Below are 41,314 nucleotides of genomic sequence, written 5' to 3'. Positions count from 1 at the left end.
GGTCACTCAGTTTCAATTGAGACTCTAAATTTGTTTGCCTCACTACCTAAGTAGCTTGGCTGTTAGAACTCAATCTGTACGAGTGCCCACACAGATGATTGCTTTATATTGTTAAAGAACGTTGCGATTAAAGCGTTAAACTTTATCTCGCTAGGGCTGCGCATCTTACGCTTTCCTATTTTTTTGTCAACACTTAATTTTGTTAAACTTGAAAGTTTTTAAAACTAAGTTTTACTCAACTCACTAAGTAGCTCGTGCCTCGCTATGCGTTGCGCTCTGCCGTCTCAGTGGGGTCGCATTATAGGGAGATCCGAAAACAGATCAACCCTTTTTTGAAGAAAACTTGAAATAAATGACTGTTCGCGTGAAATTGAAGCAAAGTGGTTACTTTAAACACTAAAAAGGCCCTTACGGGCCTTTTATATTAGTTTACGATGAGTTTCCAACCGAGTTTACTTTGCAATTTAGACTCTTGTTGTAGCTCACTAGCCATAAGAGGGTGTTCTTTTAACCAGTTATTGGCAAACTTTAAGTCTAAGGTGTCTTTTTCTACAGATAACTCTATTTTAGGAAGTACGTCGTCTTGTCGGCGCATCGATAATATTACGGCAATTCTTAATAACCTAACTAAGTATTGGGTAAGTGTACTATGTGCACCTAGAGCGTCGAAGCTGCCTTTTTGAATATCGGAGCGATGTGCATTAGCAACAGCTGCAATCACTTTATGTTCAGATTGTGAAAAACCTGGCATATCGGTGTTTTCTATAATGTAGGCTGTGTGCTTGTGATATTGCTTGTACTCTATTAATAAACCAATTTCGTGTAGTTGTGCTGCGGCTTTTAAAAGCGGCAACGCATTTTCACTAACAAGCGGCCAGCTTTCACCTACCTGCTCTGCCAGTTGAATAACTAAGCTCGATACACGATTAGCTTGCTTTTGATCAACATGGTAACGGTCCATAAACCCATCAACGGTGCGTTTACGAATGTCGTTGTTATGAAGCTCGGGCACCATACTGTAAAGCACACCTTCGCGAAGTGCACCGCCAGCTAATCCCATTTTTTCAATTTCAAGCGATTCAAATAGCGCAATTAAGATAGCTAGGCCAGATACAAAAACTAATCTACGCTCTTCGCTTAGACCAGGTAAGTCTAGTGCAGCGATAGTGCTAAACGTTATTGATTGCTCTTTTATTTTATTTAGCTTTTCTAGGGTGAGTAGTTCATCTAAGTGTTGCGCAACCATTATTTCTTGAATGGCTTGCACTGTGCCAGAAGCACCCGATGCAATTTGCCAACCTGCTTGTTTATACTCAGGGGCAATTTCATCAATAACTTCGTGGGCAGCTTTGATGGCAGCGTTAAAGTTTGCTTCACTTAATTGGCAATCTTTAAAATAGCGTTCTAAATAAGTAACACACCCCATATTTAAGCTTTTATAGTGCAGTGCCTCAAAACCCTTACCTATAACGACTTCGGTACTTGCACCACCAATATCAATAACTAGCTGCTTGCCAGTGCATGATGAAGTGTGTGCTACGCCTTTATAAATAGTGCGTGCTTCTAGCTCACCACTTATTACATTAATAGTATGGCCTAAGATTTTTTCGGCTTGTGCTTTGAAAACATCGGCATTCGTCGCAAGACGTAATGTGGCCGTTGCTACTATGGTGATATTTTGTTTTGGAATGTCTTGTAGGCGCTCAGCAAAAAGTGCAAGGCACTCCCAGCCTCGCTGCATTGCCTCAGTGCTTAATACGTTATCTTTATCAAGCCCTGCGGCTAATCTTACTTTGCGTTTAACGCGGCCTATAGTTTGTAGGCCGCCAGCAATTGATTTAGCAATTAGCATATGAAAGCTATTTGAGCCTAAATCAATGACTGCATACACATTTTTTTGCGGTTTAAATTGCCCCACCGTTCAAAAACCTCTAGTTACTACTACGTACAGTAACGGCCGAGTTACGACCGTCCTTTTTGGTAACTATTATTTGGGCGACGTCCGTTATTATTACTACGATTACGTGGGCCTGTAGAATAGTTGCGCTTTCTTTGAATAGTAGGCTTTGTTAAATCATCTAGCAATGCGGTTTTATCATAATGTGATAAAGGAATGCTGTGCTCTATATACTCTTCTATTTCATGCAGGTTATAAGCGTACTGCTCACATGCAAAGCTAATTGCATGACCTGATGCGCCCGCACGACCTGTACGGCCTATACGGTGAACGTAATCTTCACAATCATCTGGCAGGTCAAAGTTAAATACATGACTTACCTCAGGGATATGTAGCCCACGTGCTGCCACATCGGTTGCCACTAAAAAGTCTAATTCGCCTTTGGTGAATTGCGCTAATATAGATTGGCGTTTTTTCTGGTTTACATCGCCAGTGAGCATACCTACTCGGTGGCCATCGGCTTTTAACCAGGCATACACTGTTTCACAGCTGTGCTTCGTATTGGCAAACACAATGGCTTTGTCTGGCCATTCTTCCTCAATTAAAGTTAATAGCAGCTTAATTTTATCTTCTTGAGAAGGATGAAATAGCTCTTCTTTAATTCGCTTACCTGTTTTAACGTCTGGCTCGATTTGAACGTGCTCAGGATTGGTCATATGTTCAAAGGCAAGTTCTTGCACGCGATAAGAAAGCGTGGCAGAAAATAATAGATTTAATCTATCTGCTGTATCTGGCATACGGCGGAACATGTAACGAATGTCTTTTATAAAACCTAAATCGAACATACGATCGGCTTCATCAAGCACAACTACCTCAATTTCATTAAGGGTGTAACAGCCTTGCTTGTACAAATCGATTAGGCGACCTGTAGTACCAATTAAAATATCAACGCCTTTTTCTAATTGTGCACGTTGTTTTTCGTAATCTTCGCCACCATATACTAAACCTAAGTTAAGATTACAGTGCGGCGCTAAAATTTTAGCATCTTTGTGTATCTGAATCGCAAGCTCCCGAGTCGGGGCCATGATCAGGGCTCTTGGATGTTTACTAGGTGCTTTGCTAGATTGTAATAACCGATGGCACGTGGCAGTTAAAAACGCCAACGTTTTGCCCGTACCTGTTTGTGCTTGGCCCGCGATATCGCGTCCGTCACAAATAAAAGGTAGGCATTTTGCTTGAATGGGTGTGCAATATTCAAACCCACTTTCGGTTAAACCGGCAACCACTTCCGGTGCGATAGCAAAGTCTGAAAACTTTTTATCGGTCAAATGTGTCTTAGTCATAGCGTTTAAGCATAACGTTTAAACTTGCAATAAGAAACAAGAGTGTTTAAATACGCACTAAATATTTCGCCTAACTAAATCGGAGAGCGCAATGAGCGAGAAAATAATCCAAATTACTGACGATAGCTTTGAAGCTGACGTATTACAATCAGACAAGCCTGTACTAGTAGATTTTTGGGCTGAGTGGTGCGGACCTTGTAAAATGATCGCCCCTATCCTTAATGAAGTAGCTGATGAATACGAAAGCCGTGTAACAGTTGCTAAATTAAACATCGACCAAAACGCGGGTACACCGCCTAAATTTGGTATTCGTGGTATTCCTACTCTGCTTCTTTTTAAAGACGGCCAAGTAGCTGCAACGAAAGTTGGTGCGCTTTCTAAAACTCAACTTATTGAGTTCTTAGAAAACAATATCTAAGTAAAAATTAAAAAAAAGGGCGTTTTTGCCCTTTTTTTGTGTTTATTTTGTATAAAGACTGGACGCTATGCCAGTGAACTGCTAGTTTATAAAGCCAACTAATCCTTAGTTATATTCAACAAACCTCACTCAACTATCAAAGCGATTTTGAGTATGACAATTGTAATAAAGAACCCACCAATATGCATTTACGCGAATTAAAAGACAAGTCTATAAAAGAACTTGTAAACTTAGCTGAGTCCATGGGGCTCGAAAACGTAGCCCGCTTAAGAAAGCAAGATATCATTTTTGCCATTCTTAAAGCACACGCCAAAGGCGGAGAGAACATCTTCGGTGGCGGTGTACTAGAGATTTTACAAGATGGTTTTGGTTTTTTAAGATCATCAGAAGCATCTTACTTAGCTGGCCCAGATGATATTTATGTATCTCCAAGCCAAATTCGCCGTTTCAGCATGCGTACTGGCGATTCTATTTCAGGGCTTATTCGTCCACCTAAAGATGGCGAACGCTACTTTGCTTTATTAAAAGTAAATGAAGTTAACTTCGATAAACCTGAAAACTCTCGCACTAAAATTCTTTTTGAAAACCTTACCCCACTACATGCAAACGAGCGTTTTCGTATGGAACGCGGTAACGGCAGTAAAGAAGACATTACCGCTCGTGTACTTGATTTAGCATCTCCAATTGGCCGTGGCCAACGTGGTTTGTTAGTAGCACCGCCTAAAGCGGGTAAAACAATGCTACTGCAAAACATTGCACAATCAATTACTCACAATCACCCAGATGTTACATTAATGGTTTTACTTATTGATGAGCGTCCGGAGGAAGTAACCGAGATGCAACGCCTCGTTAAAGGTGAAGTTATTGCATCAACGTTTGATGAGCCAGCTTCTCGCCACGTACAAGTTGCAGAAATGGTTATTGAAAAAGCAAAACGTTTAGTTGAGCACAAAAAAGATGTGGTTATCTTACTTGATTCAATCACCCGTTTAGCACGTGCTTACAACACCGTGATTCCTTCATCAGGTAAAGTACTTACCGGTGGTGTTGATGCTAACGCACTGCACAAGCCTAAGCGCTTCTTTGGTGCTGCACGTAATGTTGAAGAAGGCGGTAGCTTAACAATTATAGCTACAGCACTTATCGACACTGGCTCTAAAATGGATGAAGTTATCTACGAAGAGTTTAAAGGTACCGGTAACATGGAACTACACTTAAATCGTAAGATTGCTGAAAAGCGTGTATTCCCTGCCATCGACTTTAACCGCTCTGGTACGCGTCGTGAAGAACTACTTACTAAGCCAGATGAGCTACAAAAGCTGTGGATTTTACGTAAGATTGTTCATGAAATGTCAGAGATTGATGCAATGGAATTCTTAATTGATAAGCTTTCTATGAGCAAAACGAACGATGAATTCTTCGATTCGATGAAACGCCAATAAGCGCGTTTTCGTTACATAAAAAAAGCGCCTAGGGCGCTTTTTTTATGTTTAAACGACTAATACCAATCGACTTAGATATTTAGCCTTTCTAGCATGCTAAATAAAGCGTTAATGGCGTTATAAATTTCTTATGTAGAGCAACTAGGTGTCAAAATTCACGCCTTATTACCACTCTATTTATCTGTCGCTATAAATGTCTAATAACCTAACACGATTGGTATAATTAACTCTCGTTATATTTTTTAAGTACACGCTGTAATTCATCTACAAGCTTTTGAATGTGTTCTTTACTTTGGCTTTGTTTATTGAGTAAAGCCATATCGAGATTTTTAGCGGCCTTGGCAATATCGTCTAACGCAAACATTTGCGCAGCACCTAAAATACGATGGCTGTCTTTTTGTAGTGCCTCTAGGTCATTACTATTATGGTGCTGACTTATGGTTTCGCTTTCAAACGTGAAGCTTTGCTTAAAACTTGTTACTAAGTCGCTCATGTCTATCTTATCTGTATAGGCTGCCTCTTGTTTTGCTTCACCTAAATGCTGGGCAAGGGTGTTATAAAACGCGTTTTTATCTAGTGGCTTACCTAAATACCCTGTAAACCCTAGCGCAAGATAATCATCAACTTCATGGCTCATTGCATTGGCCGTCAAAGCAAAAATAGGCGCTTGAAAGCCGCACTGTTGCAACAACGAAAACGCAGCACGCCCGTCCATAATAGGCATTTGTATATCAAGTAGCACGAGGTCTGGGTATATTTGTAGGCACTTCTCAACCGCTTGCTCGCCATTTTCTACCGCAATAACTTCAAGCCCCATAGAACGTAAATAGCGACTTATGAGTCTGCGATTGTCGGGATGATCCTCAGCCAAAACTACGCGCCCGGTTAACTGCTTCATCTGTTTAGCGGCGCTTACATGTTCGTACTCATCTGGCTCTTTTTCAACTTCTATACAGGGTAAAAACAGCGAAAACTGACTTCCGCGTTTAAACTCACTTTGTACGCTAATATAGCCGCCCATCATAGAGGCTAGCTGTTGAGACAAACTAAGCCCTAACCCGGTGCCACCAAAGCGGCGGCTAATACTGTTATCGGCTTGGCTAAAGCATTCAAATATTTGTTTTAGCTGTGATGAATTCATGCCAATACCGGTGTCTTTAACTATAAAAACAAGTCCTTGCTCGGTTTTGTTTAAAGACACAACAACCTGTCCCGCCAGAGTAAACTTAACGGCATTAGCACATAAATTAATGAGTATTTGCTTCACCCGCATTAAATCAAGCTTGGTATAAAACGCATTGCCTACATGGTTATCAAAACGGATTTGTAAATGCTTTGCCTTAGCCTGCGTAATAAACATGGCATGTACATCGCTAACTAACTGCACTATGTCAAAGCACGAAATATTAAGCTCTAATCTGTTTGCTTCTATTTTACTTAAATCGAGTACGTCATTAATTAAACTTTTTAAGTGATCGCTATGTCGTTGAATTATTTTTAATTCGTCTTGTAGGTTTTCAGGCTCGTACAAACCATTAATTAAATCATCTGTTTGACCTAAAATAGCGGTAAGAGGGGTTCTAATTTCATGGCTAATATTTGCCAAAAACTGGCTTTTAACATCATTTGCTTCTCGTAGCTCTTGGGCAATAGCTTGTAGCTCTGCTGTACGCTGCGCAACTTGTTCTTTTAATAACTGCTTGGCACGCTTTTCGGCGCCCCGACGATAAAGCGCGGTGCCCGTTACAATTACTAAAAATAATAAAACAAAAATAAAAGCTGTAAGCTGCGAACGTTGGCTCATTTTTAACTTTTGTACTTTTCGTTCTTGCTTCAGCTTTTGAATTTCTTGATTTAACTGAGTAGCTTTAAATTGATTTTGCAGTACAGCTAAGGCGCTGGTAATTGTTTCGCTATTTATACCGCGCTGCTCTGCTACAAACTTTTCGTGCAGAGTTAATGCCTCAGCGTAGTTGCCTTTGCTTGCCTCTAGGAGCGAACGCGTACCAAAAGCATCGCGCTTTATACGCACACTATTATATTGTGTGGCCAAATCGGTTGCTTTATCTAAGCTTTTTTGCGAATCAGCAAGCTCGCCTCTCACAAATTGTATTTTAGCCAGTGCATGTAAGGCGTTAAGCTCTAAACTGTGATTAGCAATTTTAAGGGCATTTTGCACCCCCAATTTAGCTTGCTCGTAGGCAACATCCACGTTATTAAGAATTAAATTGATGTTTGCTAAATTAGTATATTGGGTAGATAACTTATTATAATCATTGGTAGAAATATAATAGCGCAGTGCCATTTGGTAATAATGCAGCGCTAAATCAAATTGCGAACTTTCGTAGTAAGCAACCCCTAAATTATTGTTAACTTGCGCTATACCGCTGGTATCAGCTAGTTTTTGATAAACTTTAAGTACTTCTTTATAAAATAAAATGGCGCTTTCGTAACGTGATAACCTTATGTACACCCCTGCTATATTTAGCAAAATATCAGCTTGGTCTTGAGCACTGCCCTTTTTCTCATAAATCTCTTTTGCTTTTAAATAATATTCGAGCGTTAGCTCCATATTATTCATTTCGAAGTACGCTAAACCAATATTACTAAGCAGGTTTGCAAGCTCTACTTGCTTATTGTTTTTTTCAACAATCACCATGGCACGGCTATATTCAACAATAGCTTGCTGAAAATATCCCTGAAAATAAAACACAACGCCTTGCATTTTAATGGCTCTAAAGTGCATATCTGGTAGGTAGTTTAAGGAAGTGTGCTGTTCTAATTTTTTAAAATACAGCAGGGCATTTTCAAAATCATCTGAGGAGAAGGCTAAATCGGCAAGTTCAGAATACACACTGACCTTTTGGGATTCTGTAATATTTTTTGCTTCAAGCAGTGCATTACCGAGCGTGAGTTTTACATCCCACTGCTGCTCTTTTTTAAATTCATCAAATAAAGATACACTATTTTGAGCAAAGCTTGGCAGTATGAACACACAACATAAAACAAATAAAAGGCACTTCAATTTGCCTTGCATAATATTATTCCTTCAAACTTTAGCTTTAGTCAGTGTAATCTTTATTGAAGATACACAACAAAACGAGTGCAAACAATGCTTAACCCCCTGATTGATGAGATTTTTGAGCTACTTTTAACTCAGCGTGTTTGGAAAGTTCATACCTTAGCTGCAACGCTCGCTCAACAAGGGGTGTTACCACCTTTAGATGCAAACCCTGAGCAAAATTTATTTAAAAAGAATTTTTTAATTATGAATGCTTTATTTGAGCTGCAAACACAGCTATTACCCAAGCACTTAATTATATCGTCATTACATATTGAACTTACAGAGCCAAGTAGCAATATAGCAACGCAATCCCATTTAAAAAGTTACTATTTAAACTGGGAAAACTACGACACCAATGCCAAAGACATAGAGGCATTATTAGATAGTTTTTGGCAGCAATTTAGCCCACTAATAAAGCAACCAGTTGGGCATATTGAGTCATTACTTAAGGCTTGGCAATTACCGCCAAACTTTAGCCTGGCTATGCTACAAAAGCGCTGGCGGCAATTGGCATTAAAACATCATCCCGATAAGCAAACTGGGAGTGCATGTCAATTTAGACAAATAAGAGCCGAGTATGAGCAGCTAAAGCTAGCTGCTCAAAACAGGTAATTAGCGGGTAAGGCGACGGGCACGAATTTTACGCCCTTTAATATTGCCCTCGGTTAATTTACGTAGCGCAGGTTTTGATGCATTGCGCTCAACGGCTACAAAGGCAACGTTATCGAGTACATTTATTTTACCTACTTGGCGTCCTGCAACACCATCTTTGCCAGTAAGTGCACCTAAAATATCACCAGCGCGCACTTTTTGCTTTTTGCCCGAGTCAATCATTAGGGTAACCATTTCAGGCTTGTAAGGCAGCTTTTCTAATAAACTAAAAGCAGGCATTGGCTCTGGCAAAAAGTCTCGTTCGTAATGGTCGCCTATTTGCGCCACTTTAAACTGCTCAGCCTCACCGTAAATAGAGCATGCAATGCCTTTTTTACCCGCTCGGCCTGTACGCCCTACACGGTGCACATGGGTTTGTGGGTCGTGTGCTAAATGGTAATTTATTACCATGTCCATGTCGTCAATATCTAAGCCACGCGCGGCAACATCGGTAGCAACTAATATTGAGGCACTTTTATTAGCAAAATGAATTAACGTACGCTCGCGATCACGCTGCTCTAAATCACCGTGCAACGCCACTGCGCTAAAGCCTTCACTTGCTAAATCATCACAAACTTGTTGTGTTTCTACCTTGGTATTACAAAAAACAACACAGCTTTGTGGTGTAAATTTAAGTAGTAATAATTTAAGTGTTGAGTAACGCTGTTTGTTGTTATCCATTTTGTAAAAGTATTGCTTTATTGTGCTTTTTTCTTGCTCTTCTTCTACTTTTATCATCTCTGGATTTTTTAATACGCGCTTTGCAATAGCTTCAATTGCACGCGGAAAGGTTGCACTAAATAACAACGTTTGACGATTTTGCGGTATGCGCTCAATAATGGCATCAAGGGTATCTTGAAAACCCATATCAAGCATTTGATCTGCCTCATCAAGTACCAGCGTTTCAACATCGTCTAAACGCAGTGTGCCTTTACGAATATGATCGTCCACTCGCCCAGGTGTACCCACAATAATGTGCGCGCCATGCTCAAGCGAGCCTATTTGTGGGCCAATAGAAACCCCGCCACACAAGGTTAAAATTTTAATATTGTGAATACCGCGGGCAAGTTTGCGCATTTCTACCGCCACTTGCTCAGCCAGTTCGCGCGTTGGACAAAGTACAAGCGATTGAATACGAAAACGTTTTACATTTAATTTAGCTAACACACCTAAACTAAAAGCAGCAGTTTTACCTGAACCGGTTTTTGCCTGTGCAATAATGTCTTTACCTTCAAGTACAGGTGGCAGGCTTTGCGCTTGTACAGGCGTCATTTGCGAGTAGCCAAGTGTTGATAAATTATCAACTAAACCAGCAGGTAAAGCCAAAGATGAAAATGCAGTAGAAGTCACAATTAATTCCAAAATAATAAAAACAACACAGGGCTTAGCCCCAAAATATGAGCTGTATAATAGCAGAATTCAGATAAGGCAACCATTAATACCCGATGACCATTATTTTACGATGTGTTAAATCTTGTTAATAAAAGAGTTGAAAATGATACTAGTTTTCATTAAGATCCCCAAAAATTTTAACACCCTAACACTGGATGTAATTGATGAAACTAAACTCACTGTACGTAGCACTTGTTGGTGCCATTAGCACAAGCGCCTTTGCCGCCCCTACTGACTTAGAGCGAATTGAAGTTAAAGGCAGCTATTTCAACGACTACAAAGTCGACAACGCCAACGGAGCAATGAGAACATCAGCGTCATTGTTAGAAACAGCGCAATCAGTAACGGTTATTAGCGATACAATAATTAGCGAGCAATTAGCAACCACTCTTGGCGAAGTGCTTACTAACGATGCAAGTTTAACTGCCGGCTCTCAACAACGTAACCGTGAAGTATTTAACTTACGCGGCTTTGAACTTAGCTCTTCAACTGGCTACTTACGTGACGGACACCAACATTGGTCTCACTACCAGCAACCGATTGAAATTCTACAACAAGTAGAAGTTATTAAAGGCCCATCAAGTATTTTATACGGACAATCAGGCCCTGGTGGCTTGATAAACATGGTGACAAAAAAGCCTACGGCAACCACATTATTTAACGCCAGCGCAGATGTAGACCAACACGGCTCTACCCGCTTTATGCTAGACGCGGCTGGTGCACTTACCGACGCTGAAGATTTACGTGCACGCGGTATTTTAGTAAAACAAGATGTTGATTACTGGCGCGAATACCAAAACGGCGAAAACCGTGAACGCGACCGTTTTTTAGGTGCTGTAATTGTTGATTACGATTTAAGCGACAACGCATTAGTACGTGTACATTACGACCGCACAGACGACGAAGCAGGCCTTGATACAGGTGCTTGGATAGATGACAACGCTAATGTGATTGGCGATGACAAAACCATTCGCGATATGTCTTGGGCGTTTACCGACATAACGGTAGAAAACTTAGGCGTAGATTTTGAAGTGTACTTAAACGATCACTGGCAAGTTAAGCTTGGTTACAACGAGCAAACATTTGAGCGCCAGCGTTTTGAGTCTGCACCTCGTAAGCCAAGCACATTCGTAGAAGGCGATAGCTATGAGTCACGCCCTTACGACCGTTTTGACGATTGGCAGTTTAAAACCGCATTTATTGATTTTGTTGGCGAATTTAAAACCGGTAGTTTACAACATCAGTTTTTAATTGGTGCAAACTCGCTAGATTACTATTACGGGCAACGCCGTACATCAGCAGAGTATTTTGATTTTGCCGCTCGCCAAAACGAGCCAAGCCGCCCAACAGTAAGCTATAAATCAGATGATACTATTAGCGAAACTGAATACGACTACTACGGTATTTACGTTCAAGACTTAATTACTTTCTCGCCACAGTGGCAAGTATCATTAGGTGGCCGTTACGATGAGCAAAATAGAGAAGGCGCAGATAACGAGTCGTTCGTACCAAAAGTAGGTGTGCTTTATCACCCTAACCCTTCTGCGACTATTTATGCTAGCTACTCAGAAGGTTTTGAGCCACAAGGTAGCGATACATTAGTAAGCGAAACTGACATCAACAACGGTATGAAGCTTGATGCTGTTACCTCTGAGCAAAAAGAGATTGGTGTTAAATGGCAACTATTTGATGACCGCCTAATGTTAAGCGGTGCTGTATTTGATATTAGCAAAAAAGGCACCTTAGTAACCGAAGCACTTGAAGTGCCAGTGGGCGAATTTACCTCTGAAACAAACCAAGTAGGCGAGCAACGCCATAAAGGGCTTGAGCTAAGCGCGCAAGGTGCAGCTACCGATCGCTTATTTGTTATGGCATCAACTATGTACTTAGATGCAAATTTTGAGCGTGACGAAGACCTACAAGGTAAACGCCCTACTGATGCTCCTAAATGGTCTGCATCACTTTGGACACGCTATGAGTTAAACGACACCATTGCATTTAATGCCGGTGCATTTTATGAAGGTGAGCGCTTTGCCGATAGTGCAAACACAGTAGTAAAAGATGCTTACACACGAGTAGATGTAGGTGCAACTTACAAACTTAAAGTAAGCAAAACCGATGTAAACCTTCGTTTAAACATTGAAAACCTATTAGACGAAAACTACTTAGGCGGCGGTGGCTTAAACAACGTTACCGTGGGCGAAGGCACCAATGTACGCCTAGCAGCTCAATTTAGCTTTTAAGTTATAAAACTTATACTTATAAAGCCCGCACAATAATAATTGTGCGGGCTTTTTACTGCCTATTAAAAACACCACTGCATTCATCTCATCTATTTTTTAAAGCCTTTAAAAAGTGCTCTAATACACTTAATTATAAAAAGGCTTACTCTATATGAAAAAAATTATTACAGCGCTACTAATGACTAGCAGCCTCAGCGTTAGCGCAAACAATGCAGAATTCACCACAATGCAATTACAACAGGTTGATGAGGTGCGCACTGCTGCACTTAAAAGCCATTTAAGCTACGAGCTACTCGAGTCACTCACAACAGAAGTTGGCCCTCGCTTACCCGGCACTGAAAACGATAAAAAAGCAGTAGCATGGGCTAAAGCAAAATTTAACGAACTTGGTTTTGATAAAGTATGGCTTGAAGAAGCAACATTTCCAAAATGGCGCCGTTATAGCGAAAGCGGAAAAATACTCACCCCAAGTGAGCAACCTCTGCATTTAACTGCGCTGGGTAATAGTGTAAGCACACCCGATGATGGCATTAGTGCACCGGTTGTACTGTTTGAAACATTGGATGAGCTAATTGCAGCACCAGCAAATAGCTTAGAAGGTAAAATTGCCTATATTAATTACCGCATGAACCGCGACATAGACGGCAACGGTTACGGCCCTGCAGTAAAAGCACGTGCCACAGGCGCAATTGAAGCTGCAAAAAAAGGCGCGGTTGCTTACATGATGCGGATCAAATAGCGCGCTTAGTGGCTTTAAACAAAAAGGTAACGGTTAATATAAATGTACAAACACAAAGCCTAGGAGAAGGCACAAGCTATAACGTTATAGGCCAATTTAATGGCACCGATAACCCAGAACAATATGTGTTAATTGGCGGCCACCTAGACTCGTGGGATTTAGGCACTGGCGCATTAGATGATGGTGCAGGTGTTGCGCTAACAATGGCTGCGGCTAAACACATTAGCGATGTTAAACGCCCTAAACGTAGTATTCGTGTTGTACTTTTTGCAGCAGAAGAGCTTGGACTTTGGGGTGCAAAAGCTTACTTTGCACAACACAAAAGTGACTTACACAATATAGTTGCAGCTGCTGAGTCGGACTTTGGCGCCAATGTAGTATATGGTTTTGAGTCAAATGTTAATGCGGCTTCTCTGCCAGTAGTCCGTGCCATAGCAAAAGAGCTGGCTGCGTTAAACATTGAGTACATTGGTAAAAACCAGGCTAACGGCGGGCCGGATTTAATCCCATTTAAAAAAGCGGTGTCGGCACCTATATTTGAGTTGGCCCAAGATGGCACTGATTACTTTGATTACCATCACACAGCTGATGACACACTCGATAAAGTAACGCCTGCTAAACTGCGCCAAAATACCGCTGCGTATGCTGTATTTGCGTTAATGGCAGCAGATGCCAAAACAACAATTCAACCGAAAGCGCAGACTAACTAATAACTGACATACTTACTTACAGTTTGTCGCTTTAATAAACGCACTCCTTGTTTTACCTTTATATAAATTAAATAAAACAAGGAGTGTGCGGGCATGTTGCTTTTCAATACGAGTCGGTCGTTCCCTCATTTTGCACAAACACAGTGCTGCCCTAACTGCCATAGCCGCGCCTACCATTTAATAAACCAAAGCCGTTTTTTACGCTTTACGGTTATTCCTGTTCTACCTTTAGCACTAAACTATAAATACGAATGCTATCAATGCGGCCATAATGCGCCTGTAAAATTAAAGCAGTTACCGACGTTTGAAATTTTCACTCTACCTAAATACTTTATAGGGGTATTTTTAGCGTTATGGGTGGGTTTATTTTTTTACCAACAACACGCTGTAGCGCAAGCGCAAAAGCAAAGCTACTTAACTAACCCTAAAGCCTACGATACGTATTTAGTACACGCTGATAAATTTACTCATGAGCCATGGACACTCACCAACTTAAAAGTTGCGCAAGTTTTAAGTTTTGACGAGCAGTTTATAACGTTTCAAGTAAGTAACTACAGCTATAAGCGCAACAAAGGCATTACTACTGCAATGCGTACCAGCTTATTAGTACAAAGAGGTTACTTCTCAGATGACAAAATTACTTTGCCTCGTAGCGAAGTAAAAAGACTTTACAACGACGGGGTGATTTACGACATACTGCGCCCCTCAGCAAATAGTTTATATGGTGGTTTTGTAATGTTTCCGCCAAAACCAAAACCGCTATATAAAGGCTTAAAGCTCGACAAAAATAACCAACAGGGCATTACGTATTTTAAAAACGGACAGTATAGCGATGCGCTTGAGAGTTTTACTCTAGCCGCAAATGCCGGCTCGCAATGGGGGCAGCTCAACCTTGCGCAAATGTACCGAGATGGACAAGGCGTGACTCAAAATGTACAAACAGCAAAACATTGGTATGAGCAGGCAATAGCGCAAGGTAATAGCAAAGCTAAAATAGAATTAGAGGAAATGTGCGATAAAGCAAACTGCAAATAAAAAATGGCCAGTTTAACTGGCCATTTTCAATCTTCATTCATACTTATAATTAGAAAGTCATATGCTCATCTAAAAAGTTAAGTACCTGCTTGTAGTAGCGCGTTCTGTGCTCTGCTTTATAAAAGCCATGCCCTTCATCTTCAAGTAACTCGTATATGTAAGGATGGTTTTCTTTTTTTAATGCTGCAACTAAAGACTCAGCTTGCTCAATTGGTGCTCTCTCATCCTGCCCACCATGTACAATTAAAACTGGCGCTTTAAGTTTGTCTATGTTGTAGCTAGGTGAAAAACGCTTTAACAGTGCCTCATCAGTACCAAGCGCGCTTTTAAGATAGCGCTGTCCACGGTCTCGTTCAGAGATATCGCCTTCTTCGAACATTAGCGGTAAATCGTACACCCCAACTACACCAATAGCACACTGAAACATATCTGGTTCTAAAATTGCACTTTGTAATGCCGAATAACCACCAAAACTTGCGCCCATTATACAAATATTATCTTTATTTACAGTGCCTTGCTCTATTAAGTATTTTACACCGTCAATAATGTCGTATTGTATTTCAGCACCCCATTTTTTATGTCCGGCATGTTCAAAGTTGCGGCCAAAGCCACCAGAGCCTCTAAAGTTAACTTTTAGTACTGCAATGCCTCTACTGGCTAATAGCTGAGCTTCGCTCTCATAGCCCCACCAATCTCTTGGTCCATGAGGACCACCGTGAGGCATAACAACTAAAGGTAAGTTTTTCTCATCAGTATTATTAGGGATGGTTAAATATCCGTATATTGTTAAGCCATCACGCGCTTTATAATTTACAGGTTTGGTTATAGCCATTTCACTTGGCTTGATCCAGCTTTTAGTCGCAAACAAAAAGCGTAAGCTATTCTTTTTGGCATCGAACAAGTAGTAGCTGCCAGGGTTAGTATCGCTTGACGCAAAGATAATACTCTTCTCACCATCTTCTGTACTACTAACAAGCTGAACTTGCTGCCCTTGAAGGGATTGTATTAATGCCTTTAAGCGCTCACTTTTATGTGAATTATTTATAAAGGAATAGGCAGGATAGCCAAGTTCATTTTCAATTGCGAATAATTCTTTAGAAACTTCATCTACCCACACTTTTTTTGGAGAGACCTGTGGTTCTTTATGCAAAAGCTCAAACTTTTTACTCTCTAAATTTAGTTTATAAAGCCCCTTTGCTTCGCCATTTTCTGACGCTGTAACATAAACAGAAGCACCCGTACTATCAAACGCATGAAGGCTAATATCAGTGTATTTTAACTCTCCTAAATCAAGCTGTTGCCATTCACCACCTGACTTCTCACGGGTATAAATTTTTTGATTAATATAATCATCGTTTGAAACAGCAACACGCACATTACCATCATGATCTGTTAAAAAGCCTGCCATTCTTGATGGTGAGCGAGTGACTCTTTTTCGCTTTCCGCTGTAAATATCAACTTCATAAACTATTGTATGCGGCTCATTTGAAGCGCTCCATGGGTAGGTCAGGATCAGCATTTTACGCTTATCATGAATAAGCGGGTCTAGTACATAAGAAGTACCTAGTATGGGTGTCGCTTTTTTTATACGGGTTCCTGTTTGCATTTCACCTTGGTAACCCACTAAATATTTGCCTCGGCTACCATCAGCATTTACACCAAAAAGCTCACCATGAAATTCGGGATGATCTTTCCAGCCTTTAATGTACTCTTTAGCCAGTACAATTCTTTCATTGTTAACCCAATAATAATTGCCAACCTGGGCATCATTAGGAAACTTAATTGCATGACTTACTTTAAATGTATCAGTGCTTAGCACCATTAATACATTTTTTCCTTCAGGGCGAGTAATTACAGCTAAGTATTTTCCATCAGGTGAAATTTTCACACCTGCAAACTCTATATCTTTACTAAAGCTTTCTATCGGTACCAAGTCGTTACTTGCTGTAGTATGAGAGCTAAAAATACTTGCCAGCAATAAAGGCAGACAAGCCAAAAACTTATTCATTAAAGTTCCTTTTATTTATTTTTGATTGAGCTTTATGTTACATACTTTTAACAAAAACATACACCATACTTCTTCCCTTTATGTAAACAGGCGTAAATTAATAGGGTTATTAATCTAATGCTTAGGGTTAGTAAGCTTACTCCAAACTAAATGCAGAATAACAATGCATAGCCCCGCTACTACCCCTAGTAATCCGTCAAATATAAGGGGGGCTAATGTTTCGCCGGTGCCATTTAATAACGACTTGCCTATGGCTATTACTTCTAATTGCCAATGATGTAGTAGCTCAATACCGTGGGATAAAATGCCGCCACCGACTAAAAACATGGCCACCGTGCCGGCAAAGGCTAAAAATTGCATAAGCCTTGGTGCTGCAGCTAATAGCCCCTTACCAAGCATCTCTTTAAATTTATTAGCCGACACCTTTGATTGATTAAGCAAATACAACCCCGCGTCATCAAGCTTCACAATACCGGCTACAAGGCCGTATACACCTATGGTCATTAATACGGCTATAACACACAGTACAAGCGCCTGATTTACAAGTGTGGCACCTGCAACCGTTCCCAAGGTGATCACTATAATTTCGGCTGAGAGAATAAAGTCGGTGCGTATGGCTCCTTTTACTTTTTGCTTTTCATACTCAGCTGGGTCTAATTGCTGCGACTCATCAGCCTCTTTTTCGGGGTGAGGTAAAAACCGAGTAAATACTTTCTCAGCGCCTTCAAAACATAAAAATAAGCCACCGATTATTAGCAGCGGGGTTATTAACCAAGGCAGCCATACACTTATGAGCAATGCACCAGGCACCAAAATAGCTTTATTTAAAAATGAGCCCTTTGCCACAGCCCAAACTACGGGTAATTCGCGGTCGGCTGTAACCCCTGTAACTTGCTGAGCATTAAGTGCTAAGTCGTCACCAAGTACACCGGCTGTTTTTTTAGTGGCGACTTTACTCATTGTGGCAATGTCATCAAGTAAGGTGGTTATATCATCAAGTAATGTTAAAAGGTTAATGCCTGCCATGTTGCTTCCTAGCTAAAAAATAATGCTATCAACATAGCGTAATCCGTAATTTTCACCAACGGTTAATTTTGCTTTGTTATGCTGATTAAACGCACTGATTTTTATCAATGGCAAACTTACTTAGGGGATATAAATGAAAGCATTGGTGGTTATTTTTACAAGCATGCTGGTTTTATCAGCCTGTAGTAATGAGTCTAAAAGTACCCACTACTTATGCAACGAGCGCGTAGTAGAATTAGCCCACCAAGGAGCGGGGGCAACACTTACTTTAAATGAGCAAACATATACGCTTAATAAAGAGCCGAGCGCATCAGGGGTAAAGTATATTAATGAGCGAGTGCTATTTTGGTCTAAAGCCGATGAAGCGATGTTGATTGTTTCAGGTAATAAATACCACTGCCAACTTCAACAAGCCGACGCCTTATAATTTTGTCTTTCGCGATTTAAACTTTTTCTTTTTTCTCATCGTAATAAATACCCTGTTTTTACACTATCACTGACTTAACAACTGCACATGCATTTGTTGTTTAGTTGGGTATAATACTTTCACTTTTTGCTTAGTAGCGGCCTACCATGAAATATAAAGATTTACGTGATTTTATCGATTTGCTTGAAAAAAAAGGCGAACTTAAACGTATTACTCAAGAAATCGACCCGTATCTTGAAATGACCGAAATAGCCGACCGTACATTACGTGCTAAAGGCCCCGCATTATTGTTCGAAAACCCAAAAGGTCACAGTATGCCTGTGCTTGCAAACTTATTTGGTACACCTAAGCGCGTTGCTATGGGCATGGGCCAAGAAGATGTAAGCGAGCTGCGTGAAGTTGGCAAGCTACTCGCTTTTTTAAAAGAGCCCGAACCACCAAAAGGAATTAAAGAAGCACTAGGGCAAATTCCGGTATTTAAACAAGTACTCAATATGCCGGCTAAAGAAGTTAAAAAAGCACCGTGCCAACAGGTTGTTCTAGAAGGTGACCAGGTAGATTTAACTAAGTTACCAATACAGCATTGTTGGCCTGGAGATGCCGCTCCCCTTATTACTTGGGGTTTAACCGTTACCAAAGGGCCTTATAAAAAGCGCCAAAATTTGGGTATTTACCGCCAGCAGCTATTAGGTAAAAATAAAATAATTATGCGTTGGTTATCGCATCGCGGTGGCGCACTCGATTTTCAAGAATGGTGTAAAGAAAACCCCGGTGAGCCTTACCCAGTTTCGGTTGCATTAGGAGCTGATCCTGCCACTATTTTAGGTGCGGTGACACCTGTGCCAGACACGTTAAGCGAATATGCCTTTGCTGGCTTACTGCGCGGTAGTAAAACAGAAGTGGTTAAGTCAATTTCAAATGACTTACAGGTCCCTGCCAGTGCCGAAATAGTACTTGAAGGCTACATTATGCCTGGCGAAATGGCTCCCGAGGGGCCATATGGTGACCACACTGGTTATTACAATGAAGTTGATGATTTTCCTGTGATGACAGTAACCCATTTAACACACCGTAAAAACCCAATTTACCATAGTACATTTACCGGCCGTCCACCTGATGAGCCAGCTATTTTAGGTGTGGCATTAAACGAAGTGTTTGTGCCTATATTGCAAAAGCAGTTTCCAGAAATCGTCGACTTTTACTTGCCACCCGAAGGCTGCTCTTACCGTATGGCCGTGGTAACCATGAAAAAACAATACCCAGGCCATGCTAAGCGCGTAATGATGGGCGTATGGTCGTTTTTACGTCAGTTTATGTACACTAAGTTTGTTATTGTTTGCGATGATGATGTAAATGCCCGTGACTGGAACGATGTTATTTGGGCCATCACTACCCGTATGGACCCTGCGCGCGACACTACATTAATTGAAAACACGCCAATAGATTACCTCGATTTTGCATCGCCGGTATCTGGGCTTGGCTCAAAAATGGGCATGGATGCAACAAATAAGTGGCCAGGTGAAACCGACCGCGAATGGGGCGAGCCAATTGTCATGGATAAAGCGACAAAAGATCGTGTTGACGAAATTTGGCAAAGCCTCGATATACTTTAAGCACGCTTAGTGAATATAAACAGGCTATAAAATAACCCCGCAGATATGTTAATATTGCTCCACTTAACTGCATATCTGCGTAAACGCTGCTAAAAGGTAAAAAATGCAAACATTAAAAGCTGAAGTTGTTGCCATCAGCCCACTTACAGAATTTGTTCATAAAGTAATTTTAAAGCCTCAACAACCTGTTACGTTTGAAGCTGGCCAATACATGCAACTTGTACTTGGCGAAAAAGACAAGCGCGCATTTTCGATTGCAAGTCGTCCATCGCAATGTGATGAAATAGAGCTTCATATTGGCGCATCTGAAGCCGATTCATACGCAATGCAATCGCTTGAGCATTTACGTAATGCGCATCAAAATAATACACCGGTAGATATAGAAGCCGGCCTTGGTGTATCGCAACTACGCCTACAATGCGAGCGCCCTATTATTTTATTGGCTGGCGGCACTGGTTTTTCTTATGCAAAATCAATGGCTGATCACTTAGCTGAAATTAACTGCGACCGCCCGGTACTATTTTACTGGGGTGTTAAAGAAGAGTCTGCATTGTATGCTCACAGCGAAATGCAAGCATGGGCAGAGAGTAACGAGCACTTTAAATTTATTCCTGTTGTAGAAAACCCATCTGCTAATTGGCAAGGCCACACTGGGTTTGTACACAAAGCAGTAATGCAAGATATTGTGTCGTTAGAACCTTACGACATTTATATGGCTGGTCGCTTTGACATGATAGGCATTGTCCGTGATGACTTTATTGCTCACGGTGCTGTTCGCGAAAACATGTACGCCGATGCATTCGCGTTTATAAAATAAATTTTTATTTATAATACAAAGGCGCCCCATGGCGCCTTTGTTATTTCTATCAAATTTAAGCTATTAATTGGTATAACCTATTACTTTAATCAGTATAAACAATTTCCTAAATTCCTATCTATAAACCATACTTTGTATAGAACATCAGCGGGAGAGACCCAAATGTTAAATACAAAAGTAAAAGATTTTATGCAACGTAAGTTGCCACACATTACCCCCAATACCGAAATGACCACCGCTATTAGCGAGCTGCAAAAGTTTAACTTATTAGGTGCACCAGTATTTGATGACAATAAATCGCTGGTTGGTTTTATATCTGAGCAAGAGCTGTTAAAACCATTAATGCGAAGCAGCTATTTTTGCGATGGCGTTGTAAAAGTTTCGCAGCTTATGCAAACCGAGGTTGTAACCGTTAATGCCGATACCAACATTATCGAGCTTGCAGAGCAAATGAAAACAGGAAAGCCAAAAAACTATCCCGTTGTTGAGGGTGATACCGTAATAGGGCTGATTGGCCGAAGCGATGTATTAAAAGCACTGTTTGATAATTACGTGAGCTGCCAAACAAAAGTAAGCTAACATAAAAAATGCCGCTAATAAGCGGCATTTTTTGTATTAAGCGTGTTTAACGTGCTGCAGCAAGCGCAGTTAATGCGTATTTATCGCTATCGCTTAAAAATGCAATCTCTAAGGCATTAGCTTGTGCCTTATGCATATCGGCTTGTGTTAAACCCGCCTTTGGTGCAGCCACTAAATATTCATGCTCAATTTCAATGCCCTCTACAGCCGGATCGTCGGTATTAATACACGCTAAAATACCGTGATCTAAAAACTGTTTAAGGGGGTGTTTAGCTAAATCGTTTACGGTACTGGTTTGAATATTACTGGTTAAGCACGACTCAATACCAATGCGGTTATCGCGCAGGTAGTCCATTAGTTTAGGGTCTTCAATTGCTTTTACCCCATGGCCTATACGGCTTGCACCTAATTCATTAATGGCTTGCCAAATACTCGCTGCGCCCAGCGCTTCACCGGCATGGATGGTAGCGGCCAGGTAAGCGTCTCTTACTTGCTTAAATTGTTCAACAAAAAGCTCTCCCGGAAAACCAATTTCATCTCCGGCTAAATCAATCGCCACTAAATCATTTTTAAAGGCAAGTAATGCGTCAAGCTCCTGCTGACAAGTTTTAACACCGTAAGTACGCGACATAATACCAATTAAGTTTGCTTTAATATTGGCGCCTTGAGTAGCCGATTTAATACCATCAACCACGGCCTCAACCACCCCTTGCGGGTGTAAGCCTTGGCTTTGTGCCATATAATACGGGCTAAAGCGAAGCTCTACATAATCAAGTCCCTGCGCTTGAGCATCTTCTATGTTTTCAACGGCAATGCGTCTACAGGCGTCGTAGTCGCCCAGTACCGTTACCCCCCAGTCGAGCTTTTGTAAAAAAGCCATTAAATCAGGCTCAGGATCAATAACCTGCACATGAGGGATAAGCGCCTCTACGTTATCAGCAGGTAGCGTAATATTAAACTGTCGACCAAGCTCTAGTATGGTTTGCGCACGTACATTGCCATCTAAATGACGATGAATATCTAGCAGAGGTAATTTTTTATTTATCATAATAGCGACTCGGTTAGGTTAAAATTGCGCGCATGATACGCAGGTACAGTTATTTTTCAAGTGTAGAGCAGTTAAAGTAAATATTAGCGGTCATATGTCTGCTTTTTACTCAAAAAGTGAACAAAATTAGGTTTTTGTTCACTTATTTTGATGAGCTAAGTGATGCCAGAGTGTTTTAAATAAGGTATTTGCTTCAATGGGTTTAGTAATATAATTATCCATACCGCTGGCAACTGCTTTTTTAACATCGTCATCGTGGGCATTAGCAGATAAGCCAATAATAGGTAGGTCAAACAAACCAAGTTCATTACGAATAACTCGCGTGGCTTCAAGGCCATCCATTTTTGGCATTTGTATATCCATAAGCACAATGTCGTAGGTATGCTCTGTCAGCTTTTCAATCGCCTCAAAACCATCATTAGCAATATCAGCAACGCACCCTTTGGTTTTTAAAATAGCGCTCGCGACGTGCTGATTTAATGGGTTATCTTCAACAAGCAATAATTTATAATCTGCAAAAGAAAGCGTACTAACATCTATCTCATCATATTGTTGCTTTATTTGCTCAGCCTTTGGTAGTGGCGAATAAATTGGCAGGCTAAAAGTAAACGTAGAACCGTGCCCTTCGTGGCTTATTAAATCAATTTCTCCGCCCATCAACTCTACAAGCTTTTTGCATATACTTAAACCTAAGCCCGTGCCGCCATATTGACGCGAGGTAGAGCTATCGGCTTGTGCAAACGGTTTAAAGAGCTGTTTTTGCGCCTCTTTACTAATACCAATACCGGTATCGTTAACGCTAAAGTAAGTCATTTTTTTTGATTGCCACACTTTAAGCGTGATGCTGCCTTTGGCCGTAAACTTAATGGCATTATTGATTAGGTTTAGCAAAACTTGTTTTAAGCGTATTGGGTCGGTGTTGATAACCAAGTTACTTGATTTATCGTAATCAAGCATAAATTCTAGCGACTTTGCTTCTATATCAAACTGCAGCAAATTAGCCACTTCTTCACTGAGTGTGCCTACATCAATTGGCTCTTGAATTAAATCAAGTTTGCCTGCTTCCATTTTAGAAAAATCGAGCACATCATTTAATACTCTTAGCAATACGCCTAGTGCCCCATCTGCTTGTTCAATATAGCTGCGAGCTTGCTGCCAATCGTTTTGCTGTAGGGCTAAATAATGCAGCCCTTTAATACCATTAATAGGCGTGCGAACTTCGTGGCTCATATTTGCTAAAAACTGGCTTTTTATTTCATTGGCTTCATCGGCCTTTTGCTTTTCTAAGCGTAAAATTTTTGTTTGTTTTGCTACCTGCTCACGTATACGAATATTGGTACCCGTTACCGATATTAAAAAGGTAATAAGCAGCCAAACAAATAACATGCCGGCTATTTGTGCAAGCCAGTAAACTAACCATGACTCTCGTTGCATTGGCTGATGCAGCTCCACCTGCCATACCCGCTTACCTACCAATAACTTATAGTCTTTTAACGGCAATAGTTGTTGATGATCGGCAATAAAAATAGGCTGTGCATTATTCTCTGTTGTGGTGTCTGTAAAGCTCACTGCAACGCCGTTATTTTGATCAAATAACACCGCGTTTGATAGTCTCTCTAAACTAACAACGGCTACCACAAAACCTTTAAAATCGTCTTCGGTAATATTGTTGCCAAACACCGGATGAAAAAACAACACGCCGCGCTCAGCTTCGTTTTGTACTAAATTTATTGGCTCACTGATCACCAACTCATTTAACACTTTTGCTTTTATTAATGCAGATCGCCTTACCTCATTTGAGGCAAGATCAAAGCCAATTACGTCTTCATTTCCCGACAAAGGATGTGCGTATTGTACGGGGTAGTAAAAATCTCGAGGGGGTACGGCCTGCCAACTGCCATCTTTTGCTCTTTCTTTTAAGCTATATTTAGCCAGCTCTGTATTGTTATTAACCTCTATATACTGAGCTAGGTTTTCACTTGGTAAGTAGGGCACCCACTCAAATGCTAAAATTTCTTCGCTGTAACGAAGCTGCTTAGAAGTAAACTGCTTAAATTCTGTAAAGCTCACATCGTCACTACTAGAAAAAAAGCTCGCCAGTAAGGCGAGATGTGCTGTTATTTCGTTAATTTTATTGTTGATAGCATCTTGAGTGGCTAATATTTTCAGCTCTTCTTTTTGAATATTTTTTTCTTTTTTTACACTGGCCGCGCCATAAAAGCTAATACTTATAACCATATAAATTAACAGTGAGGGCAGTATAACTTGTAGGCGATAATTTACCTGTGAATAGTTAAATGCCGCCAGCATAAGCGGAGTAAAAACAAGCACTCCAATACTGTCGCCTATCCACCACGCTATAAACGTATCCCAACCGGCTTGAGACACAATAACGCCATTAAAAATTAATAAGCTGGTGCCTACACCTGCAGCTATAACACAGCACAATGGGCCGGCAACAACGAGGCTTTGAATACAGTGCTTTAAAGAAGATAAGTCGAGTGGTGCTTTAATCACTTTAGTGACCAATTGGCTACCTACCCATGCTTGTAAAGTAGCAGCAAAGGTAACAGCCGCAGCATGCATAAATACACTTAATTGAAATATCGCTGAGGCGCTTTCTAAATGAATGAGGTTAGTAAAAAAAGCCCCTAAAACAATACCTAGTAAGCTCTTTCTGCCCCAAATTAAAAAGCCAGCAAGCGCAATTCCCGAAGGCGGCCACACAGCCACTGCGTAGCCATCTATCGCTAATAGTAAATTACTAAAATATCCGGTAAAAAAGTAAGCGCACGCTAAACTGACAGTGACAATAAAAAAGTGTTTCAACCCAATGCTCCCGAATATCAAAGCTGCAAAAGTATAAGTGTAGCCTTTATTGATACAAAACGAGTGCTTTATCGGCTTGTGCGGTATTTTTATAGCTAAGCGCTGCTTGCTGAGCAAATTGCTTTTTGTTTTCGATATTCAAGGCTTTATCAAAAACCTTTGCGGCTAACTCATAATCGCCTTGGGCATTAGCTAAACACGCAAGCGAGAGTAATAATGCGTTGTTTGCATCATCTTTTTTCAGGCGCTCTTGAATACTACTTTGAAGCTTTACAGCCTCTGCCGAGGTGGCGTTACTTAATATATTAGCCAGCTGAGCATGTTGCTCGTCGTGCTTCACCATTTTAATTAAGTCACTTTCAATCGCACTTAACTGACCCACTTTAGCCATTTGCATTAAGTAAGCTGTATTAGCATGAGCTTGTAGCTTTTTAGGAAGTTGTTTATATTTTTCAGTGATTTTATCGCTAGCTTGTGCATTAAAATAGGCATTAAACAGCTGTGTCCACTGCGCATCGTTAAGGACTTTTTTGCGAAGTAAACGCGGTAAAAAGTCTTCAAGAGCACTAAAGTGCTGTTGCTGTACAAGTATTTCGGCGTATAGCTTAAGCTCAAGTGGTGTCGCTTTTTTTGAATCGCTGTTTGCACGCATTTGTGATTCTATTGCGCTGCTATCGCCACTGGCTATCCAAAGTTTAGTAACGTTAAGTTGCTGCTCTGGGCTAATTTCAAATAAACGCTCTAGAGCTTTGTCGGTTTGGTTATTAGCAAGCGCTGCTTTTGCTAATAGCGCTAAGCGTATATCTTCAAACTTACTGGGTACACTATTACCTGATAACGCTTGCTCAACAAGCTCGTAATCATCGTTTATCGCACTCCATAAGGCTTGCTCTATAGCTGCTTGCTTTCGCTCTTCGCTACGCGCAAAAAATCCATGTTTAGTATTATGATAAATCGACAATAAATAGCGCACTAATTTGTAAGTTAAAAACAAAATTGTTGCACTAATTACCGCCATAATACAAAACGATACAATCGTGCCTTCAATCGTGGTGTTGTTAAACGAGATCAGCACATAGCCTTTTTCATCCAGTACAAATGGCGTAATCGCTAAAACTAAAACAATCGCAACAATTAATACTATAAGCCCTATCATTGCGCCCACTCCTTAACCTGCTGCGTACTTTGTAGGTTTACTTCAGGGTTAAAGTTTAATGGCTCTTTTTCTAGGCTAGTTAGTGCATTTATAACCACTTTTGTCGCCTCGTCATCTTGTTTAAAGTACTCATTAACAAGACGCTTTGCCTCACTTATGGCACTAAAATAAATGCTCGCTTGTTTGCTCATTAATGCATCTTGAGCTTGCGTCACATTTAATTTAATACGTTGATTAATTAAGTGGCGCTCCTGATCGGTTAGCAGTGGCTCTATAGCAACCCCTTCGTGCTGGCGAATAGTAATAAAGCTATCAACTAGCTTATTCCAGCTATTACTTAGGTTTTGCTGCCAATCGCTTACATCTTCACTCAAGGCATTTTTTTCAATTTCTGTTGCTTCTTGCGGTATGTTAACGGCATTAAATGCAAGCTTATCTATGTTTGATAACACGCTATTAAGCTTTAAGTAAATGGCTTCTGTTGGGATAGGTTTTAAGCTATCTAGTGTTTGAATGTCTTGTGTTATTGCTTGGCGAACTGCAACAGTACCTGGGTGTTCACTCAATAAGGCATCTAAGCGTTTAAGTACAGCGCTGGCACCTTGGTAATCTTTTTCAGCCCACAGTTTAAACTCAGCCATACGTTGTAAGCTGGTTACTTCTTGCGGGTTTAGTGAAGCGCCTTGCTGCTGAGCTTGTTGCAATGCTGCTTTTAATTGTTGCTGGTTACTCTCTGCACTTTCATTAAGCGCAGCTGCCACTTTTTGCTCACTATTGAACAATGCTTGCTGAAGATTAGATTGCGCAGACTTGAGCGCCTGTAACTCTTGTGACAATAACGCGTTTTCTTCTTTTAGTTCATTAACAGCTACATTTTGGGCTTTACCTGCATTGAGTTTTTGGTAAAACTCATACCCCACACCACAGGCAACAATAAGCGAAATGATCAGCGCTAATACCGCTAATTTACTTATTTTTTGCTTATCGTTATGTGGTTTACTGTGTGCTTTAGCTGCCTCTTTTTTTTGTGCAGAGGCCGCTGCCTTAGTGGTTGGTGTGTTATCTGCCGTTACTGGCTTTGACTGTTCGCTCATCTTGCTACCTTGCTGTTTTATGCAGGAAAACATAGCGGTATCGCTTGCCCCTGCGGCAATGTGTATATTAGCCGAGCTTACCTGTTGCTGTTGTAAATAAGCGGCTATACGCTCGCTAGCAACATAAAATCGGCACTGTTGTAACCACTGTAACTGTTGTTCAGTCAGGTTATTAAATATTGCATCAACTGCTGCATTACTGGTTATGACTATACCTTGTACTTTCAGGCTTTGCCAGTGGTCTGTCCAGTTGGTTTTTTCAGCGCTTATTGGCTCGCGCTTGTATACCACACAGTTATTTAAAAATGCCCCACGCGCCTTTAAGGTTTTGGCAATATCTGGACGCCCCGCTTGGCCTTTTACTAATACAATATTGCTACCATCAACCTCAGCTAACGAGTTTAGCGCCAATAACCCTTCAGAATCATGTAGCTTAGGCACTGCTGCGCGCACGCCAAATAACGCATAAATAGTATCTGCAGTTTGCTGCCCTACTGCGTAAAATTGCGCTTTGGTATTTATTGTTGGCTTTAATTGCGCAAGGGCGGTAACGGCATCTTGAGAGATAAAAATAATTTTATCGGCATTAATTAACGGGCTTAGCTCGGTAGAAGAAGGCGTAAGGTAGGATATTTTTAAAACAGGAAATAATGACGCCTGATAACCCGCTTGCTCAAGTTGCTGAGCAAGGGCTGCGCCTTTTCCTTCGGGCCGAGTTACCAGGATATGTGTCATTTATGCGTCTCTATATACTTCTGCTAATATTTTGTCGGCGCCTTGCGCTAATAATTTTTTAGCAAGCTGCACACCGATAGCTTCTGCATCATTTATATGACCGGTTACTTCGTCATGTAAAATTTCACTACCATCTACCGCGCCCACGAGGCCACGTAAATGCACTTGCTCGCCATCAACTAATGCGTAGGCACCAATTGGTACTTGGCAGCCACCTTCTAAATGACGATTCATAGCACGCTCTGCATTTACACGAATACGTGTTTGGGTATGCTCAAGCGGGGCCAGTAAGGCTTTTGTTACTTCATCGTCAATACGACATTCAATGCCGACAGCACCTTGTCCGTTAGCAGGTAGAGATACCTCAGGCTCAATATAATCAGCAATACGCTCGTCCATTTTTAAACGTAGCAGTCCGGCTGCGGCTAAAATAATCGCATCGTACTGGCCATCATCTAGCTTAGCTAAACGAGTATTAACATTACCACGTAAGTCTTTAATGACTAAATCAGGGCGCAAAGCTCTAATTTGGCACTGACGACGAAGGCTAGAAGTGCCTACTACAGCGCCTTTTGGTAATTCGCTTAAATTGGCAAAGTTATTTGATACAAATGCGTCGCGCGGGTCTTCACGCTCACAAATTGTGTGCAGTGCTAAGCCTTCTGGAAATTCAACGGGTACATCTTTCATTGAATGCACAGCAATATCCGCGCGGCCATATAACATTGCTTGCTCAAGCTCTTTAACAAACAAGCCTTTACCACCAATTTTAGCAAGCGGTGTATCTAAAATAATATCCCCTTGAGTAGACATAGGGACTAATTCTACGCGCACATCAGCATGAAAATGCTCAAGCTGTGCTTTTACAAATTCAGCCTGCCAAAGCGCTAAAGCACTTTTACGGGTTGCAATGCGTACTAACTTTGTTTTTTCTGTCATAGGGGTATCCAAATAGTTACAGCTAATAGCCAAGCTTAATTAGCTAAAATTCTAAATTCTTTTTGAGCAATTAAATTACCTTGCTCATCAACAACATCTACACGCCAATGGCCTGTTTGTGTATTCATAATATTTTTGGTTGAGTACGTTCTGTAGCGCGGCGAGGTAACATTAAGTGAAATCTCAGCCATGGTTTCACCCTCATAAGACCATACATGCTTTACTTGTTGGCCTTGTAGGTTTTTAAGCTCACTAAAAAACGAAAGTGCCTCCTCAAACTGATTTAAGCGGATATCTGCAGCAAATACATTAGTGGGCTCGCGCTTACTTACTTTGCGAGTAAGCACTGCACGGCTAATTTTACCTGTATCAATTTGTGCACCTAACGCAACACTGGCAATGTGCGCATTAGATGAAAAGCCTTCACTGCTGGTTAGCGAACCGTCGTCGTTTTCAATATCTGGAAGCTGTTCATTGGGTGATGCGCTTAACTGCGTGCTAGTAAGCGGCTGATTAGCGATAGGCTCAGCGAGTTCGGTATCTGATTGCTCAATAACAGAAACTTGATTGCTTTGGACGTTAGCAATTGGTTCTATATCCGTTTGCTCATTATTGCTTTGCGCTAACGAAGTATTATTAACGCTTTCATCCTCAAGCACCGCTGGCGCAACATCTGCTATATCATTTATAAGCTCATTTGGGCGCGTTTGCTCGTCATTTATACTCACCGTGGGCTCAACATTATCTGCTGTGTTGTCGCTTAAAGGTGAATACGGCGATTGCTCATTAGGTTGCTCGCCCTGCTCGGCATTTACCGAGCTAGTTAAGCCATACACAACCGCTGCCGAGGTCATTGCTACCAACATAGAAACACTCGCAATACGACGCCAATGCCACTCGTAGCTTACATTAGGTACACTATTTTGTGGTTCGCGTTTTACATTTGCTTTAATAACTATTTTTTGACTCATATTGACCTCAGCGGCTCCAAATTAGCTTAAACGGGCAATTAACCATTGGCGAATAGCTTGCAGTTCTTCTGCGCAAACCTGATGAGCCATAGGGTATTCTTGCCAGCTTACATCCATGTTATGTGCTGTTAATACTTCAAACGCACTTCTACCCGCGCTATGCGGCACTACATTATCTTGGCTACCATGAGCCATAAATACATTTAAATCAGTATGCTTTGCTTCTTGCGCTAGCTTTTCAGGCACGCACATATAAGTAGACAGCGCCATAACACCTGCAAGTTTGTGCTCAAATCGCGGCGCTAAATGTAAAGACACCACGCCCCCTTGCGAAAAGCCCGCCAAAATAATTTTATTGGCAGGTATACCATTTTCAATTTCTTGATTGATCAGGGCTTGCACTTTTTCGGCTGAATCTCTCACGCCTTGTTCATCGGCACGTTTGTCTAATTCTATAGATTTAATGTCGTACCACGAGCGCATTTCCATGCCACCATTTATGGTGACCGGTTGAATAGGCGCATGCGGAAAAATAAATCGTATACCAAGCTCACTGGGTAAGTTAAGTTGCGGTGCAACCGGTGCAAAGCCATCGCCAGAGTCGCCTAAACCATGCAGCCAAATAACAGTGGCTTTGTGCTCACCTTGCGCTGGGTATTGTGCAAACTCTAAACTCATAAGCTTGATTGCCACTTAATTTCTTGGCCAGCTTGGCGAGTAGACGCTTGGTTCATAAACTCCCAAAACTCTGCGCCAGAGCGGTTATCAATCCACTGGCCGTCACGCATTTCAAAATGGTGGCCATTAAATTTAGTCGCAACCCACACTTGATGCAAAGGCGCTTGTTTGTTAATTACAATTTTACTTTTATCAGGGAAAATTATTTCTAAAATACCCTCTGCCGATTCGTAGTCTAAATCTGCTTCGCAATCATCAACTTGCTCTTCAATTGTGAACATAAGAGCTTCGGCTAATTGGTGATATTCGTGTTCAGTCATTGTAATTTTCCTTTGCAGGCGAGCTGCCTAATATTGGGTACGGTTTATATACAGCTAGTGTAACAGGAATAAAATCATCCGCGAATAGCTGCATTTTTTAGATATTCTGTTACTCTGCGATTATAAAGCCAGCAACCGTATTAATCTAATGAAAGCGACACATACCTTACAATTAAAACGACTATATATAAGTACTTTACTGCTAAGTGCATTAGCTGGCTGCGGCCAAAGCGGGCCTTTGTATTTACCAGAACAACAGGCTGAGCAAAACACACCCCCTAATACAGCACAGCCAACGCCCGTAAAAAAAACCAACACAGAGCAAGTGCAGGAGCAATAAATGGATTATTTTAACTATCAAAACAATCAATTATTTGCCGAAGATGTCAGCATTGCCACAATTGCTCAGCACTATGGTACGCCGTGTTATGTGTACTCGCGTGCTACTTTTGAGCGCCATTATTTAGCCTTTGCAAATGCCACTAAAAATCATAAAAGTTTGGTGTGCTACGCAGTTAAAGCCAATTCTAATATTGCAGTATTAAATATATTAGCGCGTTTAGGCTCAGGGTTTGACATAGTGTCTAAAGGTGAGTTGGCGCGTGTAATAAAAGCTGGCGGTGATGCCAGTAAAGTGGTGTTTTCAGGTGTGGCTAAAACCGCCGACGAGATTGCTTATGCACTAAAGTTAGGCATTAAATGCTTTAACGTTGAATCGGCCTCAGAGCTTGAGCGTATTTCTGAGGTAGCGTGCGAGTTAAATTTAGAAGCCCCTATTTCTATTCGTGTAAACCCTGATATAGATGCCAAAACACACCCGTATATTTCTACCGGTTTAAAAGAAAACAAGTTTGGTATCGATATTCAAACGGCTATGAGCGTTTATCAGCATGCGGCGTCTTTACCAGGTCTAAAAGTAACCGGTGTAGATTGCCACATAGGCTCGCAATTAACTGAGGTTAAACCTTTTTTAGAAGCGCTTGATAAGCTAATGGCATTAATAGATGAGCTTAAAGCAAATGGTATTGAGCTTACTCATTTAGATATTGGCGGCGGGTTAGGCGTTCCTTATAATGATGAACAGCCACCCCACCCAAGTGAATATGCTGCGCAGGTTACCGAGCGCTTAGCCAATTACAAACACCTTGAGCTTATTTTTGAGCCAGGGCGCGCTATAGCCGCTAATGCTGGAATTTTAGTAACGCAGGTTGAGTTTATTAAGCAAAACCAGGATAAATTTTTTGCCATTGTCGATGCGGGTATGAACGACATGCTTCGCCCTTCGCTTTATCAGGCATGGCAAAAAATCATTCCTGTATCGGTGCGCGATGACGACACCCCAACACATAACTTTGATATTGTGGGCCCAGTGTGCGAAACCGGCGACTTTTTAGGAAAAGACCGCGAGCTAGCCCTTAAACAAGGCGACTTATTGGCGCAGCGAAGTGCTGGTGCCTATGGTTTTACAATGAGTTCAAACTACAACTCTCGCCCACGCGTGGCCGAAATAATGGTAGATGGTGAGCAACACCACCTTATTCGCCAACGCGAAACCATCGAGAGCCTTTATCAAGGTGAGAAAATTTTACCATAAACGTTTTTGTTAAGGCGCTGCTCTGTGGCATGATTAGCGCAGAGCAAACCCGAATTAGAGCGCTATGTTAGTTAATTTTTCCAAAATGCACGGCTTAGGCAACGACTTTGTTGTAATTGATAACATTACACAAAATGTATTTTTGTCTCGCGATCAAATCAAAAAACTGGCTGATCGCCACTTTGGTATTGGCTTTGACCAATTACTTATGGTTGAAGCCCCTTACTCCCCTGATCTCGACTTCCATTATCGTATATTTAATGCCGATGGCAATGAAGTAGAACAATGCGGAAATGGCGCACGCTGTTTTGCCCGCTTTGTGCGCATGAAAGGCTTAACTAACAAGCACAAAATTAGTGTCTCGACTAAGTCGGGTAACCTCACGCTATACATAGAAAAAGACGGCCAAGTAACGGTAAACATGGGTCATCCTAATTTTGAGCCTGCTAAAATCCCGCTTAAAGCCAGCAAGCGAGAACTTACTTATATAATAAGAGCTCAAGAGCACACTGTATTTAGTGGCGCTGTGTCTATGGGTAATCCGCATTGCGTGTTAGAAGTTGACGATATAGCTACCGCCCAAGTTGAGGTGCTTGGTCCGCTGCTTGAAAACCACGAACGTTTTCCAAATCGTGCCAATATTGGCTTTATGCAAGTGGTATCGCAAGATCATATAAAACTTAGAGTGTGGGAACGCGGCGTTAGTGAAACCCTAGCGTGTGGCACGGGTGCCTGCGCAGCAATGGTAATTGGCCACATTCAAAGCAAACTTAACACCACGGTACAAGTTGATTTACCCGGCGGCACATTACAAGTACGTTGGAGCGGCGAAGGCCACCCTGTCCGCATGACCGGCCCAGCCGAGCATGTATTTGATGGGCAAGTTGCCTTATGAGCGAGCTAACAAAAGAGCAAGTCGCTGAGTATTTGGCGCGCCACCCTGATTTTTTAATAGAGCAGCCAGAGCTACTTGCACAACTTGAGTTACACCACAAAACGCAAGGTGCCACCTCGCTTGTGCACATACAACAGCGCCAATTGCGCGAGCACAATACTCAGTTAAAAAATCAAATACACAGTATGAGCGAACACGCTACGCAAAATGAGCTAGTATATCGCTTGTTTAGCCAATGCCACCGCCAACTGTGGACAAACTACGACTTTAATACGCTTGCCGCTAATTTGCGCAATATTATTTGTACCAGCCCACATATTAGCGAGTGCAGGTTGGTTAAATACAACAACACTTTAGATGGGCTTATTGAGCACCGCCTTAGCCAATTTGGGCACTACTTAGGACGCGTTAATCAGCAAGAGCGCGAGCTATTATTTTGCGAAAACACGCAGTCTTCTGCTATTTATCTTATTGGTTGCGCTGAAAAACCCGTCGCTATATTGGCCTTTGGCAGCCATGATGAAAACCATTTTGAACCCGCACAAGATAACCTATTCGTGCTTGATTTTGTTCATGCATTGCAACTTAGGCTGTTGGAATTGGCATGAGCGACGAGACGCCTAACACTGAGCAATTAAGTGAGCATTGGCGTACACCCATTCATTTATTTAGTGACTATTTAAAGTACGAAAGACAGTACTCAGAGCACACTGTAAATCAGTATGTTAGCCAACTAAACTTTGCCGCCCTGTATTTTAGTAAATTATGTGATGACTGGTTTGGCGTACAAGGCGAGCATATTCGCCGCTACAGCATGGCGCTTCGTTCAAAGCAATTAAGTGGGCGCACCATTAGTTTAAAATTAAGCTGCATTCGTAGTTTGTATAAATTTTTAAAAGCCAAAAACATTGCTCAGCACGCGCATTATCATAACCCAGCACAAGGCATTAAAGGGCCTAAATTTTCTAAGCCTTTACCTAAAAATCTCGATGTAGATCAGATGGCAAGCCTACTAGAGATTAACGATGACGACCCATTAGCCATACGAGACAAGGCTATGATGGAGCTTATGTATTCATCTGGGCTGCGCATTAGCGAGTTAGTTGGCACCAACTTACGCGATATAAACGCCGTAAGCGGCGAAATATTAGTCAAAGGTAAAGGTAACAAAGAGCGCCTCATTCCCGTGGGTCGCAAAGCGCTCACAGCGTTAAAAAATTGGCTCAACATACGGGGGCAATTTGCAAAGCCTGACGAAATGGCGGTGTTTTTAAGCAGTAAAAAAAATCGTATTTCGGTTCGCCAAGTTCGCTTACGCATGCAAGAGTGGGGAATAAAACAAGGCATTAGCTCACAAGTGCACCCGCATAAACTTCGCCACTCGTTTGCCTCTCATATTTTAGAATCATCTGGCGATTTACGCGCTGTGCAAGAATTATTAGGGCACAGTAGTTTATCGGCTACGCAAGTATATACGCATTTAGATTTTCAGCATTTAGCAAAAGTGTACGACAACACTCATCCGCGCGCTAAAAAACAAACCGATTAGGAATGTAATTATGATCCGATTTAATCGTGCTCCTCGCCCTTTTTCAGTTATGAGCTTTGATTTAGACGACACCCTGTATAACAACCACCCCATAATAAAAGCCGCGGTTAAAGCCCAGCAAGATTATTTAAACGCGCTACCCAGCTACTTACAACAAGGCCCAAAATACTGGCAACAATGCCGCAACGAGGCTGTATTACAGTTACCAGAGCTTGCTGATAATGTAACTAAATGGCGCCAACATACGCTTCGCTTAGCTCTTTCAAAGCTAGATTTAAATGAGCAAGAGGTAGAGCATCATGCCGATGCTGCCTATAACGCCTTTGCCGATGCGCGCAGTAAAATAGTGGTAACCGACGACGTACTAAAGCTGCTAGATAACTTAGCCCAGCACTTTACGCTGGTTGCAATAACCAATGGCAATGTTGAAATTGAGCGCTTTAACTTACGCGATAAATTTGCGCTAGTATTGCAAGCTGGTATGCACGGTAAAGCCAAACCCCACGGTACACTGTTTGATAAAGCCGCCGCGCACTTAAACGTGGCTAAAAGTGAAATTTTACATATTGGCGATAGCCTAGATACCGACGTACAAGGCGCTAATAATGCAGGCTGCCAATCGGTTTGGTTAAAAGACCAAGGTGCGGCTTATCACTACAAAGGCCTTGCCGATGTTGAAATTGCGAATATTCATGCCTTAGCGCACTTTATCAAATAGCCTAAATAGAACGAAGAGGTTGCAATGAGCCATTATACCAAGCTAATTACCTTGCTATTAATAGGCTCGCTTAGCCTAAACGCTTACTTATTGTGGCCACAAAAACAGCCTGTAGTTGGCACACAAAAAATCCACAGCGGCAAGAGCATCAAAGCGCCAAAAAGTAACCTGCTCAGCCAAGCTCAACAGCAATTTACACAACACAAATTTGATGATGCTGTAAATACGTATCAGCAACTAAATCTAAGCGCTCCAAAAAAAGCACATACTTTATACGCTTCGTGGGTAGCACAACTAAAGCAATGGCTAAACACAAACCTACCGCTTAGCCAGTCATTGTTAAATGCACTTTTAAATAAAGACCCTTACAATACCGAGTTACTCACTTTACACGTTGATTACCTAGTAAAAAGCGGGCAACGGCAAAACGCAATTATTGCGCTATTTGAGCTCTACCCATTATTAAATAAGCACCAACAAGACCCTGTAGATAGGCGCCTTGTGCATTTAACGACTAACGAACTGCATAGTTTGAGTGAGCAGCAAAATTGGCAAACAATTATTGAACAAACTCAAATTTGGCTCGACTATCAAAACGACAATAGCCATTTTTTATACGCACTCGCTCATGCTTATTATCAACTAGAGGACTTTATTAGCGCCTTAACAACTATTGAGCGCATGCCATCAAATCACCCACTACAAGCCGAAGTAACTGCCTTACACGCAATGATAGAGAAAGCTCAATCGCAAGATGACTTTATTGCGCTTACCCCCTACGGCGCACATTACTTAATTAGCACCGAGCTAAATAGCTCAATCCAAACAGAGCTAATGATAGATACCGGCGCAAGTATTACTTCTCTTTCGAGTGACGTGCTTAACCAACTTTCACCCCGACCACTGTATTTAGGCGATGTAACCGTAAACACGGCGAATGGGCAAATTAGAGTAAAACGCTACCAAATTGAGTCGTTTAAAGTAGGGATGCAAACTATTTACGGTTTTGAAGTGCTCAGTATTGAAAACACCCGCGGCCAAGGTTTGTTAGGAATGAACTTTTTATCTAGATTTAAATTTAATATAAATCAACAAACAGATGAGTTAGAGTTGAGTGCTAAATAAACAAAAAATAATAAAAGGAAGTTTATGCGTACTCTACTATTTACACTACTTTGTTTTTGGCAATGTACTGCTCAGGCAACAAATTATTTTGTAAAAGACAAAAGTTGTGAGGCTATTTCACCCGAAATAGAAATAAGCCTTAGCGCTACACTGAGAGATTTAGATAACCATCAAAGAAAAAGACAAAACCTTAGACAAAAAGCGCTGAATAAGTATAGCGAACAGTACAATCAACAGCATGAGCAACTATATGTAGAGGAACGCTTTACTACAAATAGCAGCCACGCTGCTGAAACTCCTACAATAAGCAGAGCCCAAAAAAAATTACATTACCTTATTAAGCTCACCCCCTCAAAAAACTGCAATCAACAAGTCGCTATGACTAGCGAGCTATTTATTTCTGGAATGCACAAGCACAGCCTCTCAAATACCATTGAGGGGAATGCAATTGATGTCACTTTAGACATAAACAGTTCCCCTAAGTTTACTCAATTTAACAACCCCCTCATCACCCCCACTAACTTTTTTGGACTCCAATTTGGCAGTAGCTATCAGCAGGTATTAGCGTCTCTCGGACTTGCTAGTTTATCGCTAAGCGATAGCAATAACGCAATACTTGTATATGGAAGGAATCATGCTTTTCACTTTAAAAACAATGTATTTATAGGTTATCAGTTCCATGAAACGCTACTACCTATGGTGATAAATAATGAGCTTTCTTTGGCAAATGAAAAATTACAAATAAGCACCGGTACAGATCAGGCTATTTTCTTAGATACAGATTTAACCCAACCAGCAATTAATAAATTAAAAAACAGTTTTGATGAAGTGGAAACCGCATCTTATAAAGTATCCATTAACAAATCAGAGCAAAGAGTTGTTGGTATATCGCACGGAGAATTAATTGAACATATAAAGAGCAACACTCAATGCTATAACGGCACAATATTGGCCGATGAATACTTAAAAAAACACAAAAATAGTAAAACGCTTAAAGTGGTTAATGAAGATCATGACAATATAATCATTACTCCTTGTTATGAGTTTATATATGAAGGCAATGGCTACATTTCTAAATTAAAGCTTGTGGAGCCCTTTTCAACCGCTAAAATTAAGCTCGCCGCATTAGCTGGCTATATTAACCAAAGTACACAGTGGAACTTATCAGGCGTAAAATACAACGACCCTGTTGCAAGCCTTGCTAAGTTAGGCGATTACGACGAGTTCTTTGACTCAGCAGAATTTACTTCTCAACACTGGGATGGTTATTTTTATATTTATGACGGAAAGCTTTTAAGTGCAGAGCTTACAAGCAACGACTATTAATTTTTCTCTTTGAATCTTCTGTTAGAAAAGGACAAACATGTTATTAAACGATTTTTTACAGCAACTTGCAGACAACCCTAAAAGCATACAATTTAGCGATACCATGGCGGTAATAGAAGCTAATTACGATTTTACCGCGTGTGGATTTAATAACCACGGCTTACTTAGCTCTGCAAGCGAGAACAACGGCTCATGTAAAATTTTTGCGTTTGCTAAATTAAACGATTTAAGCAAGCAAAATACATTGGATTGCTTTGGTAAGTTTTACCGCGAAGACGTACTACAAAACCCTAAAGGCGATGATCACATGAACATTCGCACATTTATGTTAGCGCCAGAAGCGACTCCATTTTTAGGCCTGAGCTTTGATGGTGAGCCGCTAAAAGCGAAATAACACTAAGCTACTAAATTAAAGCGTTTTTTCCATAAAGTAACGCGTACCAGATCGCGGATAGTTGTTAAGCTGATACTTAACCACGTATCCGCGCTTTTCATAAAAAGGCTTGGCCTGAAAATCAAGCGTATCAAGCTGTGCTGTATTAGCGCCGCGCTCAATAGCAGCAAGCTCAAGCGCATTTAAAAGTTTGCCTGCTAACCCCTTGCTCCGCGCGGTATCGCTACACCAAAGCCAGTTAATCATTAGCCAATTACCGAACACACACCCACTAATACCTGCAACAAGCTCACCTTGCTCATCAACAAATTTATAGCCTAATGGCACTCTTTGCGCATCAAAGTGCTGTGCGTTAAATTCAACTATTTTAGTGCGAAGCGCTGAGTTTAACGCATCGGTATTATCTGCTTTTAATTGATACATGTACCGCCCTTAAAGAAGCAGATACTAGCAAACAAACTTAATTAAAAAAGGTTATTTTTTCCATAAGGTACTTCTAGCAAATTGCTGCTTATTTTTTCGGGTTGCCCGCACATTTCATCGTAAGCGCTAGTATGGCGCAGTACCATTTCGGCGTAGGCTATTTTTTCAAAACGTTTTTGAATATGCAGCGGGCTGAGCGCTTTAACAAACTCGCCATTTTCTTCAGTAACGTAATACTCTACGTTATTTATAATGACAGACACCTGATAGAGCGCCATTTCAAGGGAGTGCGCGACCACTTTTTGTAATGGTTCGTGCTTTTTTAACTCAGAAAATTTCATACCCATAACAATCGCCTTTTAATAAAAAGTAACTTTATAGATACGCACCTTTGCTATAATCGCGATCAAATTATTACATCACTGCCTTTAAAGCTTATGAGCAATAAAATTCGACTCGCTAAATACATTGCTCACGCTGGTGTGTGCTCACGAAAACAAGCATCACGCTTAATAGATGAAGGGGTAGTAACGGTAAATAATCGCCCTGCTAATCATATTGATCACGTTAATGAGCAAGACGACGTAATAGTTAATGGCCAAGCAGTTAAAGGGGCTGCCGATTTGGTTTATTTTGCGTACCACAAGCCTGTAGGTATTGACTGCAAATTAAATGAAAATGACCCTGCCAGCCTTATTCACCATTTACCTACCCTCACTCGGGTTTATCCCATTGGCCGATTAGATAAAGACTCTCGTGGCTTGCTTATTTTGACCAACGACGGAGATTTTTGTAATCAACTTATTCACCCTGACTTCCACCAGCCTAAACGTTATTTAGTCACGGTAGATAAACCTATTAATAACGCGTTTTGCGAAAAAATGGCCGCAGGGGTGCCTGTTGATAAGCAAGTAACCTTACCGTGTGAAGTAACAAAAATAACTGACAACCAGTTTAGTATTATTTTAAAGCAAGGGCTTAACAGACAAATACGTAAAATGGCGCATTACTGCGGCTTTAAAGTAATTGATTTATTTAGAGTGCAATTTAGCGAACTTGCTCTTTCAAGACTAAACCTCCCTGAAAACCACTATATACAAATTAATAAAACAGATATTTCAAAAATCTAATACCAAGTCACTTAATTACACTATAAAAAGTTAAAAAATAACCTTGCAAAAATAGATTACAGGTGTAGTCTTTATTTAAAGATTACATTTGTAGGCAATAAAATGATTGAGTTATCAAAAGCAGAATTTGAAGTACTTGACGCGCTTTGGATTAATTACCCAGCAACCGCCAGCCAAATTATTGAGCGCTTAAGCGATGACAAACAATGGCACGAAAAAACCATTAAAACCCTACTGGGTCGATTAGTTAAAAAAGGCGCACTGACCTTTGAAAAAGACGGCCGCCAATATATTTATACTCCTTGTATGGAGCGCGCCGACTACACATTAAAAGAAAGCAAAAACTTTATTGAGCGTTTTTTTAGTGGCCGTATAGCGCCGCTGGTAAGCGGGTTTGCTAAATCAGAGCAGCTTTCGCAGCAAGATATAAACGAGTTAAAAAAGGTCATCGATGACTGGGAAAAAAACCAAAAGTAAGGAGTGGCTATGGATATTCAAACCTTTTTAACTGGTTACTAGAGCAGCAATTATTACTCAGCATAATGCTTGGCGGGTTTATTATATGTGAGCGTTTTAGTTTAAGGCTGCTTGGCCCAGGCTTTGTGTATAAATTAGTATGCGTAATCCCCGTATCGTTACTGGTTGCAAACTTACCAAGTAACATTAAGCCACTGCAAAATAGCGCCATTAGCCATTATTTAATAACGCCTAACCAACCCCTTATTAATAACTTAGGCCTAAATTGGGCCGTGCTTTATGTAGTGGTTAGCCTAGTGCTGTTTAGCATAGCGTTTGTTGTGCATATTCGCTTTATAAAAAATCTGCAGCTCAATTATTTAATTAATAGCGAACACCCTCTCACGGCTAGCGCATTTTAATCCCAGACTCTAACAGGGTTGAGCGGTAATCATCGTCTAGCCCTGCCATTTTCTTTTTCCTCGCCATACTAGCTGACTTAGATGTATCTTGTTTAAAAAGCGCCATGG

The 41,314-nt window shown here is 41.1% G+C and carries 37 protein-coding genes and 1 pseudogene; 22 read left to right on the top strand and 16 right to left on the bottom strand.

Translation table 11 applies throughout. The features are described 5' to 3' along the window. Positions 1-424: 424 nt before the first annotated feature. Both gppA and rhlB read right to left on the bottom strand, forming a co-directional pair. Positions 425-1,918 carry a guanosine-5'-triphosphate,3'-diphosphate diphosphatase gene (gppA, locus tag PSI06_RS15070; RefSeq protein ID WP_004588955.1) on the bottom strand — a complete coding sequence of 498 codons (1,494 nt, stop codon included), beginning with the start codon at positions 1,916-1,918 and terminating at the stop codon, positions 425-427. 44 nt (positions 1,919-1,962) lie between these two features. Further along, on the bottom strand, positions 1,963-3,240 hold the full coding sequence (gene rhlB, locus PSI06_RS15065; protein WP_054983731.1) for an ATP-dependent RNA helicase RhlB: 1,278 nt from the start codon (positions 3,238-3,240) through the stop codon (positions 1,963-1,965). Between the two features lie 91 nt (positions 3,241-3,331). On the opposite strand from rhlB, the gene trxA reads away from it, so the two are divergent. Further along, on the top strand, positions 3,332-3,658 hold the full coding sequence (gene trxA / locus PSI06_RS15060; RefSeq protein WP_004588957.1) for a thioredoxin TrxA: 327 nt from the start codon (positions 3,332-3,334) through the stop codon (positions 3,656-3,658). Positions 3,659-3,840: 182 nt separating this feature from the next. Next, positions 3,841-5,100, top strand: a complete 1,260-nt coding sequence (gene rho, locus PSI06_RS15055) for a transcription termination factor Rho (protein ID WP_004588958.1) — start codon at positions 3,841-3,843, stop codon at positions 5,098-5,100. 223 nt (positions 5,101-5,323) lie between these two features. Here rho and PSI06_RS15050 read toward each other — a convergent pair whose 3' ends face one another. Continuing rightward, positions 5,324-8,137 carry a tetratricopeptide repeat-containing hybrid sensor histidine kinase/response regulator gene (locus PSI06_RS15050; protein WP_273604179.1) on the bottom strand — a complete coding sequence of 938 codons (2,814 nt, stop codon included), beginning with the start codon at positions 8,135-8,137 and terminating at the stop codon, positions 5,324-5,326. Positions 8,138-8,212: 75 nt separating this feature from the next. Here PSI06_RS15050 and PSI06_RS15045 point away from each other — a divergent pair, with 75 nt between their 5' ends. Beyond that, entirely contained in the window at positions 8,213-8,776 is a 564-nt protein-coding gene (locus PSI06_RS15045; RefSeq protein WP_273604178.1) for a DNA-J related domain-containing protein, read from the top strand. Here the strand turns inward: PSI06_RS15045 and dbpA are convergent, their stop codons facing one another. Then, on the bottom strand, positions 8,777-10,165 hold the full coding sequence (dbpA, locus tag PSI06_RS15040; protein WP_273604177.1) for an ATP-dependent RNA helicase DbpA: 1,389 nt from the start codon (positions 10,163-10,165) through the stop codon (positions 8,777-8,779). Positions 10,166-10,371: 206 nt separating this feature from the next. On the opposite strand from dbpA, the gene PSI06_RS15035 reads away from it, so the two are divergent. The 3 genes and pseudogenes from PSI06_RS15035 (at position 10,372) to PSI06_RS15025 (ending at position 14,934) form a co-directional block, all read left to right on the top strand. Beyond that, a complete protein-coding gene (locus PSI06_RS15035; RefSeq protein WP_273604176.1) occupies positions 10,372-12,450 on the top strand; it encodes a TonB-dependent siderophore receptor in 2,079 nt (692 codons plus the stop codon). Positions 12,451-12,601: 151 nt separating this feature from the next. Then, positions 12,602-13,899, top strand: a pseudogene (locus tag PSI06_RS15030) (M20/M25/M40 family metallo-hydrolase). Positions 13,900-13,992: 93 nt separating this feature from the next. Then, positions 13,993-14,934 (top strand): tetratricopeptide repeat protein, encoded by a 942-nt coding sequence (locus tag PSI06_RS15025; protein ID WP_256846560.1) that lies wholly within the window; start codon positions 13,993-13,995, stop codon positions 14,932-14,934. Positions 14,935-14,983: 49 nt separating this feature from the next. On the opposite strand, the gene PSI06_RS15020 is transcribed toward PSI06_RS15025, so the two are convergent. Together PSI06_RS15020 and PSI06_RS15015 are read right to left on the bottom strand one after the other, a co-directional pair. Continuing rightward, the gene (locus PSI06_RS15020; RefSeq protein ID WP_273604175.1) at positions 14,984-16,942 is read right to left on the bottom strand and encodes a S9 family peptidase; all 1,959 of its coding nucleotides are present in this window, start codon (positions 16,940-16,942) and stop codon (positions 14,984-14,986) included. 114 nt (positions 16,943-17,056) lie between these two features. Then, the gene (locus PSI06_RS15015; protein ID WP_273604174.1) at positions 17,057-17,968 is read right to left on the bottom strand and encodes a DUF808 domain-containing protein; all 912 of its coding nucleotides are present in this window, start codon (positions 17,966-17,968) and stop codon (positions 17,057-17,059) included. Positions 17,969-18,101: 133 nt separating this feature from the next. Here PSI06_RS15015 and PSI06_RS15010 point away from each other — a divergent pair, with 133 nt between their 5' ends. The 4 genes from PSI06_RS15010 (at position 18,102) to PSI06_RS14995 (ending at position 21,404) form a co-directional block, all read left to right on the top strand. Next, positions 18,102-18,395, top strand: a complete 294-nt coding sequence (locus tag PSI06_RS15010; protein ID WP_024032060.1) for an MliC family protein — start codon at positions 18,102-18,104, stop codon at positions 18,393-18,395. Between the two features lie 146 nt (positions 18,396-18,541). Next, positions 18,542-20,008: a 4-hydroxy-3-polyprenylbenzoate decarboxylase gene (gene ubiD / locus PSI06_RS15005; protein ID WP_273604173.1), complete on the top strand. Its 1,467-nt coding sequence runs from the start codon at positions 18,542-18,544 to the stop codon at positions 20,006-20,008. 103 nt (positions 20,009-20,111) lie between these two features. Then, entirely contained in the window at positions 20,112-20,825 is a 714-nt protein-coding gene (gene fre / locus PSI06_RS15000) for an NAD(P)H-flavin reductase (protein WP_273604172.1), read from the top strand. Between the two features lie 162 nt (positions 20,826-20,987). Continuing rightward, entirely contained in the window at positions 20,988-21,404 is a 417-nt protein-coding gene (locus PSI06_RS14995; protein WP_004588969.1) for a CBS domain-containing protein, read from the top strand. 46 nt (positions 21,405-21,450) lie between these two features. Here the strand turns inward: PSI06_RS14995 and add are convergent, their stop codons facing one another. The 8 genes from add to cyaY form a co-directional block, all read right to left on the bottom strand. Continuing rightward, the gene (add, locus tag PSI06_RS14990; RefSeq protein WP_273604171.1) at positions 21,451-22,452 is read right to left on the bottom strand and encodes an adenosine deaminase; all 1,002 of its coding nucleotides are present in this window, start codon (positions 22,450-22,452) and stop codon (positions 21,451-21,453) included. Positions 22,453-22,590: 138 nt separating this feature from the next. Further along, complete coding sequence (locus PSI06_RS14985; RefSeq protein WP_273604170.1) at positions 22,591-25,281, bottom strand: CHASE domain-containing protein; 2,691 nt, start codon at positions 25,279-25,281, stop codon at positions 22,591-22,593. 46 nt (positions 25,282-25,327) lie between these two features. After that, positions 25,328-26,437: a heme biosynthesis HemY N-terminal domain-containing protein gene (locus tag PSI06_RS14980; RefSeq protein WP_273604169.1), complete on the bottom strand. Its 1,110-nt coding sequence runs from the start codon at positions 26,435-26,437 to the stop codon at positions 25,328-25,330. Continuing rightward, positions 26,434-28,266 (bottom strand): uroporphyrinogen-III synthase, encoded by a 1,833-nt coding sequence (locus tag PSI06_RS14975; protein ID WP_273604168.1) that lies wholly within the window; start codon positions 28,264-28,266, stop codon positions 26,434-26,436. Before PSI06_RS14975 ends, PSI06_RS14980 begins: the two co-directional genes overlap by 4 nt. Next, a complete protein-coding gene (hemC, locus tag PSI06_RS14970; protein ID WP_273604167.1) occupies positions 28,267-29,205 on the bottom strand; it encodes a hydroxymethylbilane synthase in 939 nt (312 codons plus the stop codon). It lies immediately after the preceding gene. A 35-nt stretch (positions 29,206-29,240) separates the two neighbouring features. Beyond that, positions 29,241-30,176, bottom strand: coding sequence for a DUF2914 domain-containing protein (locus PSI06_RS14965; protein ID WP_004588975.1), 936 nt, complete (start codon positions 30,174-30,176; stop codon positions 29,241-29,243). 21 nt (positions 30,177-30,197) lie between these two features. Further along, positions 30,198-30,854 carry an alpha/beta hydrolase gene (locus PSI06_RS14960; RefSeq protein ID WP_004588976.1) on the bottom strand — a complete coding sequence of 219 codons (657 nt, stop codon included), beginning with the start codon at positions 30,852-30,854 and terminating at the stop codon, positions 30,198-30,200. Further along, on the bottom strand, positions 30,851-31,174 hold the full coding sequence (gene cyaY, locus PSI06_RS14955; RefSeq protein WP_004588977.1) for an iron donor protein CyaY: 324 nt from the start codon (positions 31,172-31,174) through the stop codon (positions 30,851-30,853). Before cyaY ends, PSI06_RS14960 begins: the two co-directional genes overlap by 4 nt. Positions 31,175-31,322: 148 nt before the next feature. Between cyaY and lptM the strand changes: the two genes are divergently transcribed. From lptM to PSI06_RS14910, 9 genes are all read left to right on the top strand, one after another. Further along, positions 31,323-31,514 carry an LPS translocon maturation chaperone LptM gene (lptM, locus tag PSI06_RS14950; RefSeq protein ID WP_004588978.1) on the top strand — a complete coding sequence of 64 codons (192 nt, stop codon included), beginning with the start codon at positions 31,323-31,325 and terminating at the stop codon, positions 31,512-31,514. Next, positions 31,515-32,768, top strand: a complete 1,254-nt coding sequence (gene lysA / locus PSI06_RS14945; RefSeq protein WP_273604166.1) for a diaminopimelate decarboxylase — start codon at positions 31,515-31,517, stop codon at positions 32,766-32,768. It abuts the gene before it with no gap. 64 nt (positions 32,769-32,832) lie between these two features. Then, a complete protein-coding gene (gene dapF / locus PSI06_RS14940; RefSeq protein ID WP_004588980.1) occupies positions 32,833-33,663 on the top strand; it encodes a diaminopimelate epimerase in 831 nt (276 codons plus the stop codon). Next, positions 33,660-34,271, top strand: coding sequence for a DUF484 family protein (locus tag PSI06_RS14935; RefSeq protein WP_024032071.1), 612 nt, complete (start codon positions 33,660-33,662; stop codon positions 34,269-34,271). Before dapF ends, PSI06_RS14935 begins: the two co-directional genes overlap by 4 nt. Beyond that, positions 34,268-35,212: a tyrosine recombinase XerC gene (locus PSI06_RS14930; RefSeq protein WP_273604165.1), complete on the top strand. Its 945-nt coding sequence runs from the start codon at positions 34,268-34,270 to the stop codon at positions 35,210-35,212. Before PSI06_RS14935 ends, PSI06_RS14930 begins: the two co-directional genes overlap by 4 nt. A gap of 10 nt (positions 35,213-35,222) precedes the next feature. After that, positions 35,223-35,930: an HAD-IA family hydrolase gene (locus tag PSI06_RS14925; protein WP_273604164.1), complete on the top strand. Its 708-nt coding sequence runs from the start codon at positions 35,223-35,225 to the stop codon at positions 35,928-35,930. A 24-nt stretch (positions 35,931-35,954) separates the two neighbouring features. Continuing rightward, entirely contained in the window at positions 35,955-37,055 is a 1,101-nt protein-coding gene (locus PSI06_RS14920) for a retropepsin-like aspartic protease (protein ID WP_273604163.1), read from the top strand. A 24-nt stretch (positions 37,056-37,079) separates the two neighbouring features. Beyond that, the gene (locus PSI06_RS14915) at positions 37,080-38,381 is read left to right on the top strand and encodes a hypothetical protein (RefSeq protein ID WP_273604162.1); all 1,302 of its coding nucleotides are present in this window, start codon (positions 37,080-37,082) and stop codon (positions 38,379-38,381) included. 37 nt (positions 38,382-38,418) lie between these two features. Continuing rightward, positions 38,419-38,775 carry a HopJ type III effector protein gene (locus PSI06_RS14910; RefSeq protein ID WP_273604161.1) on the top strand — a complete coding sequence of 119 codons (357 nt, stop codon included), beginning with the start codon at positions 38,419-38,421 and terminating at the stop codon, positions 38,773-38,775. A gap of 15 nt (positions 38,776-38,790) precedes the next feature. On the opposite strand, the gene PSI06_RS14905 is transcribed toward PSI06_RS14910, so the two are convergent. Both PSI06_RS14905 and PSI06_RS14900 read right to left on the bottom strand, forming a co-directional pair. Continuing rightward, positions 38,791-39,198, bottom strand: a complete 408-nt coding sequence (locus PSI06_RS14905; RefSeq protein ID WP_273604160.1) for a GNAT family N-acetyltransferase — start codon at positions 39,196-39,198, stop codon at positions 38,791-38,793. Positions 39,199-39,239: 41 nt separating this feature from the next. Further along, positions 39,240-39,545, bottom strand: a complete 306-nt coding sequence (locus tag PSI06_RS14900; RefSeq protein ID WP_248463235.1) for a DUF6482 family protein — start codon at positions 39,543-39,545, stop codon at positions 39,240-39,242. A 90-nt stretch (positions 39,546-39,635) separates the two neighbouring features. Here PSI06_RS14900 and PSI06_RS14895 point away from each other — a divergent pair, with 90 nt between their 5' ends. The 3 genes from PSI06_RS14895 (at position 39,636) to PSI06_RS14885 (ending at position 41,206) form a co-directional block, all read left to right on the top strand. Further along, positions 39,636-40,328: a pseudouridine synthase gene (locus PSI06_RS14895; protein WP_273604159.1), complete on the top strand. Its 693-nt coding sequence runs from the start codon at positions 39,636-39,638 to the stop codon at positions 40,326-40,328. Positions 40,329-40,430: 102 nt separating this feature from the next. Continuing rightward, positions 40,431-40,805 (top strand): BlaI/MecI/CopY family transcriptional regulator, encoded by a 375-nt coding sequence (locus PSI06_RS14890; protein WP_248533343.1) that lies wholly within the window; start codon positions 40,431-40,433, stop codon positions 40,803-40,805. A gap of 125 nt (positions 40,806-40,930) precedes the next feature. Then, entirely contained in the window at positions 40,931-41,206 is a 276-nt protein-coding gene (locus PSI06_RS14885) for a hypothetical protein (protein WP_273604158.1), read from the top strand. The last annotated feature ends 108 nt before the right edge of the window (positions 41,207-41,314 follow it).

It is taken from the genome of Pseudoalteromonas sp. GABNS16E, from assembly GCF_028598715.1.
Classification (GTDB): domain Bacteria; phylum Pseudomonadota; class Gammaproteobacteria; order Enterobacterales; family Alteromonadaceae; genus Pseudoalteromonas; species Pseudoalteromonas atlantica.
The sequence above is the reverse complement of the archived record's forward strand: the minus strand, read 5'-3'. Positions and strand labels throughout refer to the sequence as shown.

Coding starts and splice junctions, on each gene's coding strand:
- rhlB (WP_054983731.1), bottom strand. CDS start 3,240: ATGACTAAGACACATTTGACCGATAAAAAGTTTTCAGACTTTGCTATC.
- trxA (WP_004588957.1), top strand. CDS start 3,332: ATGAGCGAGAAAATAATCCAAATTACTGACGATAGCTTTGAAGCTGAC.
- rho (WP_004588958.1), top strand. CDS start 3,841: ATGCATTTACGCGAATTAAAAGACAAGTCTATAAAAGAACTTGTAAAC.
- PSI06_RS15050 (WP_273604179.1), bottom strand. CDS start 8,137: ATGCAAGGCAAATTGAAGTGCCTTTTATTTGTTTTATGTTGTGTGTTC.
- PSI06_RS15045 (WP_273604178.1), top strand. CDS start 8,213: ATGCTTAACCCCCTGATTGATGAGATTTTTGAGCTACTTTTAACTCAG.
- PSI06_RS15035 (WP_273604176.1), top strand. CDS start 10,372: ATGAAACTAAACTCACTGTACGTAGCACTTGTTGGTGCCATTAGCACA.
- PSI06_RS15025 (WP_256846560.1), top strand. CDS start 13,993: ATGTTGCTTTTCAATACGAGTCGGTCGTTCCCTCATTTTGCACAAACA.
- PSI06_RS15020 (WP_273604175.1), bottom strand. CDS start 16,942: ATGAATAAGTTTTTGGCTTGTCTGCCTTTATTGCTGGCAAGTATTTTT.
- PSI06_RS15015 (WP_273604174.1), bottom strand. CDS start 17,968: ATGGCAGGCATTAACCTTTTAACATTACTTGATGATATAACCACCTTA.
- PSI06_RS15010 (WP_024032060.1), top strand. CDS start 18,102: ATGAAAGCATTGGTGGTTATTTTTACAAGCATGCTGGTTTTATCAGCC.
- ubiD (WP_273604173.1), top strand. CDS start 18,542: ATGAAATATAAAGATTTACGTGATTTTATCGATTTGCTTGAAAAAAAA.
- fre (WP_273604172.1), top strand. CDS start 20,112: ATGCAAACATTAAAAGCTGAAGTTGTTGCCATCAGCCCACTTACAGAA.
- PSI06_RS14995 (WP_004588969.1), top strand. CDS start 20,988: ATGTTAAATACAAAAGTAAAAGATTTTATGCAACGTAAGTTGCCACAC.
- add (WP_273604171.1), bottom strand. CDS start 22,452: ATGATAAATAAAAAATTACCTCTGCTAGATATTCATCGTCATTTAGAT.
- PSI06_RS14980 (WP_273604169.1), bottom strand. CDS start 26,437: ATGATAGGGCTTATAGTATTAATTGTTGCGATTGTTTTAGTTTTAGCG.
- PSI06_RS14975 (WP_273604168.1), bottom strand. CDS start 28,266: ATGACACATATCCTGGTAACTCGGCCCGAAGGAAAAGGCGCAGCCCTT.
- hemC (WP_273604167.1), bottom strand. CDS start 29,205: ATGACAGAAAAAACAAAGTTAGTACGCATTGCAACCCGTAAAAGTGCT.
- PSI06_RS14965 (WP_004588975.1), bottom strand. CDS start 30,176: ATGAGTCAAAAAATAGTTATTAAAGCAAATGTAAAACGCGAACCACAA.
- PSI06_RS14960 (WP_004588976.1), bottom strand. CDS start 30,854: ATGAGTTTAGAGTTTGCACAATACCCAGCGCAAGGTGAGCACAAAGCC.
- cyaY (WP_004588977.1), bottom strand. CDS start 31,174: ATGACTGAACACGAATATCACCAATTAGCCGAAGCTCTTATGTTCACA.
- lptM (WP_004588978.1), top strand. CDS start 31,323: ATGAAAGCGACACATACCTTACAATTAAAACGACTATATATAAGTACT.
- lysA (WP_273604166.1), top strand. CDS start 31,515: ATGGATTATTTTAACTATCAAAACAATCAATTATTTGCCGAAGATGTC.
- dapF (WP_004588980.1), top strand. CDS start 32,833: ATGTTAGTTAATTTTTCCAAAATGCACGGCTTAGGCAACGACTTTGTT.
- PSI06_RS14935 (WP_024032071.1), top strand. CDS start 33,660: ATGAGCGAGCTAACAAAAGAGCAAGTCGCTGAGTATTTGGCGCGCCAC.
- PSI06_RS14930 (WP_273604165.1), top strand. CDS start 34,268: ATGAGCGACGAGACGCCTAACACTGAGCAATTAAGTGAGCATTGGCGT.
- PSI06_RS14925 (WP_273604164.1), top strand. CDS start 35,223: ATGATCCGATTTAATCGTGCTCCTCGCCCTTTTTCAGTTATGAGCTTT.
- PSI06_RS14920 (WP_273604163.1), top strand. CDS start 35,955: ATGAGCCATTATACCAAGCTAATTACCTTGCTATTAATAGGCTCGCTT.
- PSI06_RS14915 (WP_273604162.1), top strand. CDS start 37,080: ATGCGTACTCTACTATTTACACTACTTTGTTTTTGGCAATGTACTGCT.
- PSI06_RS14910 (WP_273604161.1), top strand. CDS start 38,419: ATGTTATTAAACGATTTTTTACAGCAACTTGCAGACAACCCTAAAAGC.
- PSI06_RS14905 (WP_273604160.1), bottom strand. CDS start 39,198: ATGTATCAATTAAAAGCAGATAATACCGATGCGTTAAACTCAGCGCTT.
- PSI06_RS14900 (WP_248463235.1), bottom strand. CDS start 39,545: ATGGGTATGAAATTTTCTGAGTTAAAAAAGCACGAACCATTACAAAAA.
- PSI06_RS14895 (WP_273604159.1), top strand. CDS start 39,636: ATGAGCAATAAAATTCGACTCGCTAAATACATTGCTCACGCTGGTGTG.
- PSI06_RS14890 (WP_248533343.1), top strand. CDS start 40,431: ATGATTGAGTTATCAAAAGCAGAATTTGAAGTACTTGACGCGCTTTGG.